Raw genomic sequence first — 56,189 nt, 5'->3', positions numbered from 1 at the left:
GGAGCTGGGTGAGGGTGGTCTCGCCGTCGGCGGTGAGGTAGGCGGCCACGCCGGTGACCTCACCGTCCCGTTCGGCGCAGAACACCCGGCCCTGCGACTGCGCCCGGCCCACCGCGCGGGCCCAGCCCTCGCGGGACCGGGCCTGCTCCGCCGCGCCGCTGTACTCCTCTTCCGGGACGCGGCCCCGGTAGTAGGTGGCGCGCGCCCGGGCGTGCAGGGCGGCGATGGCGGCGACGTCGCTCGGGAGTGCGGTCCTGATCATGGGAGGGAGAACGCGCCGGTAACCCCGTTCGGTTCCCGGCGCGTCGTCTTCTCCCGTGCGACCGCTACTTCTTCAGCCAGGCCGCCATCATCTTCTGGGCGATCGGCGCGGCCAGCTTGCCGCCGCCGATCTCGGAACGGTCGGTGTCCGAGTTCTCGATCATCACGGCGACGGCGATCTGCTTGCCGCCCGACTTGCCGTACGAGGTGAACCAGGCGAGCGGCGGGATGTTGTTGTTCACGCCGCGCTGGGCGGTACCCGTCTTGCCGCCCACCTCGGCGCCCGCGACCTGGGCGGGCTTGCCGCCGCCTTCGGTGGCCACCGTGCGCATGGCGTCCTGGAGCATGGAGGCGGTCCTCGCGCTCATGACCTCCTGCGACTTCGGGTTCTTGAAGCTCTCCAGGACGTTGCCGTCGGCGTCGGTGACCTCGGAGACCATGTGCGGCGCGACGAGCTTGCCGCCGTTCTCGATGGCGGCGGTCACCATGGCGATCTGGAGCGGGGTGGCCTGCACGTCGAACTGGCCGATACCGGTCTGCGCGACCTGGTCGATGGACATCTTCTTCGTCGGGTACTTGCTCGGCGGGTTGGTGCGGACCGGGGTGTCGATCTGGACGTTGAACCCGAGCTTCTCGGCCGTGGCCCGCATCTTGTCCTGGCCCAGCCGGGAGGCCAGCTCGGCGAAGACGTTGTTGCAGGACAGCTTGAGGGCGGTACGCGTCGAAACGTTGTTGCAGGCCGCGTCTCCCGCCTCGCTGGGCAGGTTCGTGCGGGTGCCCGGGATCGTGTACGGAGCCGGGATGCCCGTCGGCGCGTCGATGCTGGTGACCAGCCCGTTCTCGATCGCCGCCGCGAGGGTGACCAGCTTGAAGGTGGAACCGGGGGCCTGCGGCTTGCGCAGCGCCACGTTCTCCATGGCCTTGCCCTGGTCGGCCGACAGTTCCTTCCAGGCCTCCCCGTCGTTGGCCCCCGTGATCCGGCCCGGGTCGTACGAGGGGTTGTTCACGACGGCGAGGATGTCTCCCGTCGCCGGGTCAATGGCCACGGCCGAGCCCTGCTTGCCCTGGAGGGCGTCGTAGGCGGCCTTCTGGACGTCCCTGTCGATGGTCGTCAGGACGTTGCCCGGATCGGCCCGCTTGTTGGTGAGCGTGTCCATGACCGTCTTGAGCCGGGTGTCGGAGCCGTTCAGGATGTTCTTGTAGACGCCCTCCAGCATGGTGGTGCCGTAGGCCTGGGAGCTGTAGCCGGTGATCGGCGCGTAGAGCGGGCCGTCGAGGTACGTCCTCTTGTAGCCGAAGTCCTTGCCGCCCGTCTTCGTGGAGCCGGTGATGGCCTGCCCGCCCACGATGATGTTCCCCAGCGGGTTCTCGTACTGCCCGATGAGGTTGCGCCGGTTGTTCTTGTCGTCTGCGAGGGCCTGGCCTTGGTATGCCTGCACCCAGGTGACCCGCACCAAAAGGGCCAGCACCAGAAGCAGACAGAAGACCGACGCACGCCTGATCGTCTTGTTCATCCCCCTGAAGGACGCGCGGACGGTCCCGTGCGTTCCACTCTGCCCCGATTGTGGCGGGGTTCTCAGCCTTTCCTCATGATGAAGCCTCCCTCGTAGGCGGCGATGACCGCCTGGGTGCGGTCGCGGGAGCCGGTCTTGGCCAGGACGCCGGCCACGTGCGTCTTGACGGTCTGCGGGCCCACCCCCAGGTGCTCGCTGATCTCGTGGTTCGACAGGCCGGAGGCCATCAGGCGCAGGACGTCGGCCTCGCGCTCCGTGAGCCGGGAGGCCCAGGCCGGGGCCGGGGCCGCTGCGGCGGCCGTGTGCGCGGCGGCCAGCGCGCGGACGGCGGCCGGGAAGAGCAGCGAGTCGCCCCGGGCGACGAGCCGGACCGCGCCGATCAGCTCGTCCGCGTCGGCCCGCTTGAGCAGGAACCCGGAGGCGCCCGCGCGCAGCGCGTCGTAGACGTAGGCGTCGTTCTCGAAGGTGGTGACGACCACGATCCGGGGTGGTTCGGCCATGGTCGCGAGGATCTGCTCGGTGGCCCGGATGCCGTCGATCTCCGGCATCCGGACGTCCATCAGCACCACGTCCGGCGCCAGTGAGCGGACCAGCCCGACGGCCTCGGCTCCGGAGGCGGCCTCTGCGACGACCTCCAGATCGGGTTCGGCGTCGAGGATGACGCGCAGGGCGGTACGGACCATCCGCTCGTCATCGGCGATCAGCACGCGCAGCGGCGGCCGGCTCATCGCCCGGCCCCCCGGCCCCGGCGGCGGCCCACGGCCCGCCCCACGACCACGGGCCCCTCGGAGGACTCCCCGGCAGCCCCCCGGCCGAACCTCCCCGCGACCCGGCCGGAGGCCCCTCCCGGCGACCGGCCGGAGGCCCCTCCCGACGCCCCGCCGGGGGGCCCGTCCGGGAGCCCGTCCACCGGCCCATCGGGGAGCCCGCCCGCCGACCTGCGGGGAGGCCCATCCGCCGACCCGTCGAGAGGCCCGCCCACAGGCCCGTCGAGGGGCTCGCCCGCCGACCTGCGGGGAGGCCCGTCCGCCGGCCCGGCGGGCGTGCTGCCGAGTGGCAGGGCTGCCCTCAGCCGCCACCCGCCGTCGTACGGCCCGGCCTCGACGCGGCCTCCGAGCAGCGCGGCCCGCTCGGCGGCGCCCCGCAGCCCGCGGCCGCCGGTGGTGCGCCGTTCCTCCCCCGCCCGCGGGGCCGGCGACTGCGCCGTCGGGTTGGTCATGGTGATCTCCAGTTCACGGTGACGACGGTCGGACGTGTGGACCCGGATCCGCAGGGCGACCGGCCCCGCCCCGTGGCGCAGGGCGTTGCTGAGCCCCTCCTGGACGATCCGGTACGCCTCGCGCGAGGCGATCGCCGGGAGCTGCGCCCAGTCCCCGGCCGGTCCGGGGTGCTGCTCGGCGGTGACGGTGGTGCCGCCCGCCCGGCTGCGGGCCAGCAGCCCGTCGAGGTCGGCTGCCAGGGTCGGGGCGGGCGCCGCGTCGCCCCGCGCCGGGTCTCCGTCGCGCAGCAGGCCGAGCACGGCGTCCAGCTCGCCCACGGTGCGCCGGGTCGTGTCCTCGATCGCGGCGAGCGCCTCCCGCACGAATTCGGGGTCGCTGTCGAGCACCCGCCGGGCCGCGCCCGCCTGGAGGGTGACGGCGCTCAGGGCGTGTCCCACCGCGTCGTGCAGTTCCCGGGCCAGCCGGTTGCGCACGGCGAGGTCGGCCGCCCGCTCCTCGGCGGCGGCCAGCCGGTCCGCCGAGGTCGGGCCCAGCAGCACGGGCGCGAGCCGGGCCAGCAGCGCCCCCGCCCCGACGGCGCAGAGGACGACCCCGGCCAGCAGCCCCACCCCGAGCACCGGCGCCACGAACGCCCCGGCCGTCGTACTGAGCCGGCCCATCCCGAGGTGGGATCCGCGCAGGGTGCCCGAGAGCGGCAGCACGATCAGCACGACCGCCATGGGCGGCGCCGCGAGGCTCACCCCGCTGACCACCGCGCCGACCCCCAGGTGCAGGGTCCACCAGGCGGAGGCCCGCCACCGGGCGGCCCAGGACCGGGCCTGCCCCTCGGCCAGGGTGTCCCCCGGCACCCCGCACATGGCCCGCGCCGCGGCCACCGACAGCGGCCGGACCAGCCCGACCAGCCCGGTGACGGCGGCCAGCGGAAGGGCGGCGGCGTAGGCGATCAGGGTCAGCCGGAGGGAGGCCATGGCGTTGGCCCCGCCGGCCGCCGCGCCCACTCCGACCTGGGCGAGCAGGAGGTACGGCATCAGCAGTGCCCCGCCGAGTATCTGGTGCACCCACCGCAGCCGGGCCCGCGCCCCGAGCGCCCGCCCCGGCCACTCCCGCACCCGCCGCGCCCAGCCGCGCGCCTTCCCCGGCCGCCCCGCTCCCGGTCCCTCCCCGCCGAACCCGCTCACCGCTCCCCCGATCCCCCGATCCCCCGATCGCCTCGTGCCCGCCCCGCTCGGACCCGCACCGCCCCGCGCCGTCCCGTCCCCCCGCTGCCCCGCTCCCCGCCTCCGGCCCTGCCTCCGCCCCCGGTCCCGATCCCGGTCCCGGTCCCGATTCCCCGGCGCCGCTCCCCCTGGCCGTGCGGGCCGTCCCTCAGGCGGTCCTGCGGGACCTCAGGAACCGTATGAGGACGCCGGCCGAGAGCAGGCCGGTGATCATCTGGCCAGCGTAGGTCAGGGTGGCCGCCAGGGTGGGCCCGTCGCCCGAGTCGAGCTGCGGCCCCACGGCCGAGAGCAGCATCCACGCCCCCCAGCTGAACGTCGCGCCCGCGCCGATCCAGGCGAGGGCCAGCCGCAGGTCCGCCCGGCCCGTCCCGCCGCGGGCCAGCAGGAGCGCCCCCGCTGCGGCCCCGAACGCGCAGACCGCGTCGGCCGCGGACACCACCCCCGTCTCCGCCGAGTACACCGCGGCCTGCTGCGCCGAGAGCCCGGCGCTTCCCCCGAAGGCCCAGTACAGGTACACCGCGCCCACGGCCGCGGCGCACACCGCCGCGGCTCCCGCCACCACCCCCGTGGGAGACGGGAGCCGCCGGCCGGCCGCACCCTGCCAGAGGCCGCCCCAGCGCTTTCGCGCGTAGGGGACGAACAGTCCGGCCAGGGCGACCGCCTGGATGATGAAGCCGCTGTAGACGACCACGAACACCCAGGATTCGAGGAAGGGCTTCGACGCGGCCCGGACCCGCTCGTCCGCGCCCATGCCCAGGGCCTTGACGAGGAGTTGGGAGGGGAAGCCGAGGACGATCGGGGTGAGCAGCCCGGTGGCGACGAAGACCGGCACGGTCAGCAGCCAGGACGGGACCCGCATGCCCCAGGGGCGGGTGAGCAGCAGCACGAGCAGGATCACGCAGGCGTCCATCGCCAGCGTCATGGCGTTGGCAGCCGTGAAGAACAGCCCGGGTTTCAACAGGATGCTGCCCTCCGGTATGCCGAGATGGCTCCCGGCCACCCAGGCCGCCTTGAGGCTGAGGTACGGCAGGGTGGCGGCCACTGCCGCACCCACCAGGATCCGCCGCCCGACCCCCGGGTGGGGAGCCGTCGGCCGCGTCGGGGTCGTTGTCTGCGCCGCTCGTGTGGTCATGTCCCAACGGTCCCGTGCGCGGCTCCCCGCCACCTCCCCCACGAAGGTGATCCGCCTCCCCCACCCGGGGGAGGAACCCCTGCGTCCGCAGCGCACCACCGCCCGCCGCGCGCCCCCCACCCGCGTGCCCCCACCCGCATGCCCACCCACGTACCCGCCCGGGCGACCGTCCGCCCGGGACCCGCTCACATCCGCCGCGTCACCACCGACAGCCGGTCCCGCGCCTCGAACAGAGCGGCCTTGATCACCTGTTCGTGCCCCGGCGTCAGCCGCGCCACCGGCACCGAGCAGCTCACCGCGTCCCGCGCCGGCGTCCGGTACGGCACGGCCACCCCGAAGCAGCGCAGCCCGAGGGTGTTCTCCTCGCGGTCCACCGCGTACCCCTGCTCCCGCACCAGCGCCAGCTCCTCGACCAGTCGCTCCCGGTCGGTGATGGTGTGCTGCGTGACCGCCTCCAGCCGCCGGGGCAGCAGCCTGCGCACCTCCTCGTCGGTGTGCGTGGCCAGCAGCGCCTTGCCGAGCGCGGTCGAGTGCACCGGCAGCCGCCGCCCGACCCGGGTGAAGGGCCGCAGGTAGTGCTGGGACTGCCGGGTCGCGAGGTACACCACGCTGGTCCCGTCCATCCGGGCCAGGTGGATGGTCTCGGTGGTGTCGTCCGAGAGCCGGTCCAGGGTGGGGCGGGCCGCCGCCACCACCTCGTCCCCGTCGATGTACGAGCTGCCGACGAGCAGGGCCCGTACGCCGATGCCGTACCGGGTGCCGGTGGCGTCCGTCTCCACCCAGCCCAGGTTCACCAGGGTGCGCAGCAGCATGTAGAGGCTGGACTTGGGCAGGGAGAGGTCGTTCTGGATGTCGGCGAGGCTGTGCAGTCCCGGCCGGGCCGCGAAATGCTCCAGCAGCAGCACGGTGCGCACCGCCGACTTCACCGGCGCCGCCCCGGCCGCCTCCCCCGCCTCAGCCGTCCCGCCGGTCCCGCCGGTCACACCCGTCTCGGCTGTCCTGCCAGTCTCACCCGTCTCGGCTGTCGCCATGCGCCTGCTTCCCCTCTGGTCTGCTCTGATCGCCTCTTGTCACACGATGGACGCGGAAATAGAGTCCGCAGCAGAAGTGATCATTCATCCACCGGAACGGCGTTCAGAATACTGAACGATCCAGGAGGCAGCGGGCGATGGCAGCGACACCAGTCTGGAGTGTGGACCCCCGCACCGGGAAGCAGCGCGAACAGGTCACCGCCGAAGCGACGCCCCAAGACGTGGACCGGACCGTCCGCGCGGCCCACTCCGCCCGCGCCGCCCTGGCCGACCGCACCGCCCGCGTCGCCTTCCTGCGCACCGCCGCCGACCTGCTCGACGAGGCCGGCCCCCTGGTCGTCGAGACCGCCGACGCCGAAACCGCGCTCGGCCCGGCCCGCCTCACCGGCGAACTCGCCCGCACCACCGGCCAGCTGCGGGCCTTCGCGGACGCCGTCGAGGAGGGCTCCCACCTCGACGTCCGCATCGACCGCGCCGACGCCACGCTCACCCCGCCGCGCCCCGAACTGCGCCGGTACAAGGTGCCGCTGGGCGTGGTCGCCGTCTACGCCGCCTCCAACTTCCCGCTCGCCTTCTCCGTCCCCGGCGGGGACACCGCCAGCGCCCTCGCCGCCGGCTGCCCCGTGGTCGTCAAGGCACACCCCGACCACCCGGCCACCTCCGAGCTGTGCGCCGCGCTGCTGCGCCGGGCCGCGGGGGCGTGCGGGCTGCCGCCCGAGGTGTTCCACGTCGTGCACGGCTTCGACGCCGGGCTGGAGCTGGTCCGCCACCCCCTCGTCACCGCCGCCGGGTTCACCGGCTCCCTGCGGGGCGGCCGGGCCCTGTTCGACGCGGCCGCCGCCCGGCCCGTCCCCATCCCCTTCCACGGCGAACTGGGCTCCCTCAATCCCGTCGTGGTCACCCCGGCGGCCGCCGCCGAGGGCGCCGAGGAGATCGGTGGCGGCCTCGCGGGCGCGGTCACCCTCGGGGTGGGCCAGTTCTGCGTCAAGCCGGGCCTGGTCCTGGTCCCCGAGGGCCCCGACGGCGACCGGCTCACCGGCACGCTCGCGAAGTCCCTCGGGGAGACCGGACCGGGGGTGCTGCTGGACCACCGGATGCGGGAGAACTTCCTCGCCGGCGTCCGCGAGCGGGCCGCGCTGCCCGGCGTCACCGCCCCCGTCCTCCCGGGCCCCGGCGGGGAGCACTCCGTCGGCGCGGGCTACCTGAGCGTCCGGGCCGCGACACTCCTGGAGGGCGGCCCCCATGAGGTGCTCCTGGAGGAGTGCTTCGGCCCGGTGACGGTCGTCGTCCGCTACGCCGACCCGCGCGAGGCGACCGAGGTGCTGGCCCGGCTCGGCGGCAACCTGAGCGCCACCCTCCACCTGTCCGCCGCCGAGACCGAGGGCGTCCCGGGCCCGGCCGGCTCCCCTTCGGCCGCCGAACTGATCGGGCAGGTCACGGAGCTGGCCGGGCGGATCGTGGTGAACGGCTGGCCGACCGGGGTCGCGGTGGCCCCGGCCCAGCACCACGGCGGCCCCTACCCGGCGGCCACCTCCCACTCCACCTCCGTCGGCGCCACCGCGATCGAACGCTGGCTGCGCCCGGTGGCGTACCAGTCCGTCCCGGACGCGCTGCTCCCGCCGGAGCTGCGCGAGGCCAATCCCCTGGGACTGCCCCGCCGGGTGACCGGAGGGGAGCGCTGAGCCCACGGCCGCGGGCCCTGGCCGAGTCAAGCCCGAGTCAGGCCCGGGCCAGGGTCCGTGGCCGCTAAATCCGTTGCCCGCCCCGCCGGCGGCGGGGCAGGCTGCGCGCATGCCGAAACCGCACGGGTTCACGTACGAGGTACGTCACGACCGCACCGTCGTCATCACGCACCGGGGCCGCGCCGCGGGCACCCTGCGCGGCGGCCGGGCCGACAAGTTCCTGGCCGAGGTGGAGTCCGGTGACTCCCAGCTGGTGATGGCCCGCTGGACGGGCTCGTACAAGTTCGGCAACGAGCGCACGGCCCGCGACCACCCCCGCAACCGCCGCTGACCCCTGCCGCGGGAATCTCCCGCGAGGGTAAGGGAACGGCAAAGCGGCTCCGGTCGTTCTCCGGGCATGACCGCTATGACCCCTGGTTCCAACCTGCCGCTCAACACCGTCGGCGTGACGGTGGACGTGGCCGCTCCGGTGCGGCTCGACGTGTCGGGCCTCCTCCTCGCGGCGGACGGCAAGGTGCGTTCCGACGCCGACTTCATCTTCTACAACCAGCCGTCCGGGCCCGGTGTCAGCTACCGGTCCGGCGGCGGGGCGGCGCCGGACTCCATCACCGTGGACACCGGCGCGCTGCCCCCCGGCATCGAGCGGATCGTGGTCACGGCCAGCCCCGATGCCGCCGGGCAGACCTTCCAGGGCATCGAGCCCACCGCCACCGTGCGGGACGCGGCGTCCGGCGCGGTGATCGCCACCTTCACCCCGCCGCAGCTGGGCCCGGAGACCGCCCTCGTGGTCGTCGAGGTCTACCAGCGCGGCGGCGTGTGGAAGGTCCGCGCGGTCGGCCAGGGGTACGCCAACGGCCTCGCCGGCATCGCCACCGACTTCGGGGTCTCCGTGGACGAGGAACCGGCCGCCCCCGCGGCCGCGGCTCCCGTCGCACCGCCGATGCCCCCGGCACCCCCCGCCCCCGCGGTCGCGCACCCGGTCTCCCCCTGGCTGGGCGGTCCGGCCGCCGGCCCGTCCGCGACGCCCGCCGCACCGCCGGCCCCGCCCGCCGCCGCCCCGGCCGGCACCGGGAAGATCAACCTCGACAAGGGCCGGGTCAGCCTCCAGAAGAACCAGACGGTCTCCCTGGTCAAGGGCGGCCGCCCGCTGCTCTCCCAGGTCAAGATGGGCCTCGGCTGGGAGCCCGCCTTCCGCGGCGCCGACATCGACCTCGACGCCTCGGTCATCGCCTACGGCCCGCAGCGCAACCACATCGACAGCTGTTACTTCGGCAAGCTGTCCATCCTGGGCGGCGCGATCAAGCACTCGGGCGACAACCTCACCGGTGAGGGCGCCGGGGACGACGAGGTGATCGTCGTGGACCTCGGCCGGCTGCCCGCCGATGCCACCGGCCTGGTCTTCACGGTGAACTCCTTCTCCGGCCAGAAGTTCACCGAGGTCGCCAAGGCCTACTGCCGGCTCATCGACGCGGCCAGCGGCGAGGAGCTGGTGCGCTTCGACCTCACGAGCGCCGAGCCGCAGACCGGGGTCATGATGGCCAAGTTGATCAAGCAGTTCTCCGGGGAATGGGAGATGACGGCCATGGGCGAGTTTGTGAAGTCCCGCACAGTGCGGGGCATGGTCAAGCCCGCCTCGCAGGCACTCTGAGCAGGTGGGCGGGCACATGACGCGACCGGGCCGTCCGGGAAGCGCCGCCGGGTGATGGATGCCACGCGTAATCCGGAGGTGGCTGTCAGTGCCCGCCCGTAGCCTTGAACCCATGCAGAACACACTCCGACCCGCCGGCCCCGCGCGCCCGTCCGCCTCCGAGGCGAACGAGGCGATACGGCTGCTCGTCGAGACCCGGGTGGACGGGGAGTGGCCCTCGCAGGCGTACGAGTTCCTGCTGGAGGAGTGGGCCGCGGCCTCCCGCGCGGAGGTCTGCGCGGACCGGTGAGGCCCCGCCCGGACGGGCGGAGCCCCACGACGTCCGCGGTCCGCCGTACGTCGCCGGCGGTCCCGCCCCGCCTCAGCGGTCGCGCCGCCAGGGGCCGGTGACGGCCAACATGATGCCGGGCTCCTGGATGTTGGCGTACAGGGTGCGGCCGTCCGGGGAGAAGCAGACCCCGGTGAACTCCGAGTATTCGGGTGCCTCGGCGGTGCCGATGTTCAGCTCGTTGCGCGCCAGCGGGTAGACCCGGCCCGACTCGGTCGCCCCGAGCAGGTGTTGCAGACCGCTGCCGTCCTCGGCGATGACCAGGCCGCCGTACGGGGACACGGTGATGTTGTCGGGGCCGTCGTAGCCGCCCTCCGCCCCCGGGGCGGTGTTCACCCCGATCAGGACGACGAGGCGGATGGTCCGCCGCTTCGGGTCGTAGAACCACACCTGGCCGTCGTGCGCGGCGCCCGGGCTCTCCTCGCGCGCGTAGGAGGACACGAAGTACGCGCCCCCGTCGGCCCACCACATCCCCTCCAGCTTGCGCGCCCGGGTCACGGCGCCCGCGGCGAACTGCTTGCGCACCGAGGCGGTCCGCGCGTCGCGGTCGGCGACCGCCACCCAGTCGACCCCGTACACGGTGCCGGTCTTCGTGGCGCGCGAGAGGTCGTCCACGAACCGGCCGGAGGAGTCGAAGCACTTGGCGGCCGCGAGCACCCCGGCGTCCGCCGCGAGCGTACGGAGCCTGCCGCGCCCGTGCCGGAAGCCGTGCGGCGGGGTCCAGCGGTAGAGCAGCCCGTTGGGGCCGGAGGCGTCCTCGGTCAGATAGGCGTGGCCCTGGCGCGGGTCGATGACCACGGCCTCGTGGGCGTACCGTCCGAAGGCCTTGACCGGCTGGGGGTCACGGTTGGCCCGGCGGTCGTTGGGGTCGACCTCGAAGACGTAGCCGTGGTCCTTGGTCATGCCGTTCTTGCCGGCCAGGTCCTCGGTCTCCTCGCAGGTCAGCCAGGTGTCCCAGGGGGTGGCTCCGCCGGCGCAGTTGGTCGACGTACCGGCGATGCCCACCCATTCGGCGACCTCGCCGCCGCGCCGGACCTCGACGACGGTGCAGCCGCCGGCCGCGGCCGGATCGTAGACCAGGCCGTCGGTGAGCGGGACGGGGTGCGTCCAGTTCGCGCGCGGCCCCTTCAGCTCGTGGTTGTTGACCAGGAGGGTGACCCCGCGGTGTCCCTCGAACGTGGCCGTCCCGTCGTGGTTGGACGGGGTGCTCTCGCCGGATTCGAGGGTGGTGACACCGCTGTGGGTGATCACGCGGTAGGTGAACCCGGCCGGGAGCGCGAGGAGTCCGGCGGGGTCCGGCAGGAGCGGACCGTAGCCGGGGCCGTGGGGGCGGCCGTGCTCGTCGTGCCCGTTGGCGCTGGGGCCGTCGTCGGCGGCCAGTGCCCCGGGGGCGGTGGCCAGGGCGCCGACCGTTCCGGTGAGGGCGACACCCGCTCCCGCGATGGCGGTACGGGCGGTGAAGTCTCTGCGACTGAGGGGCATCGGGTCTCCAGGGTGGGGAGGTGGTGCGCCTGACGTACGGTCGTCGGCGCACACGCTCCCGCCCGTACGTGAACGGCGGCTGAACTACCCCGAAAGCGGAGCCGACCCCTTGCCGGTGGCCGGAATGGCGTACTCCGGCCACTCGAACGGCTGGTTGTGCACCGGCGGTCCGGGCCCCGGAACCGGCCCGTGCCCCGGAACCGGCCCGAGCCCCCGGGCGCCCCACGACGCCCGCCGCCGGTCAGCGCCCTGGTCCCGGCGCCGGCCCCGGCCGGGGCCGGCGTAAGAGCCGGTGCCAGGGCCGGTCAGGGCCGGCGGGAGCGGGCCTTGAACGCGGCCTTGCGCGCCTCCTTCGAGGACTTCTTGTCGGGGTGGAGCCGCCCCATGGCCTCCAGCACGTACGCCGTCGCGGGGTGCTCGACCCGCCACGCCAGCTCGAAGAACTCGTTGTGGTGCTCGGTCAGCGTCCGCATCAGCAGCGGCAGCTCCTCGGTCTCCCCGTCCGCGGCGAGCTGCGCGGCGATGGTGTCGACCGTCAGCCACAGCACCATCTCCGGGTCCGGTGCCGGTACGTCGCCCACCCCGTGCTCCGCGAGCCAGACCCGGGCGAGCCCGCCGAGCTCCGGGTCGTCCAGCACGGCCCGGACGGCCGGCTCGGCCTCCCGCCCGGCCGGGGTCAGGGCCTGCTGGCAGCGCAGCCGGCGCAGCGGGGCGGCGTCGTCGGCGCCGCGTGCCGCGGCGAGCAGTTCGGCGACCGCGGCGGGCAGCTCACGCCCCGCCAGCCACTGCTCGATCTCGGCCTGCGCCGCGTCCTCGGAGTAGAAGGAGACCGCGTCGAGCAGGACGTCGGCGCCCTTGTCGGCGAGTTCGCCGAGGGCGGGGGCCTCGACCCCGGCCTCCAGCATCCGGGCGCGGACGCCGTACAGGCCGAGCGGGGTCAGCCGGACCATCCCGTAGCGGGACACGTCCTCGTCGTCCTCGACGCCGGTGTCGGGGAGGTCGTCGTCGGCCTCCGTCATCAGCTCCTCGTCGACGGGGCGGAACTCCACCAGTCCGATGGGCTCCAGCTGCCGGAACTGGTCGTCGAGGCGCATCATCGCGTCGGAGACCTGCTCCAGGACCGCGTCGGTGGGGTCGCCCATGTCGTCGGGCACGATCATCGAGGCGGCGAGCACCGGGAGCGGCACCGGGCCCTCGCCCGCGCCGCCCTCGGTGACGGTGAGCAGGTAGAGGTTGGCGAGGACCCCGTCGAGGAAGTCGGCCTCGCGCTGGGGGTTCCAGTCGAGCCGGTCGAAGTCGATCTCGCCGCCCGCGTCGAGGGCGTCGACGAGGTCGTCCAGGTCGGGCACGGCGGCGTCGGCGAGGACGGCGTCCAGGGCCGCGAGCCACAGGTCGAGCACGTCGCCGGGCGCACCGCCGGCAACCAGTGCGAGGTCCTCCCCGGGAGCCGCGGTGCCGTACTCGGGCTCGGCGCCGTCGCCGCCGCCCTCGACGTCCTCCTCCGGCTCCGTCACGTCGACCAGACCGGTGTCCACGGCGACCCGCCAGGCCTGGGCCGCGTGGCCGGGGCTGTCCTCGTCGTCGACGTCGAGGCCGAGCAGTGCCACGGCCTCGGCCAGCTGCGGGGCGACGAGTTCGCCGCCGACGTCGACACGGGTGTCGGGGCCGGCCCAGCGGGCGAGGCGTACGGCGCGGGCGAACAGCGGGGCCACGAGGGCGTCGCGGGCCAGCTCCGCATCGGAGTGCAGCCGTACCGGCGGCAGCGTGGGGTGCGGCTCTGCGGACATGCGGTGGTTCTCCTCGGACGAATGCGTAGAGCGGTTCGGACGGGACGCGTAGGACGGCGGGACGGTCGGACGGTGATGCGGTCCGCCGGGTGACGCGGGGCGGCGGGCGGCTCGGGGCGGCCGGTGGTTCGGGTCGACGGCGGGGCGGGGGGGTGGGGCGGGGGCTGTGCAGGTGGTGCGCGGCAGGCCGCGCCGGACGTGGCGGCGGACGGACCGTCATGTCCGGTACGGCATACCAGGGTAGACGCATTTCAGGCAGCCCCGACCGGCCGGCGCCTTTGGTTCATCCCACAGTCAACTCCTGTCTTCCCTGGAGGCCTTGACAACTTCCCTGCTCACACAGGAAATTGACGCGCGTAGATGTACCGGGGCCCACGAGGTCCCCCTCCTCCACACATCCGGAGTTCCCGCCCATGCGCTCCTCGCATCCCCGTTCCGCCGCCGTCGCGGCCCTCGTCGCCACCGCGCTGGCCACCGGCCTGCTCGCGGGCACCGCCGACGCGGCCGAAGGCGCCGTGTCCGCCGATCCGATACGCATCCACGACATCCAGGGCACCACCCGGACATCCCCGCTCAACGGCAAGCCGGTCGCCGACGTCGAGGGCATCGTCACGGGCGTTCGTACCTACGGCTCGCGCGGATTCTGGATCCAGGACCCCGACGCCGACGACGACCCCGCCACCAGCGAGGGCATCTTCGTCTTCACCGGCTCCGCCCCGACCGTCGCCGTCGGCGACGCGGTCAAGGTCGCGGGCACGGTGGGCGAGTACGTTCCCGGTGGCGTCAACTCCGGCAACCAGTCGGTCACCCAGATAGCCAAGCCCACCGTCACGGTGGTCTCCTCCGGCAACGCGCTGCCCGAGGCCGTCGCCATCAACGAGTACTCGGTGCCGGCCGCCTACGCCCCGGCGGGCGACCCGGCCGCCGCCAACAGCATCAACGGCCTGACCCTGGACCCCTCGCGCTACGCCCTGGACTACTACGAGTCCCTGGAAGGCATGAACGTCAAGATCGGCACCTCGCGCGTGGTCGGCGCCACCGACCCGTACAGCGAGATGTGGGTCACGGTGAAGGGCTGGGAGAACACCGCCAAGCGCGGCGGCACGCTCTACGGCTCGTACGAGTCCCAGAACACCGGCCGCCTCCAGGTCCAGCAGCTCGCGCCGGTCGCCCAGCAGCCGTTCCCCGTGGCCAACGTCGGCGACAAGCTGACCGGGACCACCGAGGGCCCCCTCGACTTCAACCAGTTCGGCGGCTACACCCTGGTCGCCCGCACCCTGGGCACCGTCAAGGCGGGCACCCTCGCGCCCGAGAAGACCAAGCCGCAGGCGGCGAACGAGCTCGCGGTGGCCACGTACAACGTCGAGAACCTCGACCCGACCGACCCGCAGACGAAGTTCGACAACCTCGCCAAGGCGGTCGTGGAGAACCTCGCCTCGCCCGACATCCTGGCCCTGGAGGAGATCCAGGACGACAACGGCGCCAAGAACGACGGCACCGTGTCGGCCGAGCAGACGCTGACGAAGTTCACGGCGGCCATCGCCGCCGCGGGCGGCCCCGCCTACCAGTGGCGTTCGATCAGCCCGGAGAACAACAAGGACGGCGGCGAGCCCGGCGGCAACATCCGCCAGGTGTTCCTCTTCAACCCGGCGCGGGTCTCCTTCACCGAGCGCGCGCCCGGCGACGCCGTGACGGCGACCGGCGTGACGACGGAGAACGGCAAGGCCGCCCTGACCCACTCCCCCGGCCGGATCGACCCGGCGAACCCGGCGTGGGCCGACAGCCGCAAGCCGCTGGCCGGCGAGTTCGTCTTCAAGGGCAAGACGGTCTTCGTCATCGCCAACCACTTCTCCTCCAAGGGCGGCGACGAGGGCCTGACCTCGGTCCACCAGCCCCCGGTGCGCTCCTCGGAGACCAAGCGGCTGCTCCAGGCGCAGGCCGTGAACGGGTTCGTGAAGCAGCTGCTGGCGGCCGACAAGAACGCGTCCGTGCTCGCCGTCGGCGACATCAACGACTTCGAGTTCTCCGGCACCGCGCAGGCGCTGGAGGACGGCGGGGCGCTGTACTCGGCGATCAAGTCGCTGCCGAAGGCGGAACGTTACTCCTACGTCTACCAGGGCAACGCCCAGGTCCTGGACCAGATCCTGGTCAGCCCGGGCGTCAAGAACTACGCGTACGACAGCGTGCACATCAACGCCGAGTTCTCCGCCCAGAACAGCGACCACGACCCGCAGGTGCTGCGCTTCCGCCCGTAGCCCCTCCCCTGACCGCAGGGGGCCCGGCCGCCGTCCCGGCCGGGCCCTTTGCCGTGCCCGGGCCGTGATCTTCCGCGTCGCGTCACGCCAGGAGGGCGCCGCCGAGCGGGCCACGAGGGGTTCGAGCTCCGCCCGGGACCGCGGCGGCGTACCGGAGCCACGGCCGACGGGTACACCGTGGCCGCTGACCGGAACCACTGCGTCCACCCGGCCCGCGCCGTGGGGGACTTTCGACCCAGGCGTGACGCTCGCCACACACCTCCCGATTTCGGCCGGTTGTGGTGTTGAGTGTCTGCACGCCCGATCGTCCGCCCCGGCTCCGTACCGGCTCGTTCCGTACGCACTCATCGGAGGACCGCGTGTTCCCCTCCATCTCCCCCGCCCCGGAAATCGGCCTGGCCGTACTGCTCGTGGCGGCGCTCGTCTGGGTCCTCGGCTTCGGCCACATGCTGTGGGGCAGCCGCTCCCACCGCCCCGAGCCGGGCGCCCAGGGCGGCCTCCCGGCCATCCCGGCGCAGCGCGGCGCCGGCGCGCACCCGATGGAGTCGGTGGAGCTGACGGAGGCGGAGGAGCAGGCCTTCGCGGGCCTGATCCGCAGGATCGCCCCGCACTGACGCGGCACCGTCCCGGCACCCCCGGGCAGTGCCCCGGCCCCTCGCGACGAGAACGCCCCTCACCCCCGGCCGGGGGGTGAGGGGCGTCGTCGTACCGGCCCAGCGGGCCGGTCGGCCGCTCGGCCGCGGGCGCGGGCGGTCGGGCGTCAGTTGTGGCTGTGCAGGACCTCGTTCAGGCCGCCCCAGGCCGCCTTGTAGGGGCGGGCCTCGACGGCGCCGGTGACCGAGTTGCGGCGGAAGAGGATGTTGTCGGCGCCGGAGAGCTCCAGGGCCTTGACGATCTCGCCGTCCGGCAGGGTCACGCGGGTGCCCGCGGTCACGTAGAGGCCGGCCTCGACGACGCACTCGTCGCCCAGGGCGATGCCCACGCCCGCCTCGGCGCCGATCAGGGTGCGCTCGCCGATCGAGATGATCTGCTTGCCGCCGCCCGAGAGGGTGCCCATGGTGGACGCGCCGCCGCCGATGTCGGAGCCGTCGCCGACCACGACGCCCGCCGAGATCCGGCCCTCGACCATGGAGGTGCCGAGGGTGCCGGCGTTGAAGTTGACGAAGCCCTCGTGCATGACGGTGGTGCCCTCGGCGAGGTGCGCGCCGAGGCGGACGCGGTCGGCGTCGGCGATGCGCACGCCCTTGGGGGCGACGTAGTCGGTCATGCGGGGGAACTTGTCGATCGAGGTGACCTGGAGGTGCAGGCCCTCGGCGCGCGCGTTCAGGCGGACGGTCTCGACCTGGTCGACCGGGACCGGGCCCAGCGAGGTCCAGGCGACGTTGGCCAGCAGGCCGAAGACGCCGTCGAGGTTCTGGCCGTGCGGCTTGACCAGGCGGTGGCTGAGCAGGTGCAGGCGCAGGTACGCGTCGTGCGCGTCCAGCGGCTTGTCCTCCAGGGAGGCGATGGCGGTGCGGACGGCTACGACCTCGACGCCGCGGACCGCGTCCGAGCGGATGGCCTTGGCGGCGGCCGCGCCGAGGAGCTCCACGGCCTGCTCGGCGGTGAGGCGCTCGGTGCCCGCGGGGCCGGGCTCGGCGACCAGCCGGGGGGCGGGGAACCAGGTGTCGAGGACGGTGCCGTCGGCGGCGATGGTGGCAAGTCCGGCGGCGACGGCGCCGGTGGTACGCGTAGCAGTCATATCCGAAACCTAACCGGCGACGGCCTTCGGTCGCGAACCGGTCTCATGTGCCGGTCGTACGCGTCGCCGCGCCTCCCGCGCACCCGTGACCAGCACGATCCCCCCGGCAGCCGCGCCGAGCGCCGCGCACAGCGGCCACAGCAGGTCCGGCGCGGTGTCGTACAGGGCTCCGCCGAGGGGCGCGGCGAGGACGAACCCGCTGATGGAGACGCCCGCGTACAGGCTCTGGAACCGGCCGACGGCGTGCTCCGGCGACTCGTCCGCGACGTACGCCATTGCGGTGGTCTTGTAGAGGATCTCCCCGAGCGTGAGGAGCAGCATCATCGCCACGGCCGTCGCGGCGCCGGCCCCCGCCGTCAGCATCGCGTAGCCGCCGCCCACCAGCACCAGTCCGCCGCCGATGACGTGCAGCGGGGAGCGCCTGCGCAGGGCGAGGGCGGCGGGGATCTCCAGGAGCAGGATGACGCCGCAGTTGATCCCGACGAGCCATCCGTAGGCACGGGTGTCCAGACCGTGGTCGGCGAGGTAGACGGGGAAGGTCGTCAGGTGCTGCCGGTAGACGACGTCGATGACGGCGATCGCACCGAGCAGGACCAGTACGGCGGGCCGCGCACGCAGCTCCCGCCACAGCCCCCCGCGGCCCGGACCCCCGTCCGGGGCCGCGGGAGGGGCGGTGGCGGCCCGGGCCGGGACGACCCGGGCGGTCCAGAGGGCGAAGACGAGGGTGCCGAGGCCGTCGGCGACGAAGAGCCAGTCGTACGAGAGTCCGGTGGCGACGAGGGCTCCGAGGGGTCCGCCCACCGCGAAGCCCCCGTTGGACAGGCAGCGGGTGACGGCGAAGGCCTGGCGGCGGGAGCCTTCCGGCACGGTGACGGCGACCAGCGCGGAGTTGGCGGCGCGGATCACCCCGGAGGCGTACTGGGCGAACGGCAGCAGGAGCGCCAGCAGGAGGGTGGGGGCCGCAGGCAGGGCGACGAGGGCGGATCCCCCGAGGGCCGAGGCGGCGAGCAGCACACGGCGGTGGCCGAAGCGGTCGCCGTACCAGCCGCCGGTGAAGTTGCCCGCGACCAGGCCGACGCCGCCGATGCCGACGACCAGGCCCGCCCCGGTGGCGTCGAGGCCGCGCGGACCGGTCAGGTAGAGGAAGACGAAGACGACGGTGAAACCGGCGACGGCGTTGACGAAGATCCCCGCGGCCAGCAGCCACACGACCCTCGGTACGTCCTTGAGCCCCTGCAGCACACCCGTGTCCCCCTGCACCCATCGAGTAAGTTCCCTTTAGGAACGGACTATGTCAGCATGGCAGCCTGGGGTCAACGGACAAAGGAGTGCCATGGCCCAGCGCACACACCTCGGCGACGCGGACTGTTCCGTCGCCCAGGCCCTCGACGTCGTGGGCGACTGGTGGACGCTGCTGATCGTGCGCGACACCGCGCGCGGTCTGCACCGCTTCGACGAGCTCCAGCGCGAGCTGGGCATGTCCCGCAAGGTGCTCGCCGAGCGGCTGAAGCTGCTCGTCGAGGCCGGGGTGCTGACGCGCACGCCGTACCAGGAACGCCCGGTGCGGCACGAATACCGGCTGACCCCGCGCGGGCGGGGCCTGCTCCCGGTCCTGGTCGCCCTCCAGGACTGGGGCGACGCCTGGATCCTGGGAGAGGGAGAGATGACGGCGACGACCGAGGAGTCCTCGAAGGAGGCCGCACGGGTGCACGCGCTGCGCGGCACCCGACTGCCGGAGCTGCTGCTGCCGGACCGTTTCGGCGAGCTCCGCGACCCGGTGGCGGACACGCCGTTCACGGTCCTGTACTGCTTCCCCGGCGCGTACGCCCGGGGTGAGTCCTACCCGCCCGGCTGGGCCGGGATCCCCGGCGCGAAGGGGTGCACGCTGGAGTCGTGCACCTTCCGCGACCAGCTCGCGGAGTTCACCGCGGCCGGCGCCACCGTCCACGGGGTCTCGACCCAGCGCCCGGACGAGCAGCGGGAGTTCGCGGAGCACGAGCGGCTGCGCTTCCCGCTCCTCTCGGACGCGGAACTGGACCTGGTGACGGCCCTGCGCCTGCCGACCTTCCGCGCGGGCGGGGTGAGCCGGCTGAAGCGACTGACGCTGGTCGTGGACCGGGAGCGCACGGTGCGCGAGGTGTTCTACCCGATCCGGGACATCGAGGCGAGCGTCGCCGCGGCCCTGGAGGCGGTCCGCTCCGCGCCCTGACCGGCGGCGCCCCGCGGCACGGTGTCGTCGCGCCGCCCGTGACGACGGCTCACGGCCGGCGGGGCAGGCCCAGGACCCGGGCGAGGATCTCGCGGGCGTACGCCTCCTCGTACGGGCAGTCCGTCAGCAGGACCTGGAGGCAGATGCCGTCCATCACGGCCACCAGCGCCCGCGCCGTCACCGGATCGGTGTGTTCCGCCAGTGCGTCGGCCACCGACTCCAGCCACTCGGCCGCGACCGGCCGCAGCGCGGGCCGGCGCAGGGCGGCCAGGTAGAGCTCGTACTCCAGCTCCGCCCGCCCCCGGTCCGCCGCCAGGACCTCCCCCAGCAGCCGGGCCAGGGCGTCCGCCAGGTCCTCGCCCCCGCGCGGCGCGAACGCGGGCGCGTAGGCCTCGTTGGCCTGCCGGAGGGCCGCCACCAGCAGATCGTCCAGGCTCTTGAAGTGATAGGTCGTCGAGCCCAGCGGCACGTCCGCCTCGGCCGCGGCGCTGCGGTGGCTCAGCCCCGCGATCCCCTTGGCCCCCACCACCCGGATCGCGGCGTCGATGATCCGCTGCCGCCGCTCGGGGTCGTACCGGCGCACTCCGTCGGCCATCAGTGGGCCGCTCCGCCGAGGTTCAGCAGGACCACCCCGGCGATGATCAGGGCGATCCCGGCGAGTTTCGCGGCGGTGGCGGCCTCCCCCATGAACACCATGCCGATGGCGGCGATGGCGGCGGTGCCGACTCCGGCCCAGATCGCGTACGCCGTGCCGACCGACATCGATCGGAGCGTCTGCGCGAGCAGACTGAAGGCCACCACGTAGCCCAGCAGCGTCCCCAGTGAGGGCCAGAGCCTGGTGAACCCCTCGCTGTACTTCATCGCGGTGGTCCCGGCGACCTCGGCGGCTATGGCCGCCGCAAGCAGTACGTACGGCATGCGTACAACAGTACACATCGATGCGTACAGATGTACACACGCAAGCCTCAGGACACTCACAGGCTGCGGTACTACGGTGTCCCCCCGCACACGACAGGGGGACCGCGTATGGCACAGCACTGGACCCACAGCGGCGGCGGCTGGCTGCCTCCGCAACGGCCCCGGCCGGGCGTGGTGCCCCTGCGCCCGCTGGGGCCCGGCGACATCCTCGGGGGCGCCTTCGCCGCCCTGTCCCGCTACGGCGGCCGGCTGTGCGGTGCCCTGCTCCTCGGCCAGCTCGCGGCGGGGGTGCTGGTCGTCGCGGCGGCGGGGGCGGCGGCCCTGGCCTCGCTCAGCCCCCGGGCCGGTGAACGGGCCTTCGTATGGGTGCTCCTGCCGGCGGCGGCCCTGTTCCTGGTCTTCACCTGCGCGCTGGCCACCGCCCTGATCGCGGCCCTGCTGCGGCCGGCGGTCCTGGGCCGCGCCGTGACCGTGCCGGGGCTGCTCGGGGCCGCGCTGCCCCGCACCCCCCGGGTGCTCGGGGCCCAGCTGACGGCCCTGCTGACGGCGGCGGGCCCGGGTGCGGCGGCCCTGGCGGCGGGGCTGCCGCCACTGGTGCTGCTGCCCCTGGCTCCGGTCGCCCTGTGGCTGGGCGTGCTGTTCTCGCTGGCACCCACCGCCGCCGGGTACGAGGGGCTCGGCCCGGTGGCGGCGCTGCGCCGCTCGGCCCGGCTGGTGCGGGGTGCCTGGTGGCGCACCTTGTGCTGGACCGCACCGGCCGTCGCCTTCACCGCGGGTGCCGGGTACGCGCTGCTGACGCGGGCCGGCCTCCCGGGCGCTCTGGCGGCCCTGGTCCTGCTGCCGGCCTTCCCGCAGCTGCCCGCCGGTCTCCTCTACGTGGACCGGCGGATCCGCCACGAACACCTGGCGGAGACCCTGACCGCCGAAGCGGCCCCCTAGGACAGCGTGAACCAGGCGGCCCGCGCCTTCTTCCACTCCGGGTGCGTCAGGTCCTTGGCCTCGGTGCCGTCGCCGTAGAGGTCCGCCGATCCGCTGTCGGTGATCAGCTGCACCCGGGCCCCGGGCACCGTCAGGTCGGGCACGTCCACGATGGCCTCCCAGCCGCCCGGGTCGGTGGTCGGCAGGTCGGCGCGCTTGACCGGGGCGTGGCCGGGAACGCCGTCCCACTGGTAGAGGGCGTAGGGGTCGGAGTTGTCGTCGGCGGCCCAGGAGCCGGCCAGGATCAGGTACTGGTTCGCGGCGTTCTTGCGGATGTCGCGGACCGCGAGCCCGCCGAGGTCCAGCTCGATCCCCGCACCGAAGACGGCCTTGGAACCGCTGGAGAGGACCTTGTCGAAGTTGGTGACGGGTACGAGCAGCGCCTTGCCGCCGGGCACGGCCGGGGCCAGCGGGGCACGGAAGCCCAGGTAGGCGGTGGTCGTGGATCCCGGGGCGAACTCCAGCCCCTCCACGTTGAAGCCGTCGATCTGCTTCGGGGCCTCGCCCGCGGCCGTCCCCGCCGCGAAGCCGTAGCGGTTGCCGTTCGCGGTGTCCCAGGCCACGAGGTCGTCGCGGAGCTTCTTGTACGAGCGCCCGTACGCGAGCTGGGTCGCGGAGCCGGAGCCGCTCACCGTGGTGGTGAAGACGGTGTTGCGGGGGGCCTTGTACTCGCCGTCCTTGTTGTTGCCGAGCGAGCCGGTCCAGTAGATGGTGTCGCCGATCCGCGTCGCGCCCTCGATGTCCACCTCCTTGGTGACGCCGAGCTGGGAGCTGAAGTCCCAGGTCCTGACGGGTGCGGCGGAGCGGGAACGGTCGTACAGGCGCAGCACGTTGTTCTCGTCGTCGGCGACCACCGTGTAGCCGCCGCCGACGTCCACGGCCGCCGAGGAGTCGGAGGCGCCGCTGAGGTAGCGGGCGTCGGCCGGGTTCTGGACGGCGCCGGAGGCCGCGTAGGAGAGGGTCTTGGTGGCGCTCTTGCCGCCGAGTCCGCTCACCTTGATGGTGAGGTTGGCGTAGCCGCGGCCCCGCGCGGTGACGGCGAGCTGCCGTACGGCGCCGGCGCCGGTCACGGTGACGTCGCCGGTTCCGGCGACGGAGGCCTTGCTGGAGGCGGTGGCGCTGACGGTGAGCGCGGAGGCGTCGGCCCCGCTCTGCCCCACGGTGACGTCCACGGTCTGGTCGCCGACCCCGCCGACGGCCCCGGACAGGTACGAGGACGAGAAGGAGATGGTCGGCGTGCCGTAACTGACGGCCTGGGCCGGGGCGTTGAGCCCGGCCAGGAGGATCGCCGCGAGCGCGGCCGTACCCAGGTGCTTGCTGTTCATCGGTGTCCCCCACGAATCGGGCCGAGCGCGAACCAGGCGGAGCGGGACTTCTTCCACTCCGGGTGCGTCAGGTCCTTGGCTTCGGTGCCGTCGCCGTAGAGGTCGGCGGCACCGTTGTCGGTGATGAGCTGTACGCGGGCGCCGGGCACCCGCAGGTCGGGCACGTCCACGATGGCCTCCCAGCCGCCGGGGTCGCCGGTCGGCAGGTCGGCGCGCTTGCGCGGGGCGTGGCCGGGGACCCCGTCCCACTGGTAGAGGGCGTAGGGGTCGGAGTTGTCGTCGGCGGCCCAGGAGCCGGCCAGGATCAGGTACTGGTTCGCGGCGTTCTTGCGGATGTCGCGGACCGCGAGCCCGCCGAGGTCCAGCTCGATCCCGGCACCGAAGACGGGCTTCTCGCCGGCCGCGAGGACCCGGTCCAGGTTGGTGACGGGTACGAGCAGCGCCTTGCCGCCGGGCACGGCCGGGGCCAGCGGGGCACGGAAGCCCAGGTAGGCGGTGGTCGTGGACCCCGGGGCGAACTCCAGCCCCTCCACGTTGAAGCCGTCGATCCGCTTCGGGGCCGCGCCCGCGGCCGTCCCTGCCGCGAAGCCGTAGCGGTTGCCGTTCGCGGTGTCCCAGGCCACGAGGTCGTCGCGCAGGCTCTTGTAGGCGGCGGTGAAGGTGACCTCGGTCGCGGCGCCCGAGCCGGTGATCCGGGTGGTGAGGACGGTGTTCCGTTCGGCCTTGTACTTTCCGTCCTTGGTGTTGCCGAGCGAGCCGGTCCAGTAGACGGTGTCTCCGACCCGGGCGGCGGCCTCGATGTCGGCCTCCTTCTTCGCGCCGAGCGCGGGGCCGAGGTCCCAGGACCTGACGGGTGCGCCGGAGCGGGAACGGTCGTACAGGCGCAGCACGTTGGACTCGTCGTCGGCGACCAGGGCGTAGCCGCCGCCCACGTCCACGGCGGCCGAGGCGTCGGAGGAGCCGGTCAGGTAGCGGGTCCCGAAGGCGGCGCCGGTCCGCGCCGAGGCGGCGTAGGAGAGGACGGCGGTGGCCGTCCGGCCGCCGCGGCCGGTGACGCGGAGCGTGAGGTCGGTGTACCCCTGCGCACGGGCCTGGACCGTCAGCCTGCGGTCGCCGTCCGGCGTGCGCTCCTGGCGTACGTCGCCCACCGCGGCGACGGCCGGGTTGCTGGAGGAGACCACCTGGAGCCGCAGGAACCCGGCCGGGACGCCGGCCTGCTCCACGTCGGCCGTGACGGTGGGGTCGCCGAAGGCTCCCACGGCACCGCTGAGGTGGTCGGCGGACAGGGTGATCGTCGGAGCCGCGTATCCCGTGTCCGCACTGGCGGGCACGGTCAGCCCGGCCAGGAGCAGGGCCGCGGCCCCGGCGGCGCCCACGGCGCCGCAGCGGCCTGCCGGTGAAAGGCGAACGGTCACGGGGGTTCCTCTCGCGTGCGCCGTCCCGTCAGGACGGCCATCGAGAAGATTCGGCCACCGTGGCCAACTCCTGGTGCACTTCACCTGTCGGGCCGGAGAACAGGGAGGGCCCCCGGCACGACCGTGCCGGGGGCCCTCTCACCTACGCGTAGGTCAGACGTTGAAACCGAGCGCGCGCAGCTGCTCACGGCCGTCGTCCGTGATCTTGTCCGGGCCCCACGGGGGCATCCAGACCCAGTTGATGCGAAGTTCGTTGACGATGCCGTCCGTCGCCGACTTCGCCTGGTCCTCGATGACGTCCGTCAGCGGGCAGGCCGCCGAGGTGAGGGTCATGTCGAGGGTGGCGATGTTCGCGTCGTCGATGTGGATGCCGTAGATCAGGCCCAGGTTGACGACGTCGATGCCCAGCTCGGGGTCGACCACGTCGTAGAGGGCCTCGCGGACCTCTTCCTCGGTGGCCGGCTTGGTCGACGCCTCGGGCGTCGCGTTCTCGGTCATGCCGTCTTCCTCTCCGCGTCGCCCAGCACCTGGGCGGTCGCGTCCTTCCAGGCCATCCAGCTCAGGAGAGCACACTTCACGCGCGCCGGATACTTGGAGACGCCGGAGAAGGCGACAGCGTCCTCCAGCACCTCCTCCATCGCCTCGTCCGGCTCCAGCTTGCCCTTGGACTGCATCAGCTCCAGGAACGTGGCCTGGATCTTCTGCGCCTCGGCCAGCTGCTTGCCGACGAGCAGCTCGTTCAGTACGGACGCGCTGGCCTGGCTGATGGAGCAGCCCTGGCCCTCGTAGGAGACGTCGGTGAGCGTCTCCCCGTCGTACTTCACTCGCAGCGTGATCTCGTCGCCGCACGTCGGGTTGACGTGGTGCACCTCGGCGTCACCGTCGCGCAGGCCGCGGCCGTGCGGGTGCTTGTAGTGGTCCAGGATCAGTTCCTGGTACATCGAATCCAGCTTCACTGCGTCCTCGTCAGCCTCGTGTCGTCCGACTCTTCATCATCCGAAGAAGTTCCGTACGTGCTCCAGCCCGTCGATCAGCGCGTCGACCTCGGCCGGAGAGGAGTACAGGTAGAACGACGCTCGCGTCGTCGCGGGAATTCCGTACCGCAGGCAGACGGGGCGCGCGCAGTGGTGTCCCACGCGGACCGCGATGCCCTGTTCGTCGAGCACCTGGCCGACGTCGTGCGGGTGGATGTCCCCGAGCGTGAAGGAGATCGCGGCGCCGCGGTCCTCGGCCGTGGTCGGGCCGATGATCCGCAGGTCGGGCACCTCCAGGAGGCGCTTGACCGCGTACTCGGTGATCGCGTGCTCGTGAGCGGCGATCTTCTCCATGCCGATCGAGGTCAGGTAGTCCACGGCCGCGCCGAGGCCGACGGCCTGGGCGATCGGGGGCGTACCGGCCTCGAACTTGTGGGGCGCGGGAGCGTAGGTCGACGAGTGCATCGAAACGGTCTCGATCATCTCGCCGCCGCCCAGGAACGGAGGCAGGTCCTCCAGCAGCTCCTGGCGGCCCCACAGGACGCCGATGCCGGTCGGGCCGCACATCTTGTGGCCGGTGAAGGCCACGAAGTCGGCGCCGAGGGCCTGGACGTCCAGGGGCATGTGCGGAGCGGCCTGCGAGGCGTCGATCAGCACCAGCGCGCCGACCTCCTGCGCGCGCCGGACGATCGCCTCGACCGGGTTGACCGTGCCCATGATGTTGGAGACCAGCGTGAAGGAGACGATCTTCGTCTTCTCCGTGATGACCTCTTCGATGTTGGACAGGTCGAGCCGGCCGTCGTCGGTGAGGCCGAACCACTTCAGCTTCGCGCCGGTGCGCTGCGAGAGCAGCTGCCACGGCACGATGTTGGAGTGGTGCTCCATCTCCGTGATGGCGATCTCGGTCTCGCGGTCGACCCGGTAGGGCTCCTCCGCCCAGCCGAGCATGTTCGCCACGAGGTTGAGCGACTCGGAGGCGTTCTTGGTGAAGATCACCTCGTCGCGGCTCGGCGCGTTGATGAAGGCGGCGACCTTGTCGCGGGCGCCCTCGTACAGTGCCGTGGCCTCCTCGGCGAGCACGTGCACGCCGCGGTGGACGTTGGCGTTGTGCCGCTCGTAGTACGCGTTCAGCGCGTCGAGCACCTGGCGCGGCTTCTGCGAGGTCGCCGCGTTGTCCAGGTAAACGATCTTCTTCCCGTCGTGGACCACACGATCCAGCAGGGGGAAGTCCTTGCGGATCGCCTCGGTGTCGAGGAGGCCAGGCAGCTGTGTCACGCGGTCGCGCCACCCTTCACGTACTTGTCGTAGCCCTCGGCCTCCAGCTGGTCGGCCAGCTCGGCGCCACCGGACTCGGCGATGCGGCCGTTGGCGAACACGTGCACGAAGTCGGGCTTGATGTAGCGCAGGATGCGCGTGTAGTGGGTGATCAGCAGGGTGCCGACCTCACCGGTCTCGCGGACGCGGTTGACGCCCTCGGAGACGATGCGCAGCGCGTCGACGTCCAGGCCGGAGTCGGTCTCGTCGAGGATCGCGATCTTCGGCTTGAGGAGCTCCAGCTGGAGGATCTCGTGGCGCTTCTTCTCACCGCCGGAGAAGCCCTCGTTCACGTTGCGCTCGGCGAAGGCCGGGTCCATCTGGAGCTGCTCCATCGCGGACTTGACCTCCTTCACCCAGGTGCGCAGCTTGGGGGCCTCGCCGCGGATGGCCGTGGCCGAGGTCCGCAGGAAGTTGGAGACCGAGACGCCGGGGACCTCGACCGGGTACTGCATGGCGAGGAACACGCCGGCGCGGGCGCGCTCGTCGACGGACATCTCCAGGACGTCTTCGCCGTCGAGGGTCACGGTGCCACCGGTGATGGTGTACTTCGGGTGACCGGCCAGCGAGTACGCCAGCGTGGACTTGCCGGAGCCGTTCGGACCCATGATGGCGTGCGTCTCACCCTGCTTGACGGTGAGGTCGACGCCCTTGAGGATCTCGCGGGCGCCGTTCTCGGCCTCGACGGAGACGTGCAGGTCGTGGATTTCAAGCGTTGCCATGGATACCTCAGGACTCCTGGGTGAGGGAGACGAGCACGTCGTCCCCTTCGATCTTTACGGGGTAAACGGGTACGGGGCGGGTCGCGGGCAGACCGGAAGGCTTCCCGGTGCGCAGGTCGAAGGCCGACCCGTGCAGCCAGCACTCGATCATGCAGTCCTCGACCTCGCCCTCCGAGAGCGAGACGTTCGCGTGCGAGCAGATGTCGTTGATCGCGAACACCTCGCCCTCGGTACGGACGATGGACACCGGCGTGCCGTCGAGTTCCACCCGCTTGGGGGTGTCCTCCTCCAGCTCGCTCAGCGCACAGGCCTTGAGGTAGCTCATCAGACGGACGCCGCCAGCTCGGTCTCGATCTTGGCGAGCAGGCGCTCCTCGATGTCGTCGACACCGATCTGCTGGACGAGCTCGGCGAAGAAGCCGCGCACGACCAGACGGCGGGCCTCGTCGGCCGGGATGCCGCGCGCCTGGAGGTAGAAGAGCTGCTCGTCGTCGAAGCGGCCGGTGGCGGAGGCGTGGCCGGCGCCGACGATCTCGCCGGTCTCGATCTCCAGGTTCGGCACCGAGTCGACCCGCGCGCCGTCCGTCAGGACGAGGTTGCGGTTCATCTCGTAGGTGTCGGTGCCCTCGGCGCTCTTCTCGATGAGCACGTCACCGATCCAGACGGCGTGGGCGTCCTGGCCCTGGAGCGCGCCCTTGTAGACCACGTTCGACTTGCAGTGCGGGGCGTCGTGCGTGACCAGGAGGCGGTGCTCCTGGTGCTGGCCGGCGTCCGTGAAGTACAGGCCGAGCATCTCGGCCTCGCCGCCGGGGCCCGCGTAGGCGATCCGGGGGTGCAGGCGCACGAGGTCGCCGCCGAAGGTGACGACCACGGACTTGAAGCTCGCGTCGCGGCCGACCAGCGCGTTGTGCTGGGAGGTGTGGACGGCGGTGTCGTCCCAGTCCTGCACGGACACGAAGGTCACCTTGGCGCCGTCGCCGACGAGGATGTCGACGTTGGCGGCGCGGACGCCGTCACCGGTGTGGTCGATCACGATGATCGCCTCGGCGAAGGGCTTGATGTCGAAGACGGTGTGACCGAAGGTCGTGCCGCCCTCGCCGTGCAGCGCGACCCGGATCGGCTCGGCGAGCACGGTCTCCTTGGGCACGGTGACGACCGTGGCCTTGGCGAAGGAGGAGAAGGCCTGCGCGGAGACGCGGTCGACGGGGGTGCCGGCCTTGCCGATCCGCTCGTCGCCGCGCTCGACCGACTCGACCGTCACGCCCTCGGGCGCGTCGATCTGGGCCTTCATGGTGCCGTCGGCGACCGCGGTGCCGTCGTGCAGGCCCTTGAGGCGGGCGAGCGGGGTGAACCGCCACTCCTCCTCGCGGCCGTTCGGAACCGGGAAGTCGGCCACGTCGAAGGACGGCGGCGCGCTCATCCGGGTGGCGACGGTGGACTCGGCGGCCACCGCGATCGCGCCGGCGGTGGTGGAGCCCGCCGGGATGTTCTGAGCCTCAGCCATGGCTGTCGTGTTGCTCGCTCTCTTAAAAAACGCTGCCTACGTCAAAGAATGTGCTGGATGCCGGGCGGCGGCCGGTATTAGCCGACCGAGCCCTCCATCTGCAGCTCGATCAGCCGGTTGAGCTCCAGGGCGTACTCCATGGGCAGCTCGCGCGCGATGGGCTCGACGAAGCCGCGCACGATCATGGCCATGGCCTCGAACTCCGTCAGACCGCGGCTCATCAGGTAGAAGAGCTGGTCGTCGGAGACCTTGGAGACCGTGGCCTCGTGGCCCATGGAGACGTCGTCCTCACGGACGTCCACGTACGGGTACGTGTCCGAACGGGAGATCGTGTCGACCAGGAGCGCGTCGCAGAGCACGTTCGACTTGGAGCCGTGGGCGCCCTCGCCGATCTCGACCAGGCCGCGGTACGAGGTGCGGCCGCCGCCTCGCGCCACCGACTTGGAGACGATGTTGGAGGAGGTGTTCGGCGCCATGTGGACCATCTTGGAGCCGGCGTCCTGGTGCTGGCCCTCGCCCGCGAAGGCGATGGAGAGCGTCTCGCCCTTGGCGTGCTCGCCCATCAGGTAGACGGCCGGGTACTTCATGGTGACCTTGGAACCGATGTTGCCGTCGATCCACTCCATGGTCGCGCCCTCGTACGCCACGGCGCGCTTGGTGACCAGGTTGTAGACGTTGTTCGACCAGTTCTGGATGGTCGTGTAGCGGCAGCGGCCGCCCTTCTTCACGATGATCTCGACCACGGCGCTGTGCAGCGAGTCCGAGGAGTAGATCGGGGCGGTGCAGCCCTCGACGTAGTGGACGTAGGCGTCCTCGTCGACGATGATCAGCGTCCGCTCGAACTGGCCCATGTTCTCCGTGTTGATACGGAAGTAGGCCTGGAGCGGGATGTCGACCTTCACGCCCTTGGGGACGTAGATGAAGGAGCCGCCGGACCACACCGCGGTGTTCAGCGACGCGAACTTGTTGTCGCCGACCGGGATGACCGTGCCGAAGTACTCCTGGAAGAGCTCCGGGTGCTCCTTGAGCGCGGTGTCCGTGTCGAGGAAGATGACGCCCTGCTCCTCCAGGTCCTCGCGGATCTGGTGGTAGACGACCTCGGACTCGTACTGGGCCGCGACACCGGCGACGAGGCGCTGCTTCTCCGCCTCCGGGATGCCGAGCTTGTCGTACGTGTTCTTGATGTCCTCGGGCAGGTCCTCCCAGGAAGCGGCCTGCTTCTCGGTGGAACGCACGAAGTACTTGATGTTGTCGAAGTCGATGCCGGAGAGGTCGGATCCCCAGTTCGGCATGGGCTTCTTGTCGAACAGCTTGAGGCCCTTGAGGCGGAGGTTCAGCATCCACTCCGGCTCGGACTTCTTCGCCGAGATGTCGCGGACGACCTCCTCGGACAGACCCCGCTTGGCAGCGGCACCGGCCGCGTCGGAGTCGGCCCAGCCGTATTCGTAGGTGCCCAGGCCATCGAGCTCAGGGTGAGCAGTCTCCGTGGTCATGCGGGGTTCCTCCCGGCCGTACTTGCAGATACTGATGTGTCGGTCTGTGTGGCGCTTCGCGGAATGAACGTGGTGCACACCCCGTCGCCGTGGGCGATCGTGGCGAGGCGCTGCACATGCGTCCCGAGCAGGCGTGAGAAGACCTCGGTCTCCGCCTCGCAGAGCTGCGGGAACTGCTCGGCGACGTGTGCGACCGGGCAGTGGTGCTGACAGAGCTGTTCACCGCTGTGCGGACCGGGAGCGCTCTTCGCCGTAGCAGCGTACCCGTCCACGGTCAACGCCCTGGCAAGGGCCTCGGCGCGGTCCGCGGGGGCGACCGCGTCGACGGACTCCCGGTAGGTCTGCGCCTGCGCCTCCATGCGCGCCCTGGCGAAGGCGGCGACGGCCGCCTCCCCCTGCTCGCCCCCGCCGACGGACTGCGCGATCCAGCGCAGGGCGTCCGCGGCGAGGGTGTCGTAGGACTGGTCGAAGGCGTCGCGGCCGCAGTCGGTGAGCGCGAAGACCTTGGCGGGCCGGCCCCGGGTGCGCGCGCCGTACACACGCTGCTCACGGGGTGCGACCACGTCGTCGGCGACGAGCGTGTCGAGGTGGCGGCGGACGGCGGCCTGGGTGAGGCCGAGACGCTGCGCGAGGTCGGCGACGGTGGAGGGGCCGTGGTCCAGGATGGACCGCGCGACCCGGTTGCGGGTTGACCGCTCCCCGGTCGCGAGCTCCCCCTGAGGGGCCTCGCTCATCCGTTCGCCGTATTTCACAACGCCATTGTTGCGTAATTAAGCGAGCTCCGACAAGCCGTGACGGAGGCCACGCCTGGTGGTATCCATCACTAAGGGTTACCTAATTTATCGACGGAGAGTTAATCGGAGAGGATCGCTCCGCATTCGTACCGGGCCCCTCCGGCGCACCGGCGAAGGGCTCCCACCAGCAAGACTCCACCCACACTGCGGCCGGAATCGGTGAACGTGAGATTCCGGAAAAGATCACGGAAACGGACTGGGCCGACCGGGACCGCCGGACCGAAAAGAGCCGTGTTCGCCGCGCGGTGTTCGAATCCGAAGGCCGCGAAAACCGCCGCGGGCGGCCGCAGGACGGACATTCCGGCCGCGTCCCCGCGGGACCTGCAGGTCCCGCGGGTCGCGCAGGTCGCGCGAGCCCCGCAGGCCCCGTGAAGGTCGCCGTCCGGCGGGGCGGTGACCCCCCACCCCCAGGACCGGGGACCCCCCGGCGGCCTCCGTAGACTCACCCCCCATGAGCAACGACCCCGCCGTGGAGATCCGCGGACTGGTGAAGCGGTACGGCACCAAAACCGCCGTGGACGGCCTCGACCTCACCGTCCCCCGCGCCCGCGTCACCGCGGTCCTCGGCCCCAACGGCGCGGGCAAGACCACCACCGTGGAGACCTGCGAGGGCTACGTCCGCCCCGACGCCGGCACCGTCCGCGTCCTCGGCCTCGACGCGGTCGCCGACGCCGAGGCCCTGCGCCCGCGGATGGGCGTCATGCTCCAGTCCGGCGGGGTCTACTCCGGCGCCCGCGCCGTGGAGATGCTCCGCCACGTGGCCAGGCTCCACGCGCACCCCCTGGACGTGGACACCCTCGTGGAACGCCTCGGCCTGGGCGGCTGCGGCCGCACCCCCTACCGCCGGCTCTCCGGCGGCCAGCAGCAGCGGCTCGCCCTGGCCCTGGCCGTCGTCGGCCGCCCGGAGCTGGTCTTCCTGGACGAGCCCACCGCCGGCCTCGACCCGCAGGCCCGCCGCGCGACCTGGGACCTCGTACGGGAACTGCGCTCCGACGGGGTCACCGTCGTCCTCACCACCCACCACATGGACGAGGCCGAACAGCTCTGCGACGAGGTCGCCATCATGGACGCCGGCCGGGTCATCGCCCACGGCAGCCCCGAGGAGCTGTGCCGTGGCGGCGCCGAGAACACCCTGCGCTTCACCGGCCGCCCCTCCCTCGACCTCGCCTCCCTGCTCAAGGCCCTGCCCGACGGCACCCAGGCCGCCGAGCTCACCCCGGGCGCCTACCGCGTCACCGGCGAGGTGGACCCGCAGCTGCTGGCCACCGTCGCCTCCTGGTGCGCCCAGCACGGGGTGCTGCCCAGCAGCCTCTCGGTGGAGCGGCACACCCTCGAAGACGTCTTTCTGGAGCTCACCGGTAAGGAGCTGCGTTCATGAGCGCCGGTACGTTCACCCCCCGCCCGGGGGCCGCGCCCGTGTCCCGCATGATCGTCGCGCAGACGGCGCTGGAGACCCGGATGCTGCTGCGCAACGGGGAGCAGCTGCTGCTCACCGTGATCATCCCGGCGCTGCTGCTGACCCTCTTCTCCGCCGTGGACATCGTGGACACGGGTGCCGGGAAGTCCGTCGACTTCCTCGCGCCGGGCGTCCTCGCGCTCGCCGTGATGTCCACCGCCTTCACCGGGCAGGCCATCGCCACCGGCTTCGACCGCCGCTACGGGGTGCTCAAGCGGCTCGGGGCCTCCCCGCTGCCGCGCTGGGCGCTGATGACCTCCAAGACCCTGTCGGTGCTGGTCACCGAGGTCCTCCAGGTCGCCCTGCTGACGGTGATCGCCCTCGCGCTGGGCTGGTCCCCGCAGGGGAACCCGCTGTCGGTCGCCGCCCTGCTGCTGCTCGGCACGGCCGCGTTCTCCGGGCTCGGGCTGCTGATGGCGGGCACCCTCAGGGCCGAGGCCACGCTGGCCGCCGCCAACCTGGTGTTCCTGCTCCTGCTGGTCGGCGGCGGGGTGATCGTGCCGCTGGAGAAGTTCCCCGGTGCCGTGCAGTCCGCACTGGGGCTGCTGCCGATCTCGGCGCTCTCCGACGGCCTGCGCGAGGTGCTCCGGAACGGGACCGCGCTGCCCTGGGGCGACGCGGCCGTCCTGGCCGTCTGGGCCGTGCTGGGACTGGGCGCCGCCGCGAAGTTCTTCCGCTGGGAGTGAATCCCGTCCGCCGTGCGTTGGGCGGGCAGGGGGCTGACCACCTCCGCTCATCAGTGACGCACGACGATCGGGACGCCGGGGGGCTGGCATGGCACAGCGAGAGGCCGTTCTGCGGCTGGACGAACAGTGGGCGCGGATCCGCTCGGGGGCCGCGCACGCGGATCCCGGGGAGAGCGACCGGCTGCTGGCCGAGCTGATCGGGGCGCTGCGCGAGCCCGCCCGGACCGATGCCGACTGCGCGGCCCGGCTGGGGCTGCGCCTGGGGGACCTGGCGGCCCGCCGGTTCGCGGCCGGGGACCGGGCCGGGGCGCTGGCCGCCATCGAGGAGGGGCTGCGGCACGCGCGGCAGGCCGCCGGGCACGCGCCGGAGTACGCCCGGTGGTACGCCCGGGGTCTGATCAACCAGGGGGTCTGGCTGGCCTGGCCGCTGAGCGACGCGGACCGGCTGCCCCGGCACCCGCTGGGCACGGGCGGCGAGAGCGGCCCGAGCACCATGGAACGGGCGGCCGGGGAGCGGGCCCGCGATCTGACCCGGGCCGCCGTGGAGGTCTGGGCCTCCCTCGACCAGCACGACCCCGTCAACCGGCGGGGGCTCGCACAGGCCAAGGTCTTCCTCGGGGACCGCCTCGCCGAGCTGGGCTTCGCCTCCGACGCGGTCGCCTGGGCGGTGGACGCGGAGGCCGGTTTCCGCCGGATGCTGCTCGCGGCCCCCGCGCCCGAGGAGGCGCAGGAGGCCGAGGAGGCCCTGGACCACATCGGCCGCCAGCTGGAACTACGGCTGCGCTTCCTGACCTTCGAGTCGCTGGCCGGCCTGCGGACCGAGGGGCTGCTGCCGGAACGGCTGCTCCCGCAGGCGGTGGTGGCGGCCCGGATCCAGGGCGTGGCGGAGGCGGAGATCGCCGCCCGGCTGGGGCTGGACGCCGAGCAGGTGGTGACGATGCTGGAGGTCACGCCGTGGCTCGCGGTGTGGCGGATCGAGGTGCGCGGGCCGGACGGGCTGTGGGCCGCGCAGCCCGCGCCGTGGCGCGACGCGGCGGAGGTGCGCAACCGGACGGCGGAGGACGTGGCGGCCGATCTGATACGCGGCTTCATGGACTCGGCGGCCTACCCGGGCGACGGCGCGCTGTGGCGGGTCCGTGTCTGGTGGCACGCGGAGGGCGACCCGGCCGGGGCCAGGTTCCGCCTGGTCATCGGCCCCGACTCACCCGCCGCCACCCCCTCGTGAAAGTTTGCACAAGGCGGCCTTTACGATAGGGGCCGTGTTGAACCCCTTCGCGTACCTCGCCAGCCGCTGGACCCCGTCACCCCGGACCGTCCGGCGCGCCGCGCTCGCCGCGCTCGTCATGAGCGTGCTCATCGTCGTCACCGGTGGCGCCGTGCGGCTGACCGGATCCGGTCTCGGCTGCGACACCTGGCCCAAGTGCACCGACGACAGCCTCGTCGTGACGCAGGCGCAGGGCTTCCACGGGGCCATCGAGTTCGGCAACCGCATGCTGACCTACGTGCTCTGCGCGGCCGTCGGCGGGATCATCCTCGCGGCCCGCTCCGCCCGGCCCTGGCGGCACTCGCTGACGAAGCTCGGCTGGCTCCAGTTCGCGCTCGTGATGGGCAACGCGGTCCTCGGCGGCATCACCGTCCTGACGGGGCTCAACCCCTACAGCGTGGCCGGCCACTTCCTCCTCGCCACCAGCCTGATCACGGTCACCACCGTCACCTGGCAGCGCGCCGGGGAGGGCGACACCGCCCCCCGCCCGCGCGTACCCGGTCCGGTGCGCAAGCTCTCCTGGGCGCTGGTCGCGACCACCCTGGTGCTGATCGCGGCCGGTACGGTCGTCACGGGTTCGGGCCCGCACGCCGGCGACAGCAGCGAGATCAAGCGCATGCCGTTCGACTGGGCCACCACCGCGCACGTGCACGCGATCGCCGCCTGGCTGGTCTGCGCGCTCGCCGTCGCGATGTGGCTGGTGCTGCGGGTCGTGGACGCCCCCGACGACACCCGGGCGCGCGCCCGTGACCTGCTGGTCGTGCTGCTCGCCCAGGGGGCCGTCGGCTACGTCCAGTTCTTCACGGACGTGCCCGAGGTGCTGGTCGCCGTGCACATGCTGGGTTCCTGCCTGGTCTGGATCTCCGTGCTCCGCGTGGTGCTGAGCCTGCGCGAGCGCTCCGCCGACCGGGCGGAGGTCCCGGCGCGGGACGACGCGCAGCTCTCCGCGGTCTGACCCCTCCCGGCCGCCCCGGCCTCCGCGCCGGGGGCGGCCGTCGTCAGCCCCGCTCGTCCAGCCGGTAGACCCGCCGGGCGTTGCCGGCCGCGACCATCGCCGCCACCCGGTCCGCGTCCCGCCAGGACCAGGCCCCGTCGGCGACCCAGCCGCCCAGGACCCGGCCCAGCGCCTCCCGGAACACCAGTGCGCCGACCGCGTGCAGCTCCGGCAGGCGCCGGCCGCCGCTGGAGAACAGCAGCTTCCCGAAGGGCGCGAGTTCCAGCAGCTCGGCCAGGACGGCGGCGGCGCGGGCACCCGTCGCCGCGAGGGCGGGTCCGAGATCGGCGTGGACGTGCGGATGCGCCGCGGCGAGCCCGGCCGTGTGGCGGTGGTACGGGTACCCGCCGAGCAGCACCAGCTGCGTCCCCAGGCCCTCGGTGGCCCGTACGAACCCGGTCAGCGCCCCGGGTTCCCGCGCACCGGTGTGCAGCTGGACCGGCAGCCCGCAGCTCACGGCGCTCCACAGCAGGTGCCGCAGGAGTACGGGGTCCCGCACGGCTCCTCCCCCGGTCCGCCCGGCCAGCCACCGCCCGGCGGCCCCGCGCACCTCGCCGGGGCCCGGCGGGCTCGGGTCGTCCGCGAGCGCGCGGGCGTATCCGGTGGCGGCCCCGCAGCCGAAGGCGACGGCGGAGGCCGCGGCGTGGTGGACGGCGCCGCCCAGGTCGGCCAGGAAGGCCGCGACGGTCCCGGAGGTGTCGGCGGCCCGCTCGGCGAGCGCTTCCAGCCGGACCACCTCGAAGGCCTCCGCCTCCCCGGTGAGTGCCAGCTCCTTGGGTCCGGTGAGGTCCCCGGGCGCCCCCGTGTCGACCAGGTAGGCGCCCACCCCGGAGCCGCGCAGCAGCCGCCGCCCGGTCTCCGCGGGCCCCAGTTCGCGCCGCCGGGCCAGGTAGTGGGCGGGCGGGCAGTGGGGCTCCAGCCCGAGCAGCGGCGGACACCAGCGGCGCACGGCGAAGCCGGCCTGGGTGTCGAAGAAGGTGGTGCCGGCGGCGGGCGGGCCGGGCGCGCCGGTCAGCTGGGCCTCGAACGTGGCGAGTCCCAGCTCCGTGCGGAGCACTCCGTGGCAGTGCTGGTCCACCAGGGGCGGCGTTTCGATCATCCGGACATCCCGTTGCGGACGTGAGGAAGCGGGTTCCACGGTCCTAACGGGTGAGCGGGGCACTTGGTTGTGCTCGCGCTGTTGACCGACCCTTCGGGGCCGCCTCGGGAGCTGCCGGCCGGGGGCGCGGCCGGCAGCTCGCTACGCCGGGTTGGCCGGGCCGCCCACCTGGATGCCCGCCATGCGGGTCCACTCGTACGGGCCGGTCCGGACGCGGGCGGCGAACTCTCCGTCGAACTCGTCGTGGAGGGTCAGCCCGGCCTGCTCGGCGGCCAGCCGGGCCACGGTGTGCGTCCGGGCGACCAGGTCGCCCCAGCCGCCGTCCTTGCCGACGAGCACGATGCGGGTGCCGGCCTGGCCGATGTGGGCGAGGTGGCCCTCGGCGCCGCCGTGCTGCTTGGCGAACGCGCCGATCTCTCGGGCCAGCTTAGCCGCCCTGCGGGCCTGCTTCTTGTCTGCTGCGGTGTCTGCGGTCTCCGCGGTCTCTGCCATGAACGGCATGCTACCGGCGAGTAATCAACGGAGGAAGGGATCCACGGCCACGGCGACGAAGAGGAGCGACACATAGGTGATGGACCAGTGGAACAGCCGCATCTCCTTGAGCTTCGCACCCGTCACCCCGGCCTTGGCGCGGGCGCTCAGCGCGTGCGCCTCCCACAGCCACCAGCCGCCGGCCACCAGGGCGACCGAGGTGTAGAACCAGCCGGTGTACCCCAGCGGGGTCAGCAGCAGCGATACCGCCACCATCACCCAGCTGTAGAGGACGATCTGCTTGGCGACGGCCTTGTTGCCCGCCACGACCGGCAGCATCGGCACGCCGACCCGCGCGTAGTCGTCCTTCACCTTCATCGACAGCGGCCAGTAGTGCGGCGGCGTCCAGAAGAAGATGACGAGGAAGAGGATGACCGCGGCCCAGGAGACCTCGTTCTTGACGGCCGACCAGCCGATCAGGACCGGCAGGCAGCCGGCGATCCCGCCCCAGACGATGTTCTGCGCCGTGCGCCGCTTGAGCAGCATCGTGTAGACCACGACGTAGAAGAGGAGCGCGCCGAGCGAGAGCGCCGCCGACAGCCAGTTGATCAGCAGACCGAAGAACAGGGTGGAGATCACGCCGAGCGAGATGCCGAAGACCAGGCACTCGCGGGGGCTCACCATGCCGGTCACCAGCGGACGCTGCGCCGTACGGTCCATCAGCGCGTCGATGTCGCGGTCGATGTACATGTTCAGCGCGTTGGCACCGCCCGCGGAGAGGTAGCCGCCGAAGCAGGTGGCGAGCACCAGCCACATCGGTGGCACGCCCTGCTCGGCGAGGAACATCACCGGCACTGTGGTGATCAGCAGAAGTTCGATGATCCGCGGCTTGGTCAATGCCACGAAAGCCATGACCCGGGCCCCGAACGGCCGGTGACCGGGGCTCGTCCCGAGCACCCCCGCTGGACGGGATTCGACGGCCGTCACGCACACCCCTGAGAGAGAATCCAGCAAGCTCCGACTCGGACCCTTCAGGACATGAAGGCCCGGTAAAGGCTTGCGCGTACCACGCCACTCTAGACGTTGCACTTGCGTCGCCCCGCGCGGGGGTCGTCTCGTGTTGGGCGGATCGGACCGGACGGACGGTTCACGCGCGCGGACGCCGGATGAACAAGGGGCACCGACCCGGCGACGCACTGCCTGCACTCGAATAGCCGCACCCCCTCGCGGGGGTAGGCTCGGAATCGCGCCGGTGCGTCGTTCGTCACCGGGAATACAACATGTGGAGAGGAGCCCTGACCAACGGTGAGCACCAAGCCGACCACCACAGAGCTCGAATGGACCGAACTGGACCAGCGGGCCGTCGACACCGCCCGCATCCTGGCCGCGGACGCGGTCCAGAAGGTCGGAAACGGCCACCCCGGTACGGCGATGAGCCTGGCCCCCGCCGCGTACACCCTCTTCCAGAAGGTCATGCGGCACGACCCGGCCGACCCCGAGTGGGTCGGCCGTGACCGTTTCGTGCTCTCCGCGGGGCACTCGTCCCTGACCCTCTACACCCAGCTCTACCTGGGTGGCTTCGGCCTGGAGCTGGACGACCTCAAGGCGTTCCGCACCTGGGGCTCCAAGACCCCCGGGCACCCGGAGTACGGCCACACGGCCGCCGTCGAGACCACCACCGGCCCGCTGGGCCAGGGCGTCGCGAACGCGGTGGGCATGGCCATGGCCGCCCGCTACGAGCGCGGCCTGTTCGACCCGGAGGCGGCCACCGGCACCTCCCCGTTCGACCACATGGTCTACGCGATCGCGGGCGACGGCTGCCTCCAGGAGGGCATCTCCCACGAGGCGTCCGCGCTGGCCGGCCACCAGAAGCTCGGCAACCTCGTACTGCTGTGGGACGACAACCACATCTCCATCGAGGGCGACACCGAGACCGCCGTCTCCGAGGACACCCTCAAGCGCTACGAGGCGTACGGCTGGCACGTCCAGCGCGTGGCCCCGCAGGCCAACGGCGACCTCGACCCGAAGGCCCTGTTCGAGGCCTTCCAGGCCGCCAAGGCCGAGACGGGACGTCCGTCCTTCATCGCGGCCCGCTCGATCATCGCCTGGCCGGCCCCGCACGCCCAGGGCACCGAGGCCTCCCACGGCTCGGCCCTCGGCAACGACGAGGTCGCCGCGACCAAGCGCGTGCTCGGCTTCGACCCGGAGCAGACCTTCGCGGTCTCCGACGAGGTCATCGCCCACACCCGCGCCCTCGGGGACCGCGGCCGTGACGCCCGCGCCGCCTGGGAGAAGGAGTTCTCCGCCTGGCGCACCGCCAACCCGGAGCGCGCGGCCTCCTTCGACCGCATCAACGCCAACGAGCTGCCCGCCGGCTGGGAGGACAAGCTCCCCGTCTTCGAGACCGGCAAGGGCGTCGCCACCCGCGCCGCCTCCGGCAAGGTCCTCGAAGCGCTCGGCGCGATCATCCCGGAGCTGTGGGGCGGCTCGGCCGACCTGGCCGGCTCCAACAACACCACCATCGACAAGAACTCCTCGTTCCTGCCGGTGGGCAACCCGCTGCCGGAGGCCGACCCGTACGGCCGCACCGTCCACTTCGGCATCCGCGAGCACTCCATGGCCGCGGCCATGAACGGCATCGCCCTGCACGGCCACACCCGCATCTACGGCGGCACCTTCCTGGTGTTCTCCGACTACATGCGCAACGCCGTCCGGCTGTCCGCGCTGATGCACCTGCCGGTGACGTACGTGTGGACGCACGACTCCATCGGCCTCGGCGAGGACGGCCCGACCCACCAGCCGGTCGAGCACGTCGCCGCGCTGCGCGCCATCCCGGGCCTGAACGTCGTCCGTCCGGCCGACGCGAACGAGACCGCCATCGCCTGGCGCGAGATCCTGCGCCGCCACACCAAGGTGTTCGGCAAGGGCGCCCCGCACGGTCTGGCGCTGACCCGCCAGGGCGTGCCGACCTACGAGCGCAACGAGGACGCCGCCAAGGGCGGGTACGTGCTGTTCGAGGCCGAGGGCGGCCCCGCGCAGGTCGTGCTCATCGGCACCGGCTCCGAGGTCCAGCTCGCCGTCGCCGCCCGCGAGGCGCTGCAGGCCGAGGGCGTTCCGGCGCGCGTGGTCTCGATGCCGTCGGTCGAGTGGTTCGAGGAGCAGGACCAGGAGTACAAGGACAGCGTGCTGCCGCCCTCCGTCCGGGCGCGAGTCGCGGTCGAGGCCGGCATCGGCCTGACCTGGCACCGTTACGTCGGTGACGCGGGCCGGATCGTCTCGCTGGAGCACTTCGGTGCCTCCGCCGACGGCGCCGTCCTGTACCGCGAGTTCGGCCTCACCGCCGAAGCCGTGACCGCAGCCGCCAAGGCCTCCATCACCGCCGCCGCGCGCTGAGTCCGGCACCAGAACCAAGTAGGAGATGCAATTCCCATGACAGACGCACTCAAGCGCCTCTCCGACGAGGGCGTGGCGATCTGGCTGGACGACCTGTCCCGCAAGCGCATCACGTCCGGCAACCTCGCCGAGCTCATCGACCAGAGCCACGTGGTCGGTGTCACCACCAACCCGTCGATCTTCCAGAAGGCGATCAGCAGCGGTGACGGTTACGAGCAGCAGCTCGCCGACCTCGCCGCCCGCAAGGTCACCGTCGACGAGGCGATCCGGATGATCACCACGGCGGACGTCCGCGACGCCGCCGACATCCTGCGCCCGGTCTTCGACGCGACCGAGGGCCAGGACGGCCGCGTGTCGATCGAGGTCGACCCGCGTCTGGCGCACGAGACCACGGCGACCATCGCCGAGGCCAAGCAGCTCGCCTGGCTGGTGGACCGCCCGAACACCCTGATCAAGATCCCGGCGACCGAGGCCGGCCTGCCGGCGATCACCGAGGTCATCGGCCGGGGGATCAGCGTCAACGTCACGCTGATCTTCTCGCTGGAGCGCTACCGCGCGGTCATGGACGCGTACCTGGCGGGCCTGGAGAAGGCGAAGGCCGCCGGCCTGGACCTCTCCGAGATCCACTCGGTCGCCTCCTTCTTCGTGTCCCGCGTGGACAGCGAGATCGACAAGCGCCTCGACGGCATCGGGACCGACGAGGCGAAGGCCCTGAAGGGCAAGGCGGCCCTCGCCAACGCCCGTCTGGCCTACGAGGCCTACGAAGAGGTCTTCTCCTCCGAGCGCTGGGCGGCCCTGGACCGGGCGCACGCCAACAAGCAGCGCCCGCTGTGGGCCTCGACCGGCGTCAAGGACCCGGCGTACAAGGACACCCTGTACGTCGTGGACCTGGTCGCCCCCGGCACCGTCAACACCATGCCCGAGGCCACCCTGGAGGCCACCGCCGACCACGGCGAGGTCTCCGGCGACACCATCCGCGGCACGTACGAGCAGGCTCGCGCCGAGCTCGACGCGGTCGCGAAGCTGGGCATCTCGTACGACGATGTGGTGCAGCTGCTCGAAGACGAAGGCGTCGAGAAGTTCGAGGCGTCGTGGAACGACCTGCTGAAGTCGACCGAGGCGGAGCTCAAGCGCCTCGCCCCCGCGGAGGACTGAGTATTTTGTCAGTGAACGGAGCGAACCCGCTTCGTGACGCACAGGACCGGCGGCTCCCGCGTATCGCGGGGCCGTCCGGCCTGGTCATTTTCGGCGTTACGGGTGACCTGTCGCGCAAGAAGCTGATGCCGGCCGTCTACGACCTGGCGAACCGCGGCCTGCTGCCGCCGGGCTTCTCCCTGATCGGCTTCGCCCGCCGCGAATGGCAGGACGAGGACTTCGCCCAGGAGGTGCACGACGCTGTCAAGCAGCACTCGCGCACCCCCTTCCGCGAAGAGGTCTGGCAGCAGCTGGTGCAGGGCTGCCGGTTCGTCCAGGGCGATTTCGACGACGACGCGGCCTTCGAGACCCTCAAGGCCACCATCGAGGAACTCGACAAGGCACAGGGGACGGGCGGCAACTTCGCCTTCTACCTCTCCGTGCCCCCGAAGTTCTTCCCCAAGGTGGTCCAGCAGCTCAAGGACCACGGTCTGGCGCAGAAGGAAGGCTCCTGGCGGCGCGCCGTCATCGAGAAGCCCTTCGGCCACGACCTCAAGAGCGCGGAAGAGCTCAACAAGGTCGTCCACGAGGTCTTCCCCCGTGACGAGGTCTTCCGGATCGACCACTACCTCGGCAAGGAGACCGTCCAGAACATCCTGGCGCTCCGCTTCGCCAACACCATGTTCGAGCCGATCTGGAACCGGTCGTACGTCGACCACGTGCAGATCACCATGGCGGAGGACATCGGCATCGGCGGCCGGGCCGGTTACTACGACGGCATCGGCGCCGCGCGCGACGTCATCCAGAACCACCTGCTCCAGCTGCTGGCGCTGACCGCGATGGAGGAGCCGGGCTCCTTCCACCCCAAGGCGCTGGTGGCCGAGAAGCTCAAGGTGCTGACCGCCGTGGAGCTGCCCGAGGACCTGGGCAAGCACACCGTGCGCGGCCAGTACTCGGCGGCCTGGCAGGGCGGCGAGAAGGTCGTCGGGTACCTCGAAGAGGACGGCATCGACCCCAAGTCGAAGACCGACACCTACGCGGCCATCCGCCTGGAGATCAACAACCGCCGCTGGGCGGGCGTCCCCTTCTACCTGCGGACGGGCAAGCGCCTGGGCCGCCGGGTGACCGAGATCGCCGTGGTCTTCAAGCGGGCGCCGTACCTGCCGTTCGAGTCGGGCGCGACCGAGGAGCTGGGGCAGAACGCCCTGGTCATCCGGGTCCAGCCGGACGAGGGCGTGACCGTCCGCTTCGGCTCCAAGGTGCCGGGCACCTCCATGGAGGTCCGGGACGTCACGATGGACTTCGCCTACGGCGAGTCCTTCACCGAGTCCAGCCCCGAGGCGTACGAGCGGCTCATCCTCGACGTCCTCCTCGGCGACGCGAACCTCTTCCCGCGTCACCAGGAAGTCGAGCTGTCCTGGAACATCCTCGACCCGATCGAGGAGTACTGGGACAAGCACGGCAAGCCCGCGCAGTACCCGGCGGGCACCTGGGGGCCGGTCGAGGCGGACGAGATGCTCGCACGAGACGGACGGAGCTGGCGCCGGCCATGAAGATCGACCTCACGGAGACCACCTCCAGCAAGATCAACGCCGCGTTGGTGCAGGCGCGCCGGGACATCGGCACGCCGGCCATCGGCATGGTCCTCACGCTGGTGATCGTGACCGACGAGGAGAACGCGTACGACGCGCTCAAGTCGGCGAACGACGCGTCCCACGAACACCCCTCGCGGATCGTCGTCGTGGTCAAGCGGGTCAGCCGTTCCCCGCGCAGCCGCCGTGACGCCCGCCTCGACGCGGAGCTCCGCGTCGGGGCGGACGCGGGCAGCGGGGAGACGGTCGTGCTCCGCCTGCACGGCGAACTGGTCAACCACGCCCAGTCGGTGGTGCTCCCGCTCCTGCTGCCCGACGCCCCCGTGGTCGTCTGGTGGCCGGAGGGTGCTCCCGCGGACCTGGCGGGCGACCCGCTGGGCGCGCTGGGACAGCGCCGGATCACGGACACGTACTCCTCCGAGAAGCCCGTCGCCGCGCTCGGCGAGCGGGCGGCCGCGTACGCCCCGGGCGACACGGACCTGTCCTGGACCCGGATCACCCCGTGGCGTTCGATGCTGGCCGCCGCGCTGGACCAGCAGAACCTGTCGGTCGTCTCGGCGACCGTCGAGGGCGAGGACGAGAACCCGAGCTGCGAGCTGCTGGCCATGTGGCTCGCGGACCGTCTCGGGGTGCCGGTCCACCGCGCCCGCTCCGGCGGGCCGGGGCTGACCGCCGTACGGCTGGAGACCAAGGACGGCTCGATCGTCCTGGACCGGGCGGACGGCTCGCTGGCGACGCTGTGCATGCCGGGACAGCCCGACCGCGCGGTGGCGCTCAAGCGCCGCGACACGGCCGAGCTGCTGGCGGAGGAGCTGCGCCGGCTGGACCCGGACAACACCTACGAGGCCTCGCTGAAGTTCGGCGTGGCCCGCCTGGAGGCGGCCGCCCCGGCCGCCGCCGCGGCTCCGGCCGAGGCGGAGCCCGAGGCTCCGGCCGAGGCCCCGGCCCCGGCCCCGGCCCCGGCCAAGCCCGCCGCCAAGGCGGCGAAGAAGGCCCCGGCCAAGTAGCGGTACCGGTGAAGGGCGGAGCGGCTCCCCGCCCCGCCCTTCATCCGTTCCCCGGCGCTCCGCCACGGACCGGAACCACCGCACGACCCGAACTACCAAGAAGGCGGCAGCACATGGGTATGACGACTCCCCAGGTCGTCGTCCACCGGGACAAGGAGCTGATGGCCCAGGCCACGGCGGCCCGGCTCATCACGAAGATCGTGGACGCGCAGGCCGCCCGTGGCAGCGCCTCCGTGGTCCTGACCGGCGGCCGCAACGGCAACGGCCTGCTCGCGGCCCTCTCCGTCGCCCCCGCCCGGGACGCGGTCGACTGGTCCCGCATCGACCTCTGGTGGGGCGACGAGCGCTACGTCCCCGCCGACGACCCCGAGCGCAACCACGTACAGGCCCGTGAGGCCCTCCTGGACTCCGTCCCGGTGGATCCCGCGCGGGTGCACGTCATGCCCGCCTCCGACGGCCCCTACGGGGCGGACGTGGACGCCGCGGCGGCCGCCTACGCGGCGGAGCTGGAGCGGGCCTCCGGGCCGGAGGACCACGGTCCGGTCCCCACCTTCGACGTGCTGATGCTGGGCGTCGGCCCGGACACGCACGTGGCCTCGCTGTTCCCGGAGCACCCGGCGACCCGGGAGACCGAGCGCACCGTCGTCGGTGTGCACGGCGCCCCGAAGCCCCCGCCCACCCGGGTCTCCCTGACCCTCCCGGCGATCCGCGCGGCCCGCGAGGTGTGGTTGCTGGCGGCCGGCGAGGACAAGGCCTCGGCGGTGGCCGTCGCGCTCGGCGGCGCGGGCGGGGTCCAGGCCCCCGCCGCGGAGGCCTACGGCCGCAGCCGCACGCTGTGGCTGCTGGACCGGGCGGCGGCGGCCAAGCTGCCGACCGGGCTGTACTCCCCGGCGTCCTGAACGGCTGAAGGCGCCCCGCACCGGTCGGTGCGGGGCGCCTTCGCGTTCACGCCGGGAGGGCTCAGCGGCCGCGCAGTTCCCGGTACCTGGCCACGAGCGCCCGCGTCGAGGGGTCGAGGCCCGCCACGTCGGTCCCCTCCACCAGTGCGGGCTCCAGCCGCTTGGCGAGGACCTTGCCGAGCTCGACGCCCCACTGGTCGAAGGAGTCGATGTTCCACACGGCGCCCTGGACGAACACCTTGTGCTCGTAGAGGGCGATGAGCTGCCCCAGTACCGACGGGGTCAGCTCGCGGGCGAGGATCGTCGTCGTCGGGTGGTTGCCCCGGAAGGTCTTGTGCGGGACGAGCTCCTCGGCGACGCCCTCCGCACGCACCTCCTGCGGGGTCTTGCCGAAGGCCAGGGCCTGCGTCTGGGCGAAGAAGTTGGCCATCAGCAGGTCGTGCTGGGCCACCAGGCCGGGGAGCAGGCCCTCCACCGGTCGGGCGAAGCCGATGAAGTCCGCCGGGATCAGCTTCGTGCCCTGGTGGATCAACTGGTAGTACGCGTGCTGCCCGTTGGTACCGGGGGTGCCCCACACGACCGGGCCGGTCTGCCAGTCGACCGGTTCGCCGTCGCGGTCGACCGACTTGCCGTTGGACTCCATGTCGAGCTGCTGGAGGTAGGCCGTGAACCGCGACAGGTAGTGGCTGTACGGCAGGACCGCGTGGGACTGCGCGTCGTGGAAGTTCCCGTACCAGATCCCCAACAGCCCCATCAGCAGCGGCGCGTTCTCCTCCGGCGGCGCCGTGCGGAAGTGCTCGTCCATCAGGTGGAAGCCGTCCAGCAGCTGCCGGAAGTGGTCCGGGCCGATGGCGATCATCAGGGAGAGCCCGATGGCCGAGTCGAAGGAGTAGCGGCCGCCGACCCAGTCCCAGAACCCGAACATGTTGGCCGTGTCGATACCGAACTCGGCGACCTTCTCCTCGTTGGTCGACAGCGCCACGAAGTGCCGGGCGACGGCTTCTTCACCGGCCCGCAGCTCCGTGAGCAGCCAGTTCCGCGCCGAGGTGGCGTTGGTGATGGTCTCGATGGTGGTGAAGGTCTTCGAGGCGATGATGAAGAGCGTCTCGGCCGGGTCCAGGTCGCGCACGGCCTCGTGCAGGTCCGCGCCGTCGACGTTGGAGACGAAACGCACCGTCAGGTCGCGGTCGCTGAAGGCCCGCAGGGCCTCGTACGCCATCGCCGGGCCGAGGTCGGAGCCGCCGATGCCGATGTTGACGACGTTCTTGATGCGCTTGCCGGTGTGGCCCGTCCACTCCCCCGACCGGACCCGGTCGGAGAAGGCCGCCATCTTGCGCAGGACCGCGTGCACCTCCGGGACGACGTCCTCGCCGTCGACCTTCACGACGGCGCTCTCCGGGGCGCGCAGCGCGGTGTGCAGGACCGCCCGGTCCTCGGTGATGTTGATCTTCTCGCCGCGGAACATGGCGTCGCGCAGTGCGGCGACGCCGGTCGCCCCGGCCAGTTCGCGCAGCAGCGCGAGCGTCTCGTCGGTGACGAGGTGCTTCGCGTAGTCGATGTGCAGGTCCCCGGCCGCGAGGGTGTACTTGGTGCCGCGCTCCGGGTCCGCCTCGAACAGCTCCCGCAGATGCGTCTGCCCCAGCTCTTCACGGTGCTTGGCCAGCGCGTCCCACTGCGGCATCCGGTCAAGCCTCGTACGGCTGTCTGCGTTCATCTCGGACATCAACCCACTTCTTCCGTCCTGTTGTGCCCCGCCGCCTCCAAACCTAAGGGATCCGAGGGGGGACAACGGACAAAAAGGGGCCCGGCCCGCGGGATTCGCTCTCCCGCGGACCGGGCCCCGAGTCACTCTCAAGGGTGGTCCGGTTGTCGCCGTTCCTAGATCTCGCCGCGGAGCTTGGCGAGGGCCTCGGCGAGGATGGCCTCGCCGTCGGCGTCGGTGCGGCGTTCCCGTACGTACGCGAGGTGCGTCTTGTACGGCTCGGTGCGCGGCGGCGCGGGCGGGTTGTCCCGGTCCTGGCCGGCCGGGAACCCGCAGCGCGGGCAGTCCCAGGTGTCCGGCACGGTCGCGTCGCTGGCGAAGCTCGGCTGCGTCTCGTGCCCGTTCGAGCACCAGAAGGAGATGCGCAGGCGGGGCGCGGATTCACCGCGCTCGGCCTCGCCCATCGGCCCGGCTCCGACCCGACTTCCACGAATCGCGTTGCCACTTGCCACGGTCGTAACTCCCTGCGTGATGGTGCCGCGGAGCGAGAGGGGATGTCCGCTGCGGGCGCCCCAGTCTACGGAAGGCCCAACGCGCGTCCAGTAACCGGAGTTACTCGCTCCAGCCGTGGGCGCAGGACCTCATGATAGGCGGGGCGGAGCCGACGGGACCGGCACAATGGCCAGAACGGTCAGCTGCCCGACTTCGTGAGCAGGCCGAGCGCCACGATGCAGGCGAACCACAGGAGCCCGATCACGACGGTGATGCGGTCGAGGTTGCGCTCTGCCACGGAGGAGCCGCCGACCGAGGACTGCATGCCGCCGCCGAACATGTCGGACAGACCGCCGCCCTTGCCCTTGTGCATCAGCACGAGCAGCATCAGCAGGGCGCTGAAGACGACCAGGGCGATCGAGAACCCCATAATCACGGCTGATTCCTACTTTCTGGGCTTTCAGGTTTTACCGGGCCTGCGACGCCCGCGGGGGCCAGTGGCTGCCGATCGCAGCCCCCTGGCCCCCGCAAGGGTACGACGGATCCGCCCTACCGCATACTCACCGGTCGCTTCACCGGGTGGTTCACTGGTCGCGGAAGCGGACGATCTTGACGAACTCGTCCACGTCCAGCGCCGCGCCGCCGATCAGGGCGCCGTCGACGTCGGGCTGCGCCATGATCGCGGCGATGTTGCCGGACTTCACGGAGCCGCCGTACTGGATGCGGACCTTGTCGGCCAGCTCCTGGGAGTACATCTCCGCGAGGCGGCCGCGGATCGCACCGCAGACCTCCTGGGCGTCCTCGGGGGTGGCGACCTCGCCGGTCCCGATGGCCCAGACGGGCTCGTACGCGATCACGATGGACTCGGCCTGCTCGGCCGGGACGTCCTTGAGACCGCCGTCGACCTGGGCCAGCGTGTGCGCGACCTGGTTGCCGGCCTTGCGGACGTCCAGGCCCTCGCCGACGCACAGGATCGGGGTGAGCCCGTGCTTGTAGGCGGCCTTGACCTTGGCGTTGCAGACCTCGTCGGTCTCGCCGTGGTACTGGCGGCGCTCGCTGTGGCCGACGGCCACGAAGGTGCAGCCGAGCTTCGAGAGCATCGGGCCGGAGATCTCGCCGGTGTAGGCGCCGGAGTCGTACGCCGAGATGTCCTGGGCGCCGTACTTGATCTTCAGCTTGTCGGCGTCGACCAGCGTCTGGACCGAGCGCAGGTCGACGAAGGGCGGGAGCACCGCCACGTCGACGGCGTCGTAGTCCTTGTCGGCGAGCGAGAAGGCGATCTTCTGGGTGTGGGCGATGGCCTCGAGGTGGTTGAGGTTCATCTTCCAGTTGCCCGCCATCAGCGGGGTGCGGCCGTTGGCAGCAGCAGTCATAGGGGTTCAGCCCTCCAGGGCGGCGAGGCCGGGGAGCGTCTTGCCTTCGAGGTATTCGAGGCTGGCGCCACCACCGGTGGAAATGTGACCGAAGGCGTTCTCGTCGAAGCCCAGGATGCGGACCGCGGCAGCGCTGTCGCCGCCACCGACGACGGTGAAGGCGCTGCTGTCGACGAGGGCCTGCGCGACGGCCTTGGTGCCGTTCGCGTAGTCGGGGTGTTCGAAGACGCCGACCGGGCCGTTCCAGAACACGGTCTCGGCGTCGGCGATCTTCGACGCGTAGAGCTCACGCGTCTTGGGGCCGATGTCGAGGCCCTCCTTGTCGGCGGGGATCTTGTCCGCGTCGACGGTCTCGAAGTCGGCCGGGGCCTTGGTCTTCAGGTCGGGGAAGTCCGCGGAGACGAGGACGTCGACCGGCAGGACCAGCTCGACGCCGTTCTTCTCGGCGCGCTCCATGTACTCCGTGACCTTGCCCAGCTGGTCTTCCTGGAGCAGGGAGATGCCGACCTCGTGGCCCTTGGCCTTGAGGAAGGTGTACGCCATGCCGCCGCCGATCAGGAGGCGGTCGGCCTTGCCGAGGAGCTCGTCGATGACGGCGAGCTTGTCGGAGACCTTGGCGCCGCCCAGGACGACCACGTACGGGCGCTTGACCTCGGCGGTGAGCTTCTTCAGGACGCCGACCTCGGTGGCGATCAGGTAACCGGCGGCGTGCGGGAGGCGCGCGGGCAGGTCGAAGACCGAGGCGTGCTTGCGGTGGACGGCGCCGAAGCCGTCGCCGACGTAGACGTCGGCCAGCTCGGCGAGCTCGTCCGCGAAGGCGCCGCGCTCGGCGTCGTCCTTCGCGGTCTCACCGGCGTTGAAGCGCAGGTTCTCGATGACCGCGACCTTGCCGTCGGCGAGGGCGGCGACGGTCTCCTTGGCGGAGGCGCCGACCGTGTCGGTGGCGAACGCGACGTCCGCGCCGAGCAGTTCACCGAGCCGCTTGGCGGCCGGGGCCAGCGAGAACGCCGGGTCCGGGGCACCCTTGGGGCGGCCCAGGTGCGAGGCCACGATCACGCGGGCGCCGGCCTCGGCGAGCTTCTCGATCGTCGGCTGGACGGCCCGGATGCGGCCGTCGTCGGTGATCTCACCGTTCGCGAGCGGCACGTTGAGGTCGGCGCGGACGAAGACCCGCTTGCCGGTGACGCCCTCGGCGAGCAGTTCGTCGATCGTCTTCATGTGTTTCCTACTCCTTAGGAGACCTTCACCCGGAGGGCGAGGACGGGAGGGCCAGGCAAACCACAGGGCCCGAACGGCGCTTCATCGCGCCGAGCGGACCCTGTGCTCACATGGTGGTGCCTTGCCCTACGTTTTAGAGCTGACCGCCGACGAAGACGGTGAGGTCGACGAGGCGGTTGGAGTAGCCCCACTCGTTGTCGTACCAGCCGATGACCTTGACGCTCTTGCCCTGGACCATGGTCAGGGAGGAGTCGAAGGTGCAGGAGGCCGGCCAGTTCACGATGTCGGAGGAGACGATCGCGTCCTCGGTGTAGTCGAGGATGCCCTTCAGCTGGCCCTCGGCGGCCTTCTGGAAGGCGGTGTTGACCTCGTCCTTGGTCACCTCGCGCTCCAGCTCGATGACCAGGTCGGTCACGGAACCGGTGGGGACCGGGACGCGCATCGCGATGCCGTCGAGCTTGCCCGCGAGCTCCGGGATCACCAGGGCGGTGGCCTTGGCGGCACCGGTGGTGGTCGGGATGATGTTCTCGGCGGCGGCACGGGCACGGCGCAGGTCCGAGTGCGGGAAGTCCAGGATGCGCTGGTCGTTCGTGTAGGCGTGGACCGTGGTCATCATGCCCTTGACGATGCCGAAGTTCTCCAGGAGGACCTTGGCCATCGGCGCCACGCAGTTGGTGGTGCAGGAGGCGTTGGAGATGACGTGGTGGTTGGCCGCGTCGTACTTGTCCTGGTTGACACCCATCACGATCGTGATGTCCTCGTCCTTGGCCGGAGCCGAGATGAGGACCTTCTTCGCGCCGGCGGCAAGGTGCTTGGAGGCGTCGGCCTTCTTGGTGAAGATGCCGGTCGACTCGATGACGATGTCGGCACCCAGCTCGCCCCAGGGCAGGTTCGCGGGGTCGCGCTCGGCGAAGGTCTTGAAGGTGTTGCCGCCCACGGTGATGGTGTCGGCGGTGTGGGAGACCTCGGCCTTGAGGCGGCCCAGGATGGTGTCGTACTTGAGCAGGTGCACCAGGGTGGCGTTGTCAGTCAGGTCGTTGACACCGACGATCTCGATGTCCGCTCCCTGCTCCAGGAGCGCCCGGAAGTAGTTGCGGCCAATGCGGCCAAAACCATTGATGCCTACGCGGATCGTCACGAACCGATCTCCTCGTTGGTACGCCGGCCTGTCCGCCGGCGAGCTGTATGGGATGTCCCCGACCGCTTACGACCCTACCTCTCCGTGAGCTTGGGAGTGACATCGACGGGAGCCGGACACGCCCCGAGGCCCTGTACCAGACGCCCTGGCACGGGACCCCGGGGACCTTCGGCCCTGTCACGCAGTGTGATCGGGGGTGGGGTCGCAGGTCAGTGGTTCAGCGAGCGAAGTGCCTTGCCCAGGATTACGGCACGGTCCGCCGCGGCCGGCACGTGCTCCAGGCCGAAGCCGAAGAGCACGGTGTCACGCGTAGTGACCGCGGCGTAGGACTTGAACAGTTCGCCCGACCTGGACCAATCGCCCGGAACATCGGGACTTCCGGCAGGTGCGCCCTGGGCCGTCCACGCTCCGAGCGAGCTCTCGAAGCCCTCGACGGCCTGGTCGGTCCCGCCCACGGAGACCCGGGCCTCGTCCGCGAAGACGCCGCGGCCTCCCGAACCCGGGTCGGTGACGTAGGAGAGCGAGACCTCGACGGTCTTGCCCGCGTAGGCGCTCAGGTCGAAGGAGACCTGCTTCCAGCCGCCCGAGGATCCGGTGAAGCTGTTCCACGCCCCGCTGGTGCCGCTCGGTGAGCAACCGCCGCCGTCCAGGGTGAGGTAGTGGCGCAGGAAGGGGTGGTCGTTGACGAAGAATCCGGCCTCGCACTCCGCCGGGACTGTGGTGGAGCTCAGCCCGCCCGAGTCCGGGAGTGTGGTCCAGTCCTCGCCCCCGGCGGTACGGGCCTCCAGGACGGCGTGGTCGTAGCCCTCCTCCGTGTTCCAGTTGAGGGCCATCTTCAGCTGCGGCCGCTCCGCGGCGGTGACCTTGGTGAGGTCGACGGTCCGCGTGAGGCGCTTCCAGTCGTCGTCCTCGTGGGTGGCCGCGGCCATCCCGGTGCCCGCGTACGGGGCGTACGGGTTCACGACCCCGGCGTACTGGCCCGCCTGCGCGCTCTTGAACTGCGGGAACTGCGCCGCCGGCAGGCTGTCGGAGGTGACGGTGTAGGCGCCGGGGGCGTCGAGCGGGTTGCCCGCCGCGCCTGCCAGACCGCCCTTGACGCCGGCGAGGGAGCCCGCGCCGGCGAAGCCGGTGGGACCGGAGACGCCCGCCCGCCCGTAGGCGCCGAGGTAGTACTGACTGAAGTCGTCCGTCAGGGCGCGGCCGACCTGGGCCCGGCCGCCCGCCAGTTCACCGGCCTCGACCAGCTTGCCGCCCTCGTTGAGGAAGTCGCGCACGGCCAGCTGCGTCCCGCCGCCGGGCGCCTTGGCCCCGGTGTAGTGGACGGCGGTGGAGAAGTGCGAGAGCACCCCGAGGTGGTGGGGGGCCCCCTGGGTGGCCACGTCCCAGACGGCGGCCGACTTCCCGTTGGCGCGCAGCGCGTCCACGTAGGTCTGGGCCTGCGTGGCCTTGGCGCCCTCCTCCGCGATCACCAGGACGTCCGCGCGGGGGCGCTCGGCCACGGTGTACGTGAAGTGCTCGCTGGAGACCTGCTTGTCGGAGCGGTCGCGGCCGGTGAACCACACCTCGACCTTGTCGCCGGGCTTGGCACCGTCCACCTTGGCCCGGTACTCGTCGAACCAGTTGTTGTCCTCGCCGCCGTAGACGTCACCGCCCTTCCAGGCCTTGAGTCCGTCGTCGTGCGTGCGGCCGCCGTTGATGCGGAACTTGAGCTGCTTGTCCTTCAGGGCCTTGCGGGCGGTGACCGCGACCGTCTGGTCCTCGCCGCGCTCCACGTAGGAGGTGGTGAAGGGGTCGACGGTGAAGTCGGCGGCGCTCAGGCCCACCGAGGAGGAGGGCTGGTCCGGGTGCGCGGCGCTCTCGCCGACGGACAGCGCGAAGGGGACGTTCTTGGCGAACTCCTGCTGGATCAGCTTCTCGTCGTCCGGGAAGTTGAAGCCGGAGGCGCAGTCCTCGGGCTTCCACCGGTCGTTCGGGTCGATCGCCGAGGCCGTCTGGCAGGTGGTCATCTCCGGCGTGAACATCATGACGCCGTTGGCGTTGGCCGCGTGGCCGTCCGCCTCGCCGTTGGTCGTGTACAGCTCGGAGGAGAGCTGCGGGTAGTAGCCGGGGACGGCGGGCTTCTCGGGGGTGCCGGCGAGCGCCTTGTAGGCGACGTCGTCGGGGGTCGGGGTGGCGACCTGCCAGCCCACTCCGTAGAGCAGCAGCTCGGAAGCCGAGTGGTAGTTGATCGCGTACCGGAAGCCGATGCGCTTCTCGAAGGCGTCCAGGGCCCTGGTCTCGGGCTCGGAGGAGGCGCTCGGGCCGCGGTAGGTCTCACTGGAGGGGCTCGGGGAGGAACCCTCGTTGTCGTAGCCCCACTTGTAGGCGAAGTTCCGGTTGAGGTCGACGCCGTCCACGGCGGTGATCTTGCCGTCGCCGTTGTTGTCGTGGAGGTTCTTGCGCCACAGCCGGGCACTGTCGGCGGTGAAGGTGTAGTCGTAGCCGTCGGGGTTGGCGGAGAGCAGGAACCACAGCTCGGTGGAGTCCACGAGCTTGGTGATCCGCGGGTCCTTGCCGTAGTTGTCCAGGGTGTGGTGCATCAGCCGCCGGGTCATCTCGGGGGTGATCCACTCACGGGCGTGCTGGTTGGACATGTAGAGCACGGACGGCTTGTCCCCGTCCTTGCCCTTCTTCGCGTCCTTGCTGACCTTGAGGGCGAGGATGTCCTTGCCCTGGACGGTCTTGCCGATGGAGACGACCTTGGTGAGCCCGGGGTTCTGCTGAGCGGTCCGCAGGATCTCCTCCTGGAGGCCGCCCTTGCCGCTGTACGGGCGGAAGACCCCGTCCCCGGCCGCCTTGGTGCGGGCGAGCCCCTGGGCGGTGACCTTGCGCTCGGCGAGCTTGACGCCCTGGGCGGCGAGTCCCTTGGCCTGGTCCCCGGTGAGGAAGAGCTCGACCTTGGCGGTCCCGGTCTGCGGGGCGCGTTCGGCGAGCTCGTGGGCGTCCTGGCCCGCGGCCAGGACGAGCGGGACCTGTTCCTTGGTGATGTCGGCGTCGTAGACCCGCACCTCGTCGGCGCCGGATGCGGCGGCGGACGCGGGCTGGGCGTGGGCCGCCACGGGTAGCGCGGCGAGTGTGGTTCCGAAGACGAGTGCGCTAGCGGCGAGGATCGTTCTCGCGCGTTGCCTCATGTGCCCCCCTGGGCGTCGTCTGCCACGAAAGCGTGCGGACGCCAGGCTCACGACCGGCCCGTGCTCATGTCAATGGGGCGTACCGAGAAGGGGCCCGCACGGGTGAGCGTGCGGGCCCCTACCGGACCACGTGCGGGCGTACGGGCGTACGGGTCAGCCGGCCATGTTGTCGGCCAGCTCCTCGCTGAGGTCCAGGTTGGACTCGGTGCCCGGGATGCCCAGGTCCTGCGCCCGCTTGTCGGCCATGGCGAGCAGGCGGCGGATCCGGCCGGCGACGGCGTCCTTGGTCAGCGGCGGGTCGGCGAGCGCGCCCAGCTCCTCCAGGGAGGCCTGCTTGTGCTCCATGCGCAGCCGTCCGGCGGCGGCGAGGTGTTCGGGAACCTCCTCGCCGAGGATCTCCAGCGCGCGCTGCACCCGGGCTCCGGCGGCCACCGCGGCCCGCGCCGAGCGGCGCAGGTTGGCGTCGTCGAAGTTGGCGAGGCGGTTGGCGGTGGCGCGCACCTCGCGCCGCATCCGCCGCTCCTCCCAGGCGAGCACCGACTCGTGGGCGCCGAGCCGGGTCAGCAGGGCGCCGATCGCGTCGCCGTCCCGGACGACGACCCGGTCCACCCCGCGCACCTCGCGCGCCTTGGCGGCGATGGAGAGCCGACGGGCGGCGCCCACCAGGGCCAGGGCGGCCTCGGGGCCGGGGCAGGTGACCTCCAGGGAGGAGGACCGGCCCGGCTCGGTGAGGGAGCCGTGGGCCAGGAAGGCACCGCGCCAGGCCGCCTCCGCGTCACAGGTGGCCCCGGAGACCACCTGCGGGGGAAGGCCCCGGATCGGGCGCCCGCGGCCGTCCACGAGGCCCGTCTGGCGTGCCAGCTGGTCCCCGCCCGCGACGACCCGGACGACGAAGCGGCTGCCCCGGCGCAGTCCGCCCGGGGCCATCACCACCAGGTCGGAGGAGTGGCCGAAGATCTCCAGGATGTCCTTGCGGAGCCGGCGGGCGGCGATGCCCGTGTCCAGTTCGGCCTCGATGACGATGCGGCCGCTCACCAGGTGCAGCCCGCCCGCGAACCGAAGGATCGCCGAGACCTCCGCCTTCCTGCAGCAGGTCCGGGTGACGGGGAGGCGGGAGATCTCATCCTTCACCGCGGGCGTCATCGCCATGGGCCGATCCTTCCATGCATCCGAAAAATACGGTCGTACGCGGCGGCCAGCAGCTCCGGATCGTGCTTCGGAGAGCCGTCCTGCCTGGCCACGGGGGCCAGCTCGACCGCGGCACCGAACCGTTTCGCGGCATCGGCGAGGGACTCGCGGTCGGGCACGGCGGCCTCGTCGGCCAGCACCACGTCCAGGGCGAGTTTAGGGGCGTGTCGGGCCAAAACCTCCAAATGACGCTGCGGAGAGAAGCCCTCTGTTTCGCCGGGCTGCGGCGCGAGGTTCAGCGAGAGGACCCGCCGGGCCTTCGTCACCATCAGCGCGTCGAGCAGTTCCGGCACCAGCAGGTGCGGGATGACCGAGGAGAACCAGGACCCCGGGCCGAGCACCACCCAGTCCGCGTCCAGCACGGCGGCGACCGCTTCCGGCACGGCCGGCGGTCCGGCGGGGACGACCTGGACGGAGAGCACCTCGCCGGGGGTCAGGGCCACCGTGGCCTGCCCCCGTACGGTGTCCACGTCCTCCGGGCGCGCCGGATCGTGGCCCTTGACCATTGCCTGGAGTTCCAGCGGCACCGCCGACATCGGCAGCACCCGGCCCTGCGCGCCCAGCAGCCTCCCGACCAGGTCGAGGGCCTGGACGGGGTCGCCGAGCTGCTCCCACAGGGCGACGATCAGCAGGTTGCCGACGGCGTGCTCGTGGAGATCGCCGGCCGACTGGAACCGGTGCTGGATCACGCGCGCCCAGGTCTGGCCCCAGTCGTCGTCCCCGCACAGCGCGGCCAGCGCCTTGCGCAGGTCGCCGGGGGGCAGCACGCCCAGCTCCTCCCGGAGCCGGCCGCTGGAGCCGCCGTCGTCGGCGACGGTGACCACGGCGGTGAGCTCGCCGTCACCGGTGATCCGGCGCAGGGCCGCGAGGGAGGCCGACAGGCCCATGCCGCCGCCGAGGGCGACGACCTTGGGCGCGGCGACCTTGGCCGCGGCCGCGCCGCGGCGGCCGGGACGCGCCGCCGCGCCGT

The 56,189-nt window shown here is 72.1% G+C and carries 50 protein-coding genes and 1 pseudogene (1 of these 51 running past the window's edge); 17 read left to right on the top strand and 34 right to left on the bottom strand.

The genetic code is table 11. The annotated features are described in order from the left end of the window. The 6 genes and pseudogenes from ABZW32_RS10790 to ABZW32_RS10765 all read right to left on the bottom strand — a co-directional run. Positions 1-262 carry the 5' portion of a GNAT family N-acetyltransferase gene (locus tag ABZW32_RS10790; protein WP_356214027.1) on the bottom strand. The gene continues 230 nt to the left of window position 1, outside the view, so only the first 262 of its 492 coding nucleotides appear in the window; it begins with the start codon at positions 260-262; its stop codon lies beyond the left edge, outside the window. Between the two features lie 64 nt (positions 263-326). After that, positions 327-1,775, bottom strand: a complete 1,449-nt coding sequence (locus ABZW32_RS10785) for a penicillin-binding protein 2 (RefSeq protein ID WP_356214025.1) — start codon at positions 1,773-1,775, stop codon at positions 327-329. Between the two features lie 62 nt (positions 1,776-1,837). Further along, the gene (locus tag ABZW32_RS10780; protein ID WP_356214023.1) at positions 1,838-2,503 is read right to left on the bottom strand and encodes a response regulator transcription factor; all 666 of its coding nucleotides are present in this window, start codon (positions 2,501-2,503) and stop codon (positions 1,838-1,840) included. A 320-nt stretch (positions 2,504-2,823) separates the two neighbouring features. Beyond that, positions 2,824-4,104 (bottom strand): annotated as a pseudogene (locus ABZW32_RS10775) (histidine kinase); the annotation flags it as partial. A gap of 256 nt (positions 4,105-4,360) precedes the next feature. Beyond that, on the bottom strand, positions 4,361-5,344 hold the full coding sequence (locus ABZW32_RS10770) for a hypothetical protein (protein ID WP_356214021.1): 984 nt from the start codon (positions 5,342-5,344) through the stop codon (positions 4,361-4,363). A gap of 185 nt (positions 5,345-5,529) precedes the next feature. Beyond that, the gene (locus tag ABZW32_RS10765; protein ID WP_356214019.1) at positions 5,530-6,375 is read right to left on the bottom strand and encodes an IclR family transcriptional regulator; all 846 of its coding nucleotides are present in this window, start codon (positions 6,373-6,375) and stop codon (positions 5,530-5,532) included. Between the two features lie 137 nt (positions 6,376-6,512). Here ABZW32_RS10765 and ABZW32_RS10760 point away from each other — a divergent pair, with 137 nt between their 5' ends. From ABZW32_RS10760 to ABZW32_RS10745, 4 genes are all read left to right on the top strand, one after another. Beyond that, positions 6,513-8,057: an aldehyde dehydrogenase (NADP(+)) gene (locus tag ABZW32_RS10760; protein WP_356214017.1), complete on the top strand. Its 1,545-nt coding sequence runs from the start codon at positions 6,513-6,515 to the stop codon at positions 8,055-8,057. A 109-nt stretch (positions 8,058-8,166) separates the two neighbouring features. After that, on the top strand, positions 8,167-8,388 hold the full coding sequence (locus ABZW32_RS10755) for a hypothetical protein (protein ID WP_356214015.1): 222 nt from the start codon (positions 8,167-8,169) through the stop codon (positions 8,386-8,388). A gap of 75 nt (positions 8,389-8,463) precedes the next feature. After that, complete coding sequence (locus ABZW32_RS10750; protein WP_356214156.1) at positions 8,464-9,705, top strand: TerD family protein; 1,242 nt, start codon at positions 8,464-8,466, stop codon at positions 9,703-9,705. Positions 9,706-9,817: 112 nt separating this feature from the next. Beyond that, positions 9,818-9,994 (top strand): hypothetical protein, encoded by a 177-nt coding sequence (locus tag ABZW32_RS10745; RefSeq protein WP_356214013.1) that lies wholly within the window; start codon positions 9,818-9,820, stop codon positions 9,992-9,994. A 72-nt stretch (positions 9,995-10,066) separates the two neighbouring features. Here the strand turns inward: ABZW32_RS10745 and ABZW32_RS10740 are convergent, their stop codons facing one another. Continuing rightward, positions 10,067-11,515, bottom strand: a complete 1,449-nt coding sequence (locus tag ABZW32_RS10740) for an alkaline phosphatase PhoX (RefSeq protein WP_356214011.1) — start codon at positions 11,513-11,515, stop codon at positions 10,067-10,069. Between the two features lie 305 nt (positions 11,516-11,820). After that, positions 11,821-13,302: a hypothetical protein gene (locus tag ABZW32_RS10735; RefSeq protein WP_356214009.1), complete on the bottom strand. Its 1,482-nt coding sequence runs from the start codon at positions 13,300-13,302 to the stop codon at positions 11,821-11,823. 413 nt (positions 13,303-13,715) lie between these two features. Here ABZW32_RS10735 and ABZW32_RS10730 point away from each other — a divergent pair, with 413 nt between their 5' ends. Then, on the top strand, positions 13,716-15,557 hold the full coding sequence (locus ABZW32_RS10730) for an endonuclease/exonuclease/phosphatase family protein (RefSeq protein ID WP_356214007.1): 1,842 nt from the start codon (positions 13,716-13,718) through the stop codon (positions 15,555-15,557). A gap of 359 nt (positions 15,558-15,916) precedes the next feature. After that, a complete protein-coding gene (locus ABZW32_RS10725) occupies positions 15,917-16,171 on the top strand; it encodes a hypothetical protein (RefSeq protein ID WP_356214005.1) in 255 nt (84 codons plus the stop codon). 146 nt (positions 16,172-16,317) lie between these two features. Here ABZW32_RS10725 and dapD read toward each other — a convergent pair whose 3' ends face one another. Both dapD and ABZW32_RS10715 read right to left on the bottom strand, forming a co-directional pair. After that, entirely contained in the window at positions 16,318-17,298 is a 981-nt protein-coding gene (gene dapD, locus ABZW32_RS10720) for a 2,3,4,5-tetrahydropyridine-2,6-dicarboxylate N-succinyltransferase (RefSeq protein ID WP_356214003.1), read from the bottom strand. 9 nt (positions 17,299-17,307) lie between these two features. Further along, positions 17,308-18,558 (bottom strand): MFS transporter, encoded by a 1,251-nt coding sequence (locus ABZW32_RS10715; RefSeq protein ID WP_356214001.1) that lies wholly within the window; start codon positions 18,556-18,558, stop codon positions 17,308-17,310. A gap of 73 nt (positions 18,559-18,631) precedes the next feature. Here ABZW32_RS10715 and ABZW32_RS10710 point away from each other — a divergent pair, with 73 nt between their 5' ends. Then, complete coding sequence (locus ABZW32_RS10710; protein ID WP_356213998.1) at positions 18,632-19,507, top strand: winged helix-turn-helix transcriptional regulator; 876 nt, start codon at positions 18,632-18,634, stop codon at positions 19,505-19,507. 49 nt (positions 19,508-19,556) lie between these two features. Here the strand turns inward: ABZW32_RS10710 and ABZW32_RS10705 are convergent, their stop codons facing one another. Both ABZW32_RS10705 and ABZW32_RS10700 read right to left on the bottom strand, forming a co-directional pair. Continuing rightward, positions 19,557-20,102 (bottom strand): TetR family transcriptional regulator, encoded by a 546-nt coding sequence (locus ABZW32_RS10705; RefSeq protein WP_356213996.1) that lies wholly within the window; start codon positions 20,100-20,102, stop codon positions 19,557-19,559. Further along, positions 20,102-20,425 carry a multidrug efflux SMR transporter gene (locus tag ABZW32_RS10700; protein WP_266838393.1) on the bottom strand — a complete coding sequence of 108 codons (324 nt, stop codon included), beginning with the start codon at positions 20,423-20,425 and terminating at the stop codon, positions 20,102-20,104. Before ABZW32_RS10700 ends, ABZW32_RS10705 begins: the two co-directional genes overlap by 1 nt. A 108-nt stretch (positions 20,426-20,533) precedes the next feature. Between ABZW32_RS10700 and ABZW32_RS10695 the strand changes: the two genes are divergently transcribed. Next, entirely contained in the window at positions 20,534-21,364 is an 831-nt protein-coding gene (locus ABZW32_RS10695) for a hypothetical protein (RefSeq protein ID WP_356213994.1), read from the top strand. Here the strand turns inward: ABZW32_RS10695 and ABZW32_RS10690 are convergent. From ABZW32_RS10690 to ABZW32_RS10645, 10 genes are all read right to left on the bottom strand, one after another. Then, positions 21,361-22,728 carry a hypothetical protein gene (locus tag ABZW32_RS10690; protein WP_356213992.1) on the bottom strand — a complete coding sequence of 456 codons (1,368 nt, stop codon included), beginning with the start codon at positions 22,726-22,728 and terminating at the stop codon, positions 21,361-21,363. The two genes, ABZW32_RS10695 and ABZW32_RS10690, sit on opposite strands and share 4 nt — an antisense overlap. Then, positions 22,725-24,080, bottom strand: a complete 1,356-nt coding sequence (locus ABZW32_RS10685; RefSeq protein ID WP_356214154.1) for a hypothetical protein — start codon at positions 24,078-24,080, stop codon at positions 22,725-22,727. The genes ABZW32_RS10690 and ABZW32_RS10685 overlap by 4 nt, the downstream gene beginning before the upstream one ends. Before the next feature lie 216 nt (positions 24,081-24,296). Then, positions 24,297-24,641, bottom strand: a complete 345-nt coding sequence (locus ABZW32_RS10680; RefSeq protein ID WP_030027092.1) for a metal-sulfur cluster assembly factor — start codon at positions 24,639-24,641, stop codon at positions 24,297-24,299. After that, the gene (gene sufU, locus ABZW32_RS10675) at positions 24,638-25,099 is read right to left on the bottom strand and encodes a Fe-S cluster assembly sulfur transfer protein SufU (protein ID WP_266838396.1); all 462 of its coding nucleotides are present in this window, start codon (positions 25,097-25,099) and stop codon (positions 24,638-24,640) included. The genes ABZW32_RS10680 and sufU overlap by 4 nt, the downstream gene beginning before the upstream one ends. A 36-nt stretch (positions 25,100-25,135) precedes the next feature. Beyond that, on the bottom strand, positions 25,136-26,392 hold the full coding sequence (locus ABZW32_RS10670; protein ID WP_266838397.1) for a cysteine desulfurase: 1,257 nt from the start codon (positions 26,390-26,392) through the stop codon (positions 25,136-25,138). Continuing rightward, the gene (gene sufC, locus ABZW32_RS10665) at positions 26,389-27,153 is read right to left on the bottom strand and encodes a Fe-S cluster assembly ATPase SufC (RefSeq protein ID WP_053785807.1); all 765 of its coding nucleotides are present in this window, start codon (positions 27,151-27,153) and stop codon (positions 26,389-26,391) included. Before sufC ends, ABZW32_RS10670 begins: the two co-directional genes overlap by 4 nt. Positions 27,154-27,160: 7 nt before the next feature. Further along, a complete protein-coding gene (locus tag ABZW32_RS10660) occupies positions 27,161-27,478 on the bottom strand; it encodes a bifunctional 3-phenylpropionate/cinnamic acid dioxygenase ferredoxin subunit (protein WP_356213989.1) in 318 nt (105 codons plus the stop codon). Further along, complete coding sequence (gene sufD, locus ABZW32_RS10655; protein WP_356213987.1) at positions 27,478-28,656, bottom strand: Fe-S cluster assembly protein SufD; 1,179 nt, start codon at positions 28,654-28,656, stop codon at positions 27,478-27,480. Before sufD ends, ABZW32_RS10660 begins: the two co-directional genes overlap by 1 nt. 77 nt (positions 28,657-28,733) lie before the next feature. Next, positions 28,734-30,149, bottom strand: coding sequence for a Fe-S cluster assembly protein SufB (gene sufB / locus ABZW32_RS10650; RefSeq protein ID WP_356213986.1), 1,416 nt, complete (start codon positions 30,147-30,149; stop codon positions 28,734-28,736). After that, positions 30,146-30,883, bottom strand: a complete 738-nt coding sequence (locus ABZW32_RS10645) for an ArsR family transcriptional regulator (protein WP_356213984.1) — start codon at positions 30,881-30,883, stop codon at positions 30,146-30,148. The genes sufB and ABZW32_RS10645 overlap by 4 nt, the downstream gene beginning before the upstream one ends. 511 nt (positions 30,884-31,394) lie before the next feature. Here ABZW32_RS10645 and ABZW32_RS10640 point away from each other — a divergent pair. The 4 genes from ABZW32_RS10640 to ABZW32_RS10625 all read left to right on the top strand — a co-directional run bounded on the left by ABZW32_RS10640 (position 31,395) and on the right by ABZW32_RS10625 (position 35,304). Next, entirely contained in the window at positions 31,395-32,321 is a 927-nt protein-coding gene (locus tag ABZW32_RS10640; RefSeq protein ID WP_356213982.1) for an ABC transporter ATP-binding protein, read from the top strand. Beyond that, a complete protein-coding gene (locus tag ABZW32_RS10635; RefSeq protein ID WP_356213980.1) occupies positions 32,318-33,085 on the top strand; it encodes an ABC transporter permease in 768 nt (255 codons plus the stop codon). Before ABZW32_RS10640 ends, ABZW32_RS10635 begins: the two co-directional genes overlap by 4 nt. 88 nt (positions 33,086-33,173) lie before the next feature. Beyond that, positions 33,174-34,310 (top strand): hypothetical protein, encoded by a 1,137-nt coding sequence (locus ABZW32_RS10630; RefSeq protein ID WP_356213978.1) that lies wholly within the window; start codon positions 33,174-33,176, stop codon positions 34,308-34,310. Positions 34,311-34,335: 25 nt separating this feature from the next. Further along, positions 34,336-35,304: a COX15/CtaA family protein gene (locus ABZW32_RS10625; RefSeq protein ID WP_356214152.1), complete on the top strand. Its 969-nt coding sequence runs from the start codon at positions 34,336-34,338 to the stop codon at positions 35,302-35,304. Between the two features lie 43 nt (positions 35,305-35,347). On the opposite strand, the gene ABZW32_RS10620 is transcribed toward ABZW32_RS10625, so the two are convergent. The 3 genes from ABZW32_RS10620 to ABZW32_RS10610 all read right to left on the bottom strand — a co-directional run bounded on the left by ABZW32_RS10620 (position 35,348) and on the right by ABZW32_RS10610 (position 37,906). Continuing rightward, entirely contained in the window at positions 35,348-36,442 is a 1,095-nt protein-coding gene (locus ABZW32_RS10620; RefSeq protein WP_356213976.1) for an amidohydrolase family protein, read from the bottom strand. A 141-nt stretch (positions 36,443-36,583) separates the two neighbouring features. Next, a complete protein-coding gene (locus ABZW32_RS10615) occupies positions 36,584-36,943 on the bottom strand; it encodes a hypothetical protein (RefSeq protein WP_356213974.1) in 360 nt (119 codons plus the stop codon). Between the two features lie 15 nt (positions 36,944-36,958). Next, positions 36,959-37,906, bottom strand: coding sequence for a heme o synthase (locus ABZW32_RS10610; protein ID WP_280914813.1), 948 nt, complete (start codon positions 37,904-37,906; stop codon positions 36,959-36,961). Positions 37,907-38,218: 312 nt separating this feature from the next. On the opposite strand from ABZW32_RS10610, the gene tkt reads away from it, so the two are divergent. From tkt to pgl, 5 genes are all read left to right on the top strand, one after another. After that, complete coding sequence (tkt, locus tag ABZW32_RS10605) at positions 38,219-40,306, top strand: transketolase (protein WP_356213972.1); 2,088 nt, start codon at positions 38,219-38,221, stop codon at positions 40,304-40,306. Positions 40,307-40,342: 36 nt separating this feature from the next. Then, entirely contained in the window at positions 40,343-41,461 is a 1,119-nt protein-coding gene (gene tal / locus ABZW32_RS10600; RefSeq protein ID WP_356213970.1) for a transaldolase, read from the top strand. Positions 41,462-41,463: 2 nt separating this feature from the next. Continuing rightward, on the top strand, positions 41,464-42,993 hold the full coding sequence (gene zwf / locus ABZW32_RS10595) for a glucose-6-phosphate dehydrogenase (RefSeq protein ID WP_280914814.1): 1,530 nt from the start codon (positions 41,464-41,466) through the stop codon (positions 42,991-42,993). Then, positions 42,990-44,039, top strand: a complete 1,050-nt coding sequence (gene opcA / locus ABZW32_RS10590; RefSeq protein WP_356213968.1) for a glucose-6-phosphate dehydrogenase assembly protein OpcA — start codon at positions 42,990-42,992, stop codon at positions 44,037-44,039. Before zwf ends, opcA begins: the two co-directional genes overlap by 4 nt. A gap of 119 nt (positions 44,040-44,158) precedes the next feature. Further along, complete coding sequence (gene pgl, locus ABZW32_RS10585; protein WP_356213966.1) at positions 44,159-44,938, top strand: 6-phosphogluconolactonase; 780 nt, start codon at positions 44,159-44,161, stop codon at positions 44,936-44,938. A 61-nt stretch (positions 44,939-44,999) separates the two neighbouring features. On the opposite strand, the gene pgi is transcribed toward pgl, so the two are convergent. The 9 genes from pgi to yvcK form a co-directional block, all read right to left on the bottom strand. Next, entirely contained in the window at positions 45,000-46,652 is a 1,653-nt protein-coding gene (pgi, locus tag ABZW32_RS10580; protein WP_356214150.1) for a glucose-6-phosphate isomerase, read from the bottom strand. Positions 46,653-46,816: 164 nt separating this feature from the next. Beyond that, positions 46,817-47,152 (bottom strand): RNA polymerase-binding protein RbpA, encoded by a 336-nt coding sequence (locus ABZW32_RS10575; protein ID WP_078950560.1) that lies wholly within the window; start codon positions 47,150-47,152, stop codon positions 46,817-46,819. 179 nt (positions 47,153-47,331) lie between these two features. Next, positions 47,332-47,562, bottom strand: coding sequence for a preprotein translocase subunit SecG (secG, locus tag ABZW32_RS10570; RefSeq protein WP_356214149.1), 231 nt, complete (start codon positions 47,560-47,562; stop codon positions 47,332-47,334). A 154-nt stretch (positions 47,563-47,716) separates the two neighbouring features. Continuing rightward, positions 47,717-48,505: a triose-phosphate isomerase gene (gene tpiA / locus ABZW32_RS10565; RefSeq protein WP_356213964.1), complete on the bottom strand. Its 789-nt coding sequence runs from the start codon at positions 48,503-48,505 to the stop codon at positions 47,717-47,719. A 6-nt stretch (positions 48,506-48,511) separates the two neighbouring features. Continuing rightward, the gene (locus tag ABZW32_RS10560; protein WP_356213962.1) at positions 48,512-49,723 is read right to left on the bottom strand and encodes a phosphoglycerate kinase; all 1,212 of its coding nucleotides are present in this window, start codon (positions 49,721-49,723) and stop codon (positions 48,512-48,514) included. 133 nt (positions 49,724-49,856) lie between these two features. Further along, entirely contained in the window at positions 49,857-50,861 is a 1,005-nt protein-coding gene (gene gap / locus ABZW32_RS10555) for a type I glyceraldehyde-3-phosphate dehydrogenase (protein WP_030237192.1), read from the bottom strand. 209 nt (positions 50,862-51,070) lie between these two features. Continuing rightward, the gene (locus ABZW32_RS10550; RefSeq protein WP_356213959.1) at positions 51,071-54,031 is read right to left on the bottom strand and encodes a M14 family zinc carboxypeptidase; all 2,961 of its coding nucleotides are present in this window, start codon (positions 54,029-54,031) and stop codon (positions 51,071-51,073) included. A gap of 153 nt (positions 54,032-54,184) precedes the next feature. Next, entirely contained in the window at positions 54,185-55,180 is a 996-nt protein-coding gene (whiA, locus tag ABZW32_RS10545; protein ID WP_030237199.1) for a DNA-binding protein WhiA, read from the bottom strand. Then, positions 55,171-56,189 (bottom strand): uridine diphosphate-N-acetylglucosamine-binding protein YvcK (yvcK, locus tag ABZW32_RS10540; RefSeq protein WP_356213957.1); only part of this gene is annotated, 1,019 nt, incomplete at its 5' end. The genes whiA and yvcK, both read right to left, overlap by 10 nt.

It is taken from the genome of Streptomyces sp. NPDC004667, from assembly GCF_040609475.1.
GTDB lineage: Bacteria > Actinomycetota > Actinomycetes > Streptomycetales > Streptomycetaceae > Streptomyces.
The sequence above is the reverse complement of the archived record's forward strand: the minus strand, read 5'-3'. Positions and strand labels throughout refer to the sequence as shown.

Excerpts from the sequence above, each read along its gene's own strand:
- secG (WP_356214149.1), bottom strand. The coding sequence starts at position 47,562 with ATGGGGTTCTCGATCGCCCTGGTCGTCTTCAGCGCCCTGCTGATGCTG.
- ABZW32_RS10770 (WP_356214021.1), bottom strand. The coding sequence starts at position 5,344 with ATGACCACACGAGCGGCGCAGACAACGACCCCGACGCGGCCGACGGCT.
- ABZW32_RS10690 (WP_356213992.1), bottom strand. The coding sequence starts at position 22,728 with ATGAACAGCAAGCACCTGGGTACGGCCGCGCTCGCGGCGATCCTCCTG.
- tal (WP_356213970.1), top strand. The coding sequence starts at position 40,343 with ATGACAGACGCACTCAAGCGCCTCTCCGACGAGGGCGTGGCGATCTGG.
- ABZW32_RS10620 (WP_356213976.1), bottom strand. The coding sequence starts at position 36,442 with ATGATCGAAACGCCGCCCCTGGTGGACCAGCACTGCCACGGAGTGCTC.
- sufD (WP_356213987.1), bottom strand. The coding sequence starts at position 28,656 with ATGGCTGAGGCTCAGAACATCCCGGCGGGCTCCACCACCGCCGGCGCG.
- pgl (WP_356213966.1), top strand. The coding sequence starts at position 44,159 with ATGACGACTCCCCAGGTCGTCGTCCACCGGGACAAGGAGCTGATGGCC.
- dapD (WP_356214003.1), bottom strand. The coding sequence starts at position 17,298 with ATGACTGCTACGCGTACCACCGGCGCCGTCGCCGCCGGACTTGCCACC.
- opcA (WP_356213968.1), top strand. The coding sequence starts at position 42,990 with ATGAAGATCGACCTCACGGAGACCACCTCCAGCAAGATCAACGCCGCG.
- ABZW32_RS10705 (WP_356213996.1), bottom strand. The coding sequence starts at position 20,102 with ATGGCCGACGGAGTGCGCCGGTACGACCCCGAGCGGCGGCAGCGGATC.
- ABZW32_RS10755 (WP_356214015.1), top strand. The coding sequence starts at position 8,167 with ATGCCGAAACCGCACGGGTTCACGTACGAGGTACGTCACGACCGCACC.
- ABZW32_RS10550 (WP_356213959.1), bottom strand. The coding sequence starts at position 54,031 with ATGAGGCAACGCGCGAGAACGATCCTCGCCGCTAGCGCACTCGTCTTC.
- ABZW32_RS10745 (WP_356214013.1), top strand. The coding sequence starts at position 9,818 with ATGCAGAACACACTCCGACCCGCCGGCCCCGCGCGCCCGTCCGCCTCC.
- ABZW32_RS10750 (WP_356214156.1), top strand. The coding sequence starts at position 8,464 with ATGACCCCTGGTTCCAACCTGCCGCTCAACACCGTCGGCGTGACGGTG.
- ABZW32_RS10785 (WP_356214025.1), bottom strand. The coding sequence starts at position 1,775 with ATGAACAAGACGATCAGGCGTGCGTCGGTCTTCTGTCTGCTTCTGGTG.
- ABZW32_RS10630 (WP_356213978.1), top strand. The coding sequence starts at position 33,174 with ATGGCACAGCGAGAGGCCGTTCTGCGGCTGGACGAACAGTGGGCGCGG.
- ABZW32_RS10710 (WP_356213998.1), top strand. The coding sequence starts at position 18,632 with ATGGCCCAGCGCACACACCTCGGCGACGCGGACTGTTCCGTCGCCCAG.
- ABZW32_RS10740 (WP_356214011.1), bottom strand. The coding sequence starts at position 11,515 with ATGCCCCTCAGTCGCAGAGACTTCACCGCCCGTACCGCCATCGCGGGA.
- ABZW32_RS10615 (WP_356213974.1), bottom strand. The coding sequence starts at position 36,943 with ATGCCGTTCATGGCAGAGACCGCGGAGACCGCAGACACCGCAGCAGAC.
- ABZW32_RS10640 (WP_356213982.1), top strand. The coding sequence starts at position 31,395 with ATGAGCAACGACCCCGCCGTGGAGATCCGCGGACTGGTGAAGCGGTAC.
- ABZW32_RS10680 (WP_030027092.1), bottom strand. The coding sequence starts at position 24,641 with ATGACCGAGAACGCGACGCCCGAGGCGTCGACCAAGCCGGCCACCGAG.
- ABZW32_RS10730 (WP_356214007.1), top strand. The coding sequence starts at position 13,716 with ATGCGCTCCTCGCATCCCCGTTCCGCCGCCGTCGCGGCCCTCGTCGCC.
- ABZW32_RS10695 (WP_356213994.1), top strand. The coding sequence starts at position 20,534 with ATGGCACAGCACTGGACCCACAGCGGCGGCGGCTGGCTGCCTCCGCAA.
- ABZW32_RS10645 (WP_356213984.1), bottom strand. The coding sequence starts at position 30,883 with ATGAGCGAGGCCCCTCAGGGGGAGCTCGCGACCGGGGAGCGGTCAACC.
- pgi (WP_356214150.1), bottom strand. The coding sequence starts at position 46,652 with ATGAACGCAGACAGCCGTACGAGGCTTGACCGGATGCCGCAGTGGGAC.
- ABZW32_RS10635 (WP_356213980.1), top strand. The coding sequence starts at position 32,318 with ATGAGCGCCGGTACGTTCACCCCCCGCCCGGGGGCCGCGCCCGTGTCC.
- whiA (WP_030237199.1), bottom strand. The coding sequence starts at position 55,180 with ATGGCGATGACGCCCGCGGTGAAGGATGAGATCTCCCGCCTCCCCGTC.
- sufB (WP_356213986.1), bottom strand. The coding sequence starts at position 30,149 with ATGACCACGGAGACTGCTCACCCTGAGCTCGATGGCCTGGGCACCTAC.
- ABZW32_RS10700 (WP_266838393.1), bottom strand. The coding sequence starts at position 20,425 with ATGCCGTACGTACTGCTTGCGGCGGCCATAGCCGCCGAGGTCGCCGGG.
- tpiA (WP_356213964.1), bottom strand. The coding sequence starts at position 48,505 with ATGACTGCTGCTGCCAACGGCCGCACCCCGCTGATGGCGGGCAACTGG.
- ABZW32_RS10765 (WP_356214019.1), bottom strand. The coding sequence starts at position 6,375 with ATGGCGACAGCCGAGACGGGTGAGACTGGCAGGACAGCCGAGACGGGT.
- sufC (WP_053785807.1), bottom strand. The coding sequence starts at position 27,153 with ATGGCAACGCTTGAAATCCACGACCTGCACGTCTCCGTCGAGGCCGAG.
- ABZW32_RS10660 (WP_356213989.1), bottom strand. The coding sequence starts at position 27,478 with ATGAGCTACCTCAAGGCCTGTGCGCTGAGCGAGCTGGAGGAGGACACC.
- ABZW32_RS10760 (WP_356214017.1), top strand. The coding sequence starts at position 6,513 with ATGGCAGCGACACCAGTCTGGAGTGTGGACCCCCGCACCGGGAAGCAG.
- ABZW32_RS10780 (WP_356214023.1), bottom strand. The coding sequence starts at position 2,503 with ATGAGCCGGCCGCCGCTGCGCGTGCTGATCGCCGATGACGAGCGGATG.
- ABZW32_RS10560 (WP_356213962.1), bottom strand. The coding sequence starts at position 49,723 with ATGAAGACGATCGACGAACTGCTCGCCGAGGGCGTCACCGGCAAGCGG.
- ABZW32_RS10735 (WP_356214009.1), bottom strand. The coding sequence starts at position 13,302 with ATGTCCGCAGAGCCGCACCCCACGCTGCCGCCGGTACGGCTGCACTCC.